53 protein-coding genes and 4 pseudogenes (1 of these 57 cut by a window edge) are annotated in these 57,406 nt (G+C 71.8%); 14 read left to right on the top strand and 43 right to left on the bottom strand.

The features are described from left to right. The 6 genes from ACLQ24_RS07955 to ACLQ24_RS07930 form a co-directional block, all read right to left on the bottom strand. Positions 1 to 1,387 carry the 5' portion of a phosphatidate cytidylyltransferase gene (locus ACLQ24_RS07955; protein WP_425890032.1) on the bottom strand. It extends 65 nt beyond the left edge of the window, so 1,387 of the gene's 1,452 nt are visible here — the first part of the coding sequence; its start codon is at positions 1,385 to 1,387; its stop codon lies beyond the left edge, outside the window. 434 nt (positions 1,388 to 1,821) lie between these two features. Further along, positions 1,822 to 2,379: a ribosome recycling factor gene (frr, locus tag ACLQ24_RS07950; protein ID WP_088946658.1), complete on the bottom strand. Its 558-nt coding sequence runs from the start codon at positions 2,377 to 2,379 to the stop codon at positions 1,822 to 1,824. Between the two features lie 55 nt (positions 2,380 to 2,434). Continuing rightward, a complete protein-coding gene (pyrH, locus tag ACLQ24_RS07945; RefSeq protein ID WP_110562390.1) occupies positions 2,435 to 3,202 on the bottom strand; it encodes a UMP kinase in 768 nt (255 codons plus the stop codon). 163 nt (positions 3,203 to 3,365) lie between these two features. Continuing rightward, complete coding sequence (gene tsf / locus ACLQ24_RS07940; RefSeq protein ID WP_425890031.1) at positions 3,366 to 4,193, bottom strand: translation elongation factor Ts; 828 nt, start codon at positions 4,191 to 4,193, stop codon at positions 3,366 to 3,368. A gap of 134 nt (positions 4,194 to 4,327) precedes the next feature. Continuing rightward, entirely contained in the window at positions 4,328 to 5,230 is a 903-nt protein-coding gene (rpsB, locus tag ACLQ24_RS07935; protein ID WP_425890029.1) for a 30S ribosomal protein S2, read from the bottom strand. Positions 5,231 to 5,561: 331 nt separating this feature from the next. Continuing rightward, on the bottom strand, positions 5,562 to 6,575 hold the full coding sequence (locus ACLQ24_RS07930) for a hypothetical protein (RefSeq protein WP_425890028.1): 1,014 nt from the start codon (positions 6,573 to 6,575) through the stop codon (positions 5,562 to 5,564). Positions 6,576 to 6,828: 253 nt separating this feature from the next. Between ACLQ24_RS07930 and ACLQ24_RS07925 the strand changes: the two genes are divergently transcribed. From ACLQ24_RS07925 to ACLQ24_RS07905, 5 genes are all read left to right on the top strand, one after another. After that, on the top strand, positions 6,829 to 7,188 hold the full coding sequence (locus tag ACLQ24_RS07925) for a YraN family protein (RefSeq protein ID WP_425890026.1): 360 nt from the start codon (positions 6,829 to 6,831) through the stop codon (positions 7,186 to 7,188). 30 nt (positions 7,189 to 7,218) lie between these two features. Next, entirely contained in the window at positions 7,219 to 8,739 is a 1,521-nt protein-coding gene (locus ACLQ24_RS07920) for a YifB family Mg chelatase-like AAA ATPase (RefSeq protein ID WP_425890024.1), read from the top strand. Next, positions 8,736 to 9,932, top strand: a complete 1,197-nt coding sequence (locus tag ACLQ24_RS07915) for a DNA-processing protein DprA (RefSeq protein WP_425890022.1) — start codon at positions 8,736 to 8,738, stop codon at positions 9,930 to 9,932. Before ACLQ24_RS07920 ends, ACLQ24_RS07915 begins: the two co-directional genes overlap by 4 nt. 129 nt (positions 9,933 to 10,061) lie before the next feature. Further along, a complete protein-coding gene (locus ACLQ24_RS07910) occupies positions 10,062 to 11,150 on the top strand; it encodes a tyrosine recombinase XerC (RefSeq protein ID WP_425890020.1) in 1,089 nt (362 codons plus the stop codon). Positions 11,151 to 11,194: 44 nt separating this feature from the next. Continuing rightward, positions 11,195 to 12,376: an aminotransferase class V-fold PLP-dependent enzyme gene (locus ACLQ24_RS07905; RefSeq protein WP_425890019.1), complete on the top strand. Its 1,182-nt coding sequence runs from the start codon at positions 11,195 to 11,197 to the stop codon at positions 12,374 to 12,376. 111 nt (positions 12,377 to 12,487) lie between these two features. On the opposite strand, the pseudogene ACLQ24_RS07900 reads toward ACLQ24_RS07905, so the two are convergent. Continuing rightward, positions 12,488 to 13,087 (bottom strand): annotated as a pseudogene (locus tag ACLQ24_RS07900) (murein hydrolase activator EnvC family protein); the annotation flags it as partial. A 342-nt stretch (positions 13,088 to 13,429) separates the two neighbouring features. On the opposite strand from ACLQ24_RS07900, the gene ACLQ24_RS07895 reads away from it, so the two are divergent. Next, on the top strand, positions 13,430 to 14,650 hold the full coding sequence (locus ACLQ24_RS07895) for a sulfite oxidase (protein ID WP_425890017.1): 1,221 nt from the start codon (positions 13,430 to 13,432) through the stop codon (positions 14,648 to 14,650). On the opposite strand, the gene ACLQ24_RS07890 is transcribed toward ACLQ24_RS07895, so the two are convergent. From ACLQ24_RS07890 to ftsY, 23 genes are all read right to left on the bottom strand, one after another. After that, positions 14,586 to 14,909 (bottom strand): DUF2469 domain-containing protein, encoded by a 324-nt coding sequence (locus ACLQ24_RS07890; protein WP_018218957.1) that lies wholly within the window; start codon positions 14,907 to 14,909, stop codon positions 14,586 to 14,588. The two genes, ACLQ24_RS07895 and ACLQ24_RS07890, sit on opposite strands and share 65 nt — an antisense overlap. Next, positions 14,906 to 15,718 carry a ribonuclease HII gene (locus ACLQ24_RS07885; RefSeq protein WP_425890016.1) on the bottom strand — a complete coding sequence of 271 codons (813 nt, stop codon included), beginning with the start codon at positions 15,716 to 15,718 and terminating at the stop codon, positions 14,906 to 14,908. The genes ACLQ24_RS07890 and ACLQ24_RS07885 overlap by 4 nt, the downstream gene beginning before the upstream one ends. After that, entirely contained in the window at positions 15,712 to 16,233 is a 522-nt protein-coding gene (locus ACLQ24_RS07880; RefSeq protein WP_425890046.1) for an NUDIX hydrolase, read from the bottom strand. The genes ACLQ24_RS07885 and ACLQ24_RS07880 overlap by 7 nt, the downstream gene beginning before the upstream one ends. 56 nt (positions 16,234 to 16,289) lie before the next feature. Further along, positions 16,290 to 16,925, bottom strand: a complete 636-nt coding sequence (gene lepB, locus ACLQ24_RS07875) for a signal peptidase I (RefSeq protein WP_425890014.1) — start codon at positions 16,923 to 16,925, stop codon at positions 16,290 to 16,292. 10 nt (positions 16,926 to 16,935) lie between these two features. Further along, positions 16,936 to 17,805: a signal peptidase I gene (gene lepB, locus ACLQ24_RS07870; RefSeq protein ID WP_425890013.1), complete on the bottom strand. Its 870-nt coding sequence runs from the start codon at positions 17,803 to 17,805 to the stop codon at positions 16,936 to 16,938. 181 nt (positions 17,806 to 17,986) lie between these two features. Continuing rightward, positions 17,987 to 18,343 (bottom strand): 50S ribosomal protein L19, encoded by a 357-nt coding sequence (gene rplS / locus ACLQ24_RS07865; RefSeq protein ID WP_030335223.1) that lies wholly within the window; start codon positions 18,341 to 18,343, stop codon positions 17,987 to 17,989. Between the two features lie 142 nt (positions 18,344 to 18,485). Continuing rightward, positions 18,486 to 19,259, bottom strand: a complete 774-nt coding sequence (trmD, locus tag ACLQ24_RS07860; RefSeq protein ID WP_425890011.1) for a tRNA (guanosine(37)-N1)-methyltransferase TrmD — start codon at positions 19,257 to 19,259, stop codon at positions 18,486 to 18,488. Between the two features lie 11 nt (positions 19,260 to 19,270). Further along, positions 19,271 to 19,825 carry a ribosome maturation factor RimM gene (rimM, locus tag ACLQ24_RS07855; RefSeq protein ID WP_425890009.1) on the bottom strand — a complete coding sequence of 185 codons (555 nt, stop codon included), beginning with the start codon at positions 19,823 to 19,825 and terminating at the stop codon, positions 19,271 to 19,273. Beyond that, positions 19,825 to 20,085, bottom strand: a complete 261-nt coding sequence (locus ACLQ24_RS07850; protein WP_172862164.1) for an RNA-binding protein — start codon at positions 20,083 to 20,085, stop codon at positions 19,825 to 19,827. Before ACLQ24_RS07850 ends, rimM begins: the two co-directional genes overlap by 1 nt. Then, entirely contained in the window at positions 20,060 to 20,530 is a 471-nt protein-coding gene (gene rpsP, locus ACLQ24_RS07845; protein ID WP_425890007.1) for a 30S ribosomal protein S16, read from the bottom strand. Before rpsP ends, ACLQ24_RS07850 begins: the two co-directional genes overlap by 26 nt. A 229-nt stretch (positions 20,531 to 20,759) precedes the next feature. Further along, positions 20,760 to 21,380, bottom strand: a complete 621-nt coding sequence (locus ACLQ24_RS07840; RefSeq protein WP_425890044.1) for a DUF402 domain-containing protein — start codon at positions 21,378 to 21,380, stop codon at positions 20,760 to 20,762. A gap of 37 nt (positions 21,381 to 21,417) precedes the next feature. Next, on the bottom strand, positions 21,418 to 22,824 hold the full coding sequence (gene proS / locus ACLQ24_RS07835; protein ID WP_425890005.1) for a proline--tRNA ligase: 1,407 nt from the start codon (positions 22,822 to 22,824) through the stop codon (positions 21,418 to 21,420). Between the two features lie 588 nt (positions 22,825 to 23,412). Further along, complete coding sequence (locus ACLQ24_RS07830) at positions 23,413 to 24,492, bottom strand: amidohydrolase family protein (protein WP_425890004.1); 1,080 nt, start codon at positions 24,490 to 24,492, stop codon at positions 23,413 to 23,415. Between the two features lie 18 nt (positions 24,493 to 24,510). Next, complete coding sequence (locus tag ACLQ24_RS07825; protein ID WP_425890003.1) at positions 24,511 to 25,089, bottom strand: Uma2 family endonuclease; 579 nt, start codon at positions 25,087 to 25,089, stop codon at positions 24,511 to 24,513. Between the two features lie 69 nt (positions 25,090 to 25,158). Next, positions 25,159 to 26,715: a signal recognition particle protein gene (ffh, locus tag ACLQ24_RS07820; protein WP_425890001.1), complete on the bottom strand. Its 1,557-nt coding sequence runs from the start codon at positions 26,713 to 26,715 to the stop codon at positions 25,159 to 25,161. Between the two features lie 109 nt (positions 26,716 to 26,824). Further along, positions 26,825 to 27,481, bottom strand: coding sequence for a response regulator transcription factor (locus ACLQ24_RS07815; protein WP_425889999.1), 657 nt, complete (start codon positions 27,479 to 27,481; stop codon positions 26,825 to 26,827). Continuing rightward, complete coding sequence (locus tag ACLQ24_RS07810) at positions 27,478 to 28,731, bottom strand: sensor histidine kinase (RefSeq protein WP_425889998.1); 1,254 nt, start codon at positions 28,729 to 28,731, stop codon at positions 27,478 to 27,480. Before ACLQ24_RS07810 ends, ACLQ24_RS07815 begins: the two co-directional genes overlap by 4 nt. Before the next feature lie 99 nt (positions 28,732 to 28,830). Continuing rightward, positions 28,831 to 29,061, bottom strand: a complete 231-nt coding sequence (locus ACLQ24_RS07805) for a hypothetical protein (protein ID WP_425889996.1) — start codon at positions 29,059 to 29,061, stop codon at positions 28,831 to 28,833. Between the two features lie 282 nt (positions 29,062 to 29,343). Continuing rightward, the gene (locus tag ACLQ24_RS07800) at positions 29,344 to 31,620 is read right to left on the bottom strand and encodes a [protein-PII] uridylyltransferase (protein WP_425889994.1); all 2,277 of its coding nucleotides are present in this window, start codon (positions 31,618 to 31,620) and stop codon (positions 29,344 to 29,346) included. Positions 31,621 to 31,637: 17 nt separating this feature from the next. After that, positions 31,638 to 31,976 carry a P-II family nitrogen regulator gene (locus tag ACLQ24_RS07795; protein ID WP_007456507.1) on the bottom strand — a complete coding sequence of 113 codons (339 nt, stop codon included), beginning with the start codon at positions 31,974 to 31,976 and terminating at the stop codon, positions 31,638 to 31,640. Between the two features lie 25 nt (positions 31,977 to 32,001). Further along, entirely contained in the window at positions 32,002 to 33,426 is a 1,425-nt protein-coding gene (locus tag ACLQ24_RS07790) for an ammonium transporter (protein WP_425889992.1), read from the bottom strand. Positions 33,427 to 33,700: 274 nt separating this feature from the next. Further along, positions 33,701 to 34,564 (bottom strand): phosphotransferase, encoded by an 864-nt coding sequence (locus ACLQ24_RS07785; protein WP_425889989.1) that lies wholly within the window; start codon positions 34,562 to 34,564, stop codon positions 33,701 to 33,703. Positions 34,565 to 34,570: 6 nt separating this feature from the next. After that, a complete protein-coding gene (gene ftsY / locus ACLQ24_RS07780; RefSeq protein WP_425889988.1) occupies positions 34,571 to 35,761 on the bottom strand; it encodes a signal recognition particle-docking protein FtsY in 1,191 nt (396 codons plus the stop codon). Between the two features lie 83 nt (positions 35,762 to 35,844). Here ftsY and ACLQ24_RS07775 point away from each other — a divergent pair, with 83 nt between their 5' ends. From ACLQ24_RS07775 to ACLQ24_RS07760, 4 genes are all read left to right on the top strand, one after another. Further along, a complete protein-coding gene (locus tag ACLQ24_RS07775) occupies positions 35,845 to 37,557 on the top strand; it encodes an alkaline phosphatase D family protein (RefSeq protein ID WP_425889987.1) in 1,713 nt (570 codons plus the stop codon). A 26-nt stretch (positions 37,558 to 37,583) separates the two neighbouring features. Then, complete coding sequence (locus ACLQ24_RS07770) at positions 37,584 to 38,024, top strand: MarR family winged helix-turn-helix transcriptional regulator (protein WP_425889985.1); 441 nt, start codon at positions 37,584 to 37,586, stop codon at positions 38,022 to 38,024. Between the two features lie 82 nt (positions 38,025 to 38,106). Next, the gene (locus ACLQ24_RS07765; RefSeq protein ID WP_425889983.1) at positions 38,107 to 39,717 is read left to right on the top strand and encodes an MDR family MFS transporter; all 1,611 of its coding nucleotides are present in this window, start codon (positions 38,107 to 38,109) and stop codon (positions 39,715 to 39,717) included. Between the two features lie 109 nt (positions 39,718 to 39,826). Next, positions 39,827 to 40,348 carry a DinB family protein gene (locus ACLQ24_RS07760; RefSeq protein ID WP_425889982.1) on the top strand — a complete coding sequence of 174 codons (522 nt, stop codon included), beginning with the start codon at positions 39,827 to 39,829 and terminating at the stop codon, positions 40,346 to 40,348. Between the two features lie 7 nt (positions 40,349 to 40,355). Here ACLQ24_RS07760 and ACLQ24_RS07755 read toward each other — a convergent pair whose 3' ends face one another. From ACLQ24_RS07755 to ACLQ24_RS07745, 3 genes are all read right to left on the bottom strand, one after another. Continuing rightward, on the bottom strand, positions 40,356 to 40,976 hold the full coding sequence (locus tag ACLQ24_RS07755) for an HAD family hydrolase (protein ID WP_425889980.1): 621 nt from the start codon (positions 40,974 to 40,976) through the stop codon (positions 40,356 to 40,358). Further along, a complete protein-coding gene (gene smc / locus ACLQ24_RS07750) occupies positions 40,976 to 44,590 on the bottom strand; it encodes a chromosome segregation protein SMC (RefSeq protein ID WP_425889978.1) in 3,615 nt (1,204 codons plus the stop codon). The genes ACLQ24_RS07755 and smc overlap by 1 nt, the downstream gene beginning before the upstream one ends. Positions 44,591 to 44,962: 372 nt before the next feature. Next, on the bottom strand, positions 44,963 to 45,157 hold the full coding sequence (locus tag ACLQ24_RS07745; RefSeq protein WP_030487463.1) for a hypothetical protein: 195 nt from the start codon (positions 45,155 to 45,157) through the stop codon (positions 44,963 to 44,965). A gap of 371 nt (positions 45,158 to 45,528) precedes the next feature. On the opposite strand from ACLQ24_RS07745, the gene ACLQ24_RS07740 reads away from it, so the two are divergent. Together ACLQ24_RS07740 and ACLQ24_RS07735 are read left to right on the top strand one after the other, a co-directional pair. Then, positions 45,529 to 46,647 carry a CAP domain-containing protein gene (locus tag ACLQ24_RS07740; RefSeq protein ID WP_425889976.1) on the top strand — a complete coding sequence of 373 codons (1,119 nt, stop codon included), beginning with the start codon at positions 45,529 to 45,531 and terminating at the stop codon, positions 46,645 to 46,647. Between the two features lie 115 nt (positions 46,648 to 46,762). Beyond that, positions 46,763 to 47,605, top strand: a complete 843-nt coding sequence (locus tag ACLQ24_RS07735; protein WP_425889975.1) for an endo alpha-1,4 polygalactosaminidase — start codon at positions 46,763 to 46,765, stop codon at positions 47,603 to 47,605. Positions 47,606 to 47,867: 262 nt separating this feature from the next. Here ACLQ24_RS07735 and mutM read toward each other — a convergent pair whose 3' ends face one another. The 8 genes and pseudogenes from mutM to rsmD form a co-directional block, all read right to left on the bottom strand. Continuing rightward, the gene (gene mutM / locus ACLQ24_RS07730) at positions 47,868 to 48,725 is read right to left on the bottom strand and encodes a bifunctional DNA-formamidopyrimidine glycosylase/DNA-(apurinic or apyrimidinic site) lyase (protein ID WP_425889973.1); all 858 of its coding nucleotides are present in this window, start codon (positions 48,723 to 48,725) and stop codon (positions 47,868 to 47,870) included. Positions 48,726 to 48,909: 184 nt separating this feature from the next. Beyond that, a pseudogene (gene rnc, locus ACLQ24_RS07725) lies at positions 48,910 to 49,656 on the bottom strand (ribonuclease III); the annotation flags it as partial. Beyond that, positions 49,653 to 50,639 carry a phosphate acyltransferase PlsX gene (locus ACLQ24_RS07720; protein ID WP_425889971.1) on the bottom strand — a complete coding sequence of 329 codons (987 nt, stop codon included), beginning with the start codon at positions 50,637 to 50,639 and terminating at the stop codon, positions 49,653 to 49,655. The pseudogene rnc and the gene ACLQ24_RS07720, both read right to left, overlap by 4 nt. A gap of 114 nt (positions 50,640 to 50,753) precedes the next feature. Continuing rightward, positions 50,754 to 50,927 carry a 50S ribosomal protein L32 gene (gene rpmF, locus ACLQ24_RS07715; RefSeq protein ID WP_030335284.1) on the bottom strand — a complete coding sequence of 58 codons (174 nt, stop codon included), beginning with the start codon at positions 50,925 to 50,927 and terminating at the stop codon, positions 50,754 to 50,756. A 5-nt stretch (positions 50,928 to 50,932) separates the two neighbouring features. Next, complete coding sequence (locus ACLQ24_RS07710) at positions 50,933 to 51,496, bottom strand: YceD family protein (RefSeq protein WP_425889969.1); 564 nt, start codon at positions 51,494 to 51,496, stop codon at positions 50,933 to 50,935. A gap of 111 nt (positions 51,497 to 51,607) precedes the next feature. Then, on the bottom strand, positions 51,608 to 52,105 hold the full coding sequence (locus ACLQ24_RS07705) for a hypothetical protein (protein ID WP_355051547.1): 498 nt from the start codon (positions 52,103 to 52,105) through the stop codon (positions 51,608 to 51,610). 259 nt (positions 52,106 to 52,364) lie between these two features. After that, complete coding sequence (coaD, locus tag ACLQ24_RS07700) at positions 52,365 to 52,847, bottom strand: pantetheine-phosphate adenylyltransferase (RefSeq protein ID WP_425889968.1); 483 nt, start codon at positions 52,845 to 52,847, stop codon at positions 52,365 to 52,367. Beyond that, entirely contained in the window at positions 52,844 to 53,407 is a 564-nt protein-coding gene (gene rsmD, locus ACLQ24_RS07695; RefSeq protein ID WP_425889966.1) for a 16S rRNA (guanine(966)-N(2))-methyltransferase RsmD, read from the bottom strand. The genes coaD and rsmD overlap by 4 nt, the downstream gene beginning before the upstream one ends. 305 nt (positions 53,408 to 53,712) lie before the next feature. Between rsmD and ACLQ24_RS07690 the strand changes: the two genes are divergently transcribed. Continuing rightward, a complete protein-coding gene (locus tag ACLQ24_RS07690; RefSeq protein ID WP_425889964.1) occupies positions 53,713 to 55,239 on the top strand; it encodes a cell wall anchor protein in 1,527 nt (508 codons plus the stop codon). 148 nt (positions 55,240 to 55,387) lie between these two features. Here the strand turns inward: ACLQ24_RS07690 and ACLQ24_RS07685 are convergent. After that, a pseudogene (locus ACLQ24_RS07685) lies at positions 55,388 to 55,608 on the bottom strand (NUDIX hydrolase); the annotation flags it as partial. Between the two features lie 400 nt (positions 55,609 to 56,008). Here ACLQ24_RS07685 and ACLQ24_RS07680 point away from each other — a divergent pair. Further along, positions 56,009 to 56,824, top strand: a pseudogene (locus ACLQ24_RS07680) (transposase family protein); the annotation flags it as partial. 342 nt (positions 56,825 to 57,166) lie between these two features. Here ACLQ24_RS07680 and ACLQ24_RS07675 read toward each other — a convergent pair. Beyond that, a partial coding sequence (locus ACLQ24_RS07675; RefSeq protein ID WP_425889963.1) for a hypothetical protein occupies positions 57,167 to 57,406 on the bottom strand: 240 nt, incomplete at its 5' end.

Raw genomic sequence — 57,406 nt, 5'->3', positions numbered from 1 at the left:
AGTCCAGCCGGTCCATCAGGCCACCGTGCCCGGGCAGCAGGTTGCTCATGTCCTTGATCCCGAGGTCCCGCTTGATCATCGACTCGGCGAGGTCGCCGAGGACCGCCGCGCAGGAGACGGCCACCCCGAACAGGGCACCCCACCATGGGGCCAGCTCGAACATCAACCACAGCAGCAGGGCACTGCCCAGAGCCGCCGCGGTGACCGAGCCGGCGAAACCCTCCCAGGACTTCTTCGGGCTGATCGACGGTGCCATCGGGTGCCGGCCGAAGGAGACGCCGGCCGCGTACCCGCCGGTGTCGGAGAGGACCACCGCGATCAGCGTGGCCAGGATGCGCAGCCGGCCGTCGTCGGGGGCCGCCGCCAGCAACGCCGCGAAACCGGCGAGGAACGGCACGTAGACGGCGATCAGGGTGGCGGCGGTGAGATCTCGCTGGAAGCCGGCCGGGCCGTCACCCAACCGCCAGATCATCGTGCCGAGCACCGTCACCAACAACCCGAGGCTGAGCGCGTCCGGGCCCGCGAACCAGGCCAGACCGACCGTCAGGACACCACCGGCGAGCAGCGGCACCAGCGGCGGGTGAGCGCCGCTGCGCCGAACCGCCCGGACCATCTCCCAGATACCGATGGCGACGGCGGCGGCGATCACCGGCAGGAATGCCGGCGGGTAGAAGACCAGCGGCACCACGATCAGCGCGCCGAGGGCGAGGCCCACACCGATCGCCGCCGGGAGGTTGCGGCCGGCCCGGCCGGTACCCACCTGCTGGGTCGCCGGTCGGTCGATGCCGGCCCGTCGGCGGCCCCTCGGCCGCCGACCCGTCGGCGGCTCCGGGTCGACCACCGGGTCGTCGTCCGGCAGGATCTCGGCACCGATGGGCGCGAGCTGCGCGGTCGGGTAACCGGCATCGTCGTCGTAGCGCGGCCCGTCGCGGTCGTCGTACCGTGGCGCAGTGTCCCGGTCGTCGTAGCGCGGCTCGTCGCGGTCGCTGTAGCGGGGTCCGGCGTCGCGGTCGTCATAGCGCGGTCCGGCCTCGCGGACGTCGTAGCGCGGCGGAACGTCACCGGCTGGTGGCTGATCGCCGTAGCGGCCTCGATCGTCGTAGCGGTCCCGATCGTCGTAGCGGTCCCGGTCGTCGAAACGGTCCCGATCGTCGAAACGGTCCCGATCGTCCGGGCGGACGGCACGGCCACGCTCGTCGTACGGGTCCACCGGCTGCGGCTCGGCGTACGCGCGGGCCCGCGGCTCGGCGTACAGCTCAGGCCCGGCGGCCGGACGGCGGCTCCACTGGCCGGCCTCCAGCTCCTGCTCGGGCCAGGGCAGGGCGACCTGGTGTTCCGGCCGGTCCCAGCCGCGCGGCTCGCCGCCGTAGGGGTCGGGGTGGGACATCACGCACCGTGCTGGAGCGCGAGTGCCACCACATGACGCAAGACCACAAGCATCCCCTACAAGCGCGACTGCGTTTCTCCGGCTCGACCGCTGCGACGGTCGCTCGACCCCGGCGTTCACCACTCGGTGACCGGGAATCCTGCCGAGCCTACTGCACACGCCGCCGGCGCGAAGCGGACGATGGCCCGCCCCTTCGGCGGACGTGCCCGGGAGCCGACCCCTCGTGCGCGGCCTTTGCACTGCTTCACCGGAGGCGACAGTCGACGCCCGGCTACCGGACGCGAGGTGTTGCCCCGGTTGAAGCAGAGCAGAGCGCTACGACGAGGTCGGATGCCCCTGCCGCACGCTGGTTCAGCCCGACGGGACCGATCTGGAAAGGGGCGAGGCCCGCCCCGCTGATCGGGTCGGGCCTCGTCGTGGCGAGCAGGTGGGGGTCACACCTCCAGCAGCTCGGTCTCCTTGTGCTTGACCAGGTCGTCGATGCTGGCGACGTAGCGCTGCGTCAGGTCGTCGAGTTCCTTCTCGGCGCGACGGCCGTCGTCCTCGCCGGCCTCGCCGTCCTTGACGATCCGGTCCAGCTCCTCCTTGCCGCGGCGGCGGACGTTGCGGATGGCCACCTTGGCCTCCTCGCCCTTGTGCCGGGCCACCTTGATCATGTCGCGGCGGCGCTCCTCGGTCATCTGCGGAAGCAGGATGCGCAGCTGGTTGCCCTCGTTGTTCGGGTTCACCCCGAGGTCCGAGTCGCGGATCGCCTTCTCCATCGCGTTGATCTGCGAGTTGTCGTACGGCTTGATGATGGCCATCCGCGGCTCGGGAACCGCGATGGACGCCATCTGCGTCAGCGGCGTGGGCGTGCCGTAGTAGTCGATGATGACCTTGGAGAACATGGCGGCGTTGGCGCGACCGGTGCGGATGGCGCCGAACTCCTCCTTGGCGTGCTCAACCGCACGCTCCATCTTCTCCTCGGCCTCGAGGAGGGTGTCGTCGATCACCGGTCTCCTCGCCTCCTTCTGTGCTCGTCGTGGGCTCTGCTGAAAGTCGTCAGGCTCAAGCAGTGATCAGAGTGCCGATCTTGTCGCCACCCACCGCGCGGATGATGGTGTCGTCACCCTGCGCACCGAAGACCAGCATCGGCAGGCCGTTCTCCATGCAGAGGCTGAACGCGGCCGCGTCGGCCACCCGGAGGTTGCGGCGCAGCACCTCGGAGAACGTGATCGAGTCGAGCTTGCTGGCGGTGGGGTCGATCCGCGGGTCGGCGGTGTAGACGCCGTCCACACCGTTCTTGCTCATGAGCACCACGTCGGCGCGGATCTCCAGCGCCCGCTGGGCGGCCACGGTGTCGGTGGAGAAGTACGGCATGCCGGCGCCGGCGCCGAAGATGACCACGCGGCCCTTCTCCAGGTGCCGGATCGCCCGCAGCGGAATGTACGGCTCGGCGACCTGGGCCATCGTGATGGCGCTCTGCACCCGCGTCTCGATGCCCTCCTTCTCCAGGAAGTCCTGCAACGCGAGGCAGTTCATCACGGTGCCGAGCATGCCCATGTAGTCGGCGCGAGCACGATCCATCCCACGCTTCTGCAGCTCCGCGCCGCGGAAGAAGTTGCCCCCGCCGACCACCACCGAGACCTGCACGCCGCGGCGGACCACGGTGGCGATCTGGCGGGCGATGGCCTGCACGACGTCCGGGTCGACGCCGATCGCGCCGCCACCGAACACCTCACCCGAGAGCTTCAGCACCACCCGGCGGGCCCGCCCGGGCGGCGGTGCCGTCGGATCGTCCATCGCCAGCGTCCGGTCACTCACAACCTGCGTCATCCGCCCCGCCTTCCCCACGCGCACGCCCCCGGGCGACGCGTTACCGCGAACCTGCCGCTGCCGACCCTATGTGACGAGAAGGCCGCGGTGCCTGTCACGTACACCGGCGGCCTCCTCGTCGACGTCTTGCGCCCACGGGCGCGCGCGGCGCCCGGGTGGCGGCTCAGGCCTGGCCGACCTCGAACCGCACGAAGTTGGTGACCTCGATGCCGGCCTCGGCCAGCACCTGCTTCACCGACTTCTTGTTGTCGGCAACCGACGCCTGCTCGACGAGGACGTAGTCCTTGAAGAAGGCGTTCACCCGACCGTCGACGATCTTCGGCAGTGCCGCCTCGGGCTTGTTCTCCTCGCGGGCGGTCTGCTCGGCGATGCGCCGCTCGGACTCGACGACCTCGGCCGGAACCTCGTCCCGGGTGAGGTACTTCGGCCGCATCGCGGCGATCTGCATCGCGACGCCGCGGGCGTCGGCGTCGCCCGCCTCGTCGGACTTGCCGGTGTACGACACCAGCACGCCGACGGCCGGCGGGAGGTCCTGCGCCTTGCGGTGCAGGTAGACCGCGGTGGTGCCCTCGACCTTGGCGAACCGGTTGAGGACCAGCTTCTCGCCGATCTTGGCGGACTGCTCCTGGATCAGGTCCGCGACGACCTTGCCGTCGAGCTCGCTGGCGAGCAGCTCCTCGGCGTTGTTCACGCCGGAACGCTCACCGTGCTCGACCAACTGCTGGGCCAGCGCGATGAACGACTCGGTCTTGGCGACGAAGTCGGTCTCGCAGTTGAGCTCGAGCAGCGCCTTGCCGGAGTGGGCGACCAAACCGTTGGCGGCCGTACGGCCAGCCCGCTTGCCGACGTCCTTCGCGCCCTTGACGCGCAGGATCTCGACGGCCTTGTCGAAGTCGCCCTCGGCCTCGGTCAGCGCCTTCTTGCTGTCCATCATGCCGGCGCCGGTGAGGTCGCGGAGCTTCTTGACGTCCGCGGCGGTGATTTGGGACATGGCTCTCTCTTCGATGTTGAGTCGGCGTGTGGATGGTCAGAGGTGCCGGTTACCCGGATTCGGGCGAAACCTGCCCGTCGTACCGTCGCCGCCCGCCGTTCGTGAAAACGGACGGCGGGGCGGCGACGGTGCGGTCACTCCGCGGTAGCGGCCGCCGGCTGCTCGGTGGCGGCCTGCGCCGGCTGCTCGGTGGCGGCGGGCTGCTCGGCGGCGGCAGCGGCCGGCTGCTCGGCCGGGACGGCCGACTCGTCGGCCTTCTTCGGCTCCAGCAGCTCGCGCTCCCACTCGGTCAGCGGCTCGTCGCTCGCGACACCCTCGGGCTTCTCGTCCCCGCCCCGGCGACGGCCGGAACGCGCGATCAGACCGTCCGCGACGGCGGCGGCGACGACCTTGGTCAGCAGCTCGGCCGAGCGGATGGCGTCGTCGTTACCCGGGATCGGGAAGTCGACCTCGTCCGGGTCGCAGTTGGTGTCGAGGACGGCGATCACCGGGATGCCCAGCTTGCGGGCCTCGTCGACGGCGATGTGCTCCTTCTTGGTGTCGACGATCCAGACCGCGGCCGGCAGCTTCTGCATGTCCCGCAGACCACCCAGCGTGCGGGTCAGCTTGATCTTCTCGCGGGAGAGCTGCAGGGTCTCCTTCTTGGTGTAACCGGCGGCGGTGCCGCTGAGGTCACCCAGGCCCTCCAGCTCCTTCATCCGCTGGAGCCGCTTGTACACGGTCTGGAAGTTGGTCAGCATGCCACCGAGCCAGCGGTGGTTGACGTACGGCTGACCGACCCGGGTCGCCTGCTCGGCGATGGCCTCCTGAGCCTGCTTCTTGGTGCCGACGAAGAGGATGCTGCCACCCTCCGCGACGGTCCCACGCACGAACTCGTACGCCTTCTCGATGTAGTCGAGAGTCTGGCGCAGGTCGATGATGTAGATGCCGTTGCGCTCGGTCATGATGAAGCGCTTCATCTTCGGGTTCCAGCGTCGGGTCTGGTGCCCGAAGTGGACACCGCTCTCCAGCAGCTGGCGCATGGTCACGACGGCCATGGTGTGGGTACTCCTCAAGATCCCTGGTTGTCACGCCTGGCCGGTGGCCGGGCGTCCTGGCGCCTGATCGCCGGCCCATGGTGGACCCGATCAAGATCGGGACCAGGGGGGCCGTCGCTACACGACGATTCGTGAAGAGGGCGCGCGAGGTCGACCGCGCGAGGCGGTCGCCAGTTGGCCAGTGTACGCCCCTCGCCCGTTTCACCGTGGCGGGGTGCCGGAGTGCTCCGGGGATCGCGCTAGTTCCGGGAAATAGTGGCTTCCGCGTCGCCGGAGGCCACTATTTCCTGGTTGTTGCGTGAATCATCGGCCGCGCCGGGCCGACGGCGCATCAGCCGGCGGCGAGCGCTGCGGCGACGAAGAGCACGAGACCGACGGTCAGGTACGCCGTGGGAGGGCGCAGCCAACCCCGGCCGCTGTCGGAGAGCGCCAGTCCGCCCGTTCTGAGCCCGTACAGCCCGGTTGCGAAGATCGGCAGCCCGGCGACGAGGCTGATGCCCACCACGACGTTGCCAGCGTCCAGCGGGTCGCCGGTCACACCTGCCAGCAACACCCGCAGCGCGGGGATCTCGAAGATCAACGCCAGCAGGGCGAAGAGGGCCGCCAACGCCGGGCGGCGGGTCCGATAGACACCGTCAGGCGCCGGGGGGTACGCCGTCGCGTCGCCCGCGGTCAGGTCGAAACGGGGGCCGATCCCCGGCATCGGGCCGGTCGGCATCTCCAGCGGGTGCGGCTGCTCCCCGCTGCCGCCCCGGGTCGAGTCGATGATCGGGTATCCGGCGAGCGGGGCCGGCCGCGCCTGCTCGGCGAAGGGGGCGGGCTGACCCTGCTCGGCGAACGAGGCGGGCTGACCCGACTCGGCGAAGACGGCGGACGGGCCCGGGTCGGCGGGTCTGGTCTGCCCGGTGAGCAGAGCGCCAGCCGAGGCGGCGCCCGCCATGGTCGCCGGCCCGGCGTTGCTGACCGCCACCGGCCCGGTGACCCTGGCGGGTGCCGGCACGCTCTCCGGGGCGGTCGTGCTCAGTGGCTCGCGGGCGGCCCGGCGGCCGGGCAACTCGCCGGAGATCTCCGAAGGATCCCGATCCGCCCGGCGAGAGCGGGTCGGCCGGAAACCGTCCACGTCCGTACGGCCGCTCGGGTCCGGCTCGCGGCGTCGACCGACGCCGGTGTCCTCGACGGAGCGGCCGTCCTCGACGCCGCGCTGCTCGGGGATCTCGCCGTCGCGGTATGGCGGTTCACCCGTACCGCGCCACTCCGGCTCGCCGTACCCGCGCCCCCGCTCGTCGGGGTACCAGCGCGACTCCTGATCTTCCGGAAAGCTCCGTCGTCCGTCCACGTCAGGCACCGTATGCGACGGCCCGTCCCCGCGTCATTTCGGCCCGCCCAGTTGATCGACTCCGGGTCGCCGGTCTGTGGGTATCTGAGCGCCGGGAGGCGCCCAGATCGCCATCTGGAGTCGATCGCCCTCGCGCCCAGCCTGCTCCCCGCCGTAGCACAGCAGGGGCTTGATCGTCCGGTTGTCCACAGAGCGACCGTCATCCACAGGCAGGCCGCCGCGGGGTCGCGGCGCTCGTGCTCCGACGGGCACCGTCGCGGCCATGACGAAGCGGAACCAGGCGGTCGGCGCGTACGGCGAGCGGTGCGCCGCCCGACACCTGAGCGAGGCGGGGCTACGCCCGATCGTCCGGAACTGGCGCTGCCCGGATGGGGAGATCGACATCATCGCCTGGGACGGGCCGGTGCTCGCGTTCTGCGAGGTGAAGACCCGTCGGGGCGACACCTTCGGCACGCCGGCCGAGGCTGTCGTACCGGCCAAGGCCCGCCGCCTGCGCGGGCTCGCCGCGCGCTGGCTCGCCGAGACCGGCACGAACGCCGACGAGGTGCGGTTCGACGTGCTGTCGGTGCGGCTGCCCGATGCCGGTCCCGCGCGAGTCGACCACGTCAAGGGCGCGTTCTGAGATGCGCCGCCGACGTATCGGCGACGCGCCGTGAGTTACGCGAAGATCCTCTGCGTGGGGTTGGTCGGCGTCACCGGCCACCTCGTCGAGGTCGAGGCGGACCTGGCCGCCGGCCTGCCGGCGGTGGTGATCTCCGGCCTGCCGGACACCGCCCTGCACGAGGCCCGCGACCGGGTCCGGGCCGCCGTGGTCAACTCCGGCCAACGCTGGCCGAACCGGCGCATCACGTTGAACCTGCTGCCCGCGACGCTGCCGAAGTTCGGCTCGGCCTTCGATCTGGCCATCGCCGCCGCCCTGCTGGGCGGCTCGGGTGAGCTGCCGCTGCTCCCCCTGGAGGGCGTGGTGGTCCTGGGCGAGCTGGGCCTGGACGGGACGGTCCGGCCGGTGCGCGGTGTGCTGCCGATGGTCGCCGCGGCGGCCAGGGCCGGCGTCGAGCGCGTGATCGTGCCGGCCGGCAACGCCGCCGAGGCCGCGGTCATCCCCGGCGTACGGGTGCGGGCGGTGGACACGTTGCACCGTCTGGTCACCTTCGTCCGCGACGGCAGCCCGCTGATCGAGCCACCGCCGGACGCCCCGGCGCCGGTCACCGGCGGACCCGACCTCGCCGACGTGGCGGGGCAGCAGGTGGGCCGCCGCGCGCTGGAGATCGCCGCGGCGGGCGGGCACCACATCGCGCTGCTCGGTCCTCCGGGCGCCGGCAAGACGATGCTGGCCGAGCGCCTGCCGTCGCTCCTACCCGAGTTGGACGACGACGCGGCGCTGGAGGTGACCGCCCTGCACTCGGTCGCCGGACTGCTGCCACCGGGTGGTCAGCTCCTCCGTCGTCCACCGTTCCAGTCACCGCACCACACGGCGACGATTCCGTCCCTCGTCGGTGGCGGTTCGGGGCTGGCCCGTCCCGGCGCGGTGTCGCTGGCCCACCGCGGGGTGCTCTTCCTCGACGAGGCGCCGGAGTTCAGCAAGGGCGCGCTGGAGGCGCTGCGCCAGCCACTGGAGCACGGCCGCATGAGGCTCAGCCGCAGCGGAGGCGGCACCGAGTACCCGGCCCGGACGCAACTGGTGCTGGCCGCGAACCCGTGCCCGTGCGCGAAGCCGTCCGGCGACGCGTACTGCGAGTGCTCGCCACTGGCCCGCCGCCGCTACCTGGGCCGACTCTCGGGGCCGCTGCTCGACCGGATCGACGTGCAGGTGCGGCTGATGCCCGTACGTGCGGCGGAGCTGATGGCGTCCGGCAGCGACGCGGAGTCCTCGGCCACGGTCGCCGCTCGGGTCGCGGCAGCCCGCAGCTCGGCGGCCACCCGCTGGGCCAGCCTCGGACGACGCCTCAACGCCGAGGTGGACGGTCCGCTTCTCCGCCGCCCACCGTGGCGACTACCGGCGCCGGTCACCGCCGAACTGCGTGGCCGGCTCGACTCCGGCTCACTCTCGGCGCGCGGCTTCGACCGGGTGATCCGAATGGCCTGGACCATCGCGGACCTGGACGGCCGCGACCGGCCAGACCGTGAGGACGTACGAGAGGCGACCCAGCTACGGACAGGAGAGACGCCATGAGCGCCGACGAGGAGAGCAGGCTGGCCCGGGTGGCCCTGACCTGGCTGGCCGAACCGGGCACAAGGGTGGTGCACCAGTTGGTCGAACGGCTGGGCCCGGTGGCGACGCTGGATCTGTTGCTCGGCGGCGGCAGCCCCGACAGGCGGCTGTCCGCCGCCGTGGCCGCTCGGATGTCCGCCGGCGACGCTCGTGCGATGGCGGCCGAGGCCCTGGACCGGACGGATCGGCTCGGCGCACGCCTGGTCACGCCGGACGACGACGAGTGGCCGACCCGGGTCGCCGATCTCGCCAGGCTGCGACTTCCGGACCTGACCCGCCGTGTGGACGCGGAGACCGCGCCACCGCTGTGCTTCTGGGTACGCGGCGCGTGGCCACTCGGCGAGGCGCTGGACCGCTCGGTGGCCGTGGTCGGCGCGCGGGCCGCCACCGGCTACGGCCAGCACGTGGCCACCGACCTGGGGTACGGGTTGGCCGAGCGGGATTGGACTGTCGTCTCCGGTGGCGCCTTCGGGATCGACGCCGCCGCCCACCGAGGCGCCCTCAACGCCGACGGGCTGACGGTGGCGGTGCTTGCCTGCGGGGTGGATCGGCCGTACCCGATGGGCAACACCGCCCTCTTCGACCGGATCGCCGACACGGGGCTGCTGGTCAGCGAATGGCCGCCCGGCGCCGAACCGCTGCGGCCCCGGTTCCTGATCCGCAACCGGGTGATCGCGGGCGGCACGCTGGGCACCGTCCTGGTGGAGGCGTCGGCGCGCAGCGGGGCGACGCAGACCGCCCGGCGTGCCATCTTCACCGGCCGGGTGGCCATGGTCGTGCCCGGGCCGGTGACCTCGGCGATGTCCGTCGGCGCGCACGAGTTGCTGCGCGAGAACCCCAAGGCCCGGCTGGTCACCGGGGTCGCGCACGTTCTCGAGGAGGTCGGTCGGATCGGCGCGGACCTCGCCCCGCTGGCCCGTGGGCCGCAGCGGCCGACCGACGCGTTGGACGACGACGCCCGGTCGGTGCTGGAGGCGTTGCCCCGCCGGGGCGTACGGGGTGTGGACGCGCTCGCCGCCCGAGCCGGTCTGGACGTGCGTACCGCGCTCCGCAAGCTGTCACTGCTCGAAGAGCTGTCGATGGTGGTACGACGCGACGGCGGCTACACCCTCGCTCCGACCGACAAACCCAAGGCCCCGGCCGATCGCGGTTAGACGCGGACGCCGACGTGGCCGGCAGAGCACCACCCTTCGGCCGTACGCTGGTGCCGTGCCTGCTGCCAGCAAGGGTGTACACGCCGCCCGGCGGACCGCATCCGTGACGCCGCGATCGGCGTGGCGGCCGTGAGCCGATCTACCCGGGGCACCCGGGCCACCCACCAGGAGCTGCCACCGGCGCTGCGCGAGGCGGTCGACGACTTCGCCGGGCACCTGTCCCAGGTCCGCAACCGGTCGGCGCACACCGTCCGCGCGTACGTCACCGACGTGGTCGCGTTGCTCGACCACGCGGTGCGAATGGGTTGCCGAGAGCTGTGCGAAGTGGACCTGTCGGTGCTGCGGAGCTGGTTGGCCCGACAGCGGACCACCGGCGCCGCCCGTACGTCACTGGCACGGAGAGCCGCCTCGGCACGGGCGTTCAGCGCGTGGGCACACCGCGCCGGGCTGCTCCCCGCCGACGTGGGCGCCGCACTGGCCAGCCCTCGCGCGCATCGGGAACTGCCCAGCGTCCTGCGCGCCGACCAGGCCGCCGCGCTGCTGGAGGCACCGGCCCGGCCCCCGACGACCCCGCACGGCACGGCCACAACCGAACCCACCCCGCACGGCACGCCCACAACCGAACCCACCCCGCACGGCACGCCCACGACGGTCGCGGCCCCGGGCGGGGCAGTGTCGACAGGAGCCGACGGCGACAGCGGGGTGGCCGACGCGGCGGTGGTGCTGCGCGACCGGGCGCTGCTGGAACTGCTCTACGCCAGCGGCGTACGGGTCAGCGAGGTGTGCGGGCTGGACGTCGAGGACGTCGACCACGGCCGGCGGGTGATCCGGGTGTTCGGCAAGGGCCGTCGGGAGCGGTCGGTGCCGTACGGGGTGCCGGCGCAGCGGGCGTTGGACGAGTGGTTGCGCCGCGGCCGACCCGCGCTGGTCGCTCCGCACTCGGGTGTCGCGCTGCTGCTCGGGGCCCGCGGTGGTCGGCTCAATCCGACCACCGCGCGTCAGATCGTCGGCGGGTACGCCGAGGCGGCCGGCCTACCCCGGACCAGCCCGCACGGCCTGCGCCACTCCGCGGCCACCCACCTTTTGGAGGGTGGCGCCGACCTGCGCGCCGTGCAGGAGCTACTCGGCCACTCGTCGCTGGCCAGTACGCAGATCTACACGCACGTCTCGGTGGAACGGCTGCGCGCCGCCTACCGCCAGGCACACCCCCGTGCCTGATCAAGGGCCGGGAGGCTGGTCCATCCGCCGGTTACGATCATCCGGTGAGTGCCCCGCAGCCCCCCGAGTCGATTCCGGGCGCCCGCCTGCTGTTCTCCCTGGATCCGGCGGTCAGCCATCTCAACCACGGGTCGTTCGGCGCGGTGCCGATCGGCGTGCAGCGGGCCCAGCAGCGGCTGCGCGACGAGATGGAGGCCAACCCGCTGCGCTTCTTCACTCAGGGGCTCGTCGACCGGATCGCGCACACCAGACGGCACCTCGCCGGGTTCGTCGGCGCGGACCCGGAGGGCAGCGCGCTGATCGGCAACACCACCACCGGCGTCGCCGTGGTGCTCCAGTCGGTGGGTCTACGCCCCGGTGACGAGGTGCTCAGCACCGACCACGGGTACGGGGCCGTGAGTCTGGCCATCGCGCGGGAGTGCCGCCGCACCGGCGCGGTCAGCCGGGTCCTGCCGATCCCGCTGGACGCCGGCGACGAGCAGATCGTGCAGACCATCCGGGCCGGCCTGCGCCCGGGGAGGACCAGGCTGCTCGTCGTCGACCAGCTCACCTCCGCCACCGCCAAGCTCTTTCCGACCGCCGCCATCGTGGGGGTGGCCCACGAGAGCGGTGTGCCGGTCCTGGTGGACGCCGCACACGCCCCCGGCATGCTCTCCGCCACGGTCGCCGGCATCGGTGCGGACTTCTGGGCGGGCAACCTGCACAAGTGGGGGTACGCCCCGCGCGGCACCGCCCTGCTGGCGGTCAGCCCGCCGTGGCGGGAACGGATCGAGCCGCTGGTGGTGTCGTGGGAGCAGGAGAGCGGCTTTCCGGCCCGGATCGAATGGCAGGCCACCCTCGACTACACCTCCTGGCTGGCCGCCCCGGCGGGCCTGTTCACGCTGCGCAGCCTCGGCGTCGACCGCGTGCGTGAGCACAACGCGGCGCTCGCCGCGTACGGCCAGCGGGTCGTGGGGGACGCGCTCGGCGTGCCCCCCGCCCAGCTGCCCGACCCCGGCGGACCGGGGGTTGCCCTGCGCCTCATCCCGCTGCCGGCCGGCACGGCGACCACCATCGAGGCGGCCCGGGCGTTGCAGACGCGGATCGGCGAGCGGCTCGCCGCCGAGGTCGCGGTGATGAGCTGGAACGGTCGCGGCTGGCTGCGGCTCACCGGTCAGGTCTACAACAGCGCCGACGAGTACGAGCGGCTGGCCATGCGGCTGCCTGCGCTGCTCGCCCAGCGCTGACCCCACTCCCGCCGCGCCGACCGCGAGCGGACGCGCCGGACCCGAAGACAGCCGAGCCGGTAGCGGGCGCACGGCGGCCATAGGCGGACGGCCCGGGCCCGGGAGCGGACGCACCGGCAGCAGGCGCACCGGGCCGAGGCCGAGCAGGGCCAACGGGTCGAGGTACTCCTCGCCTCGGCGTAGACCCCAGTGCAGACAGGCCACGGCCGGACATCCGGGATGCCCCGGCAGAAGCGCGCCCAGCGGCGTGCCGGCGCTGACCGGCTGGCCGGGACGTACCGTGGGTTGGACCGGTTCGTAGGTGGTCCGCAGGCCGTCGGCATGGCCCACGGTGACCACCGGTCGGCCGGCCACCAGCCCCGAAAAGAGCACCGTGCCCGGGCCGGCGCTGCGGATCGACGTGGCGGGCGGGACGGCCAGGTCGACGCCCCGGTGCCCGGCCAGCCACGGCTGCGGCGGCGGGTCGAACCGGCGCACCGGTCGCGGTGGGCCGTCGACCGGCCAGCGGTACCGCGCCGGCCCGCCGTCCGCCGCGACGGACACCGGGACCACGGCGGAGAGCCCGGCAGGCACGGGCACCAGCGCCGGCGCACCCAGCACCGCTGCCAGCACCAGCGCCAGGTCGCAGAGTTGAATGGTCAGCGCCAGTGGGAGCAGGGCGCTGAGCAGCACGGTTCGGCGGATCGATCCGGTACGCGGTGACGGTCGCATGCCGCCAGGCTCCGACCGCACGAGGGCCCGCCGCCACCCCTCGCGGCGAGGCTGTGGACAACCGATGGTCCTGTGGACGACCACCCGGAGCGTCCGTTGATCTGCTACGGCCGGCGCTGGGCCCAGGCCCTGTCTGATATGAACTGGCCGGCCTGCGGCGGGCCCGGACGACGACCGGCGGCCTTGCGGTCACGTCCGGATACGACACCGGCATCCGGACGCCACCGCGCCCTGCCGGATCGCCGCGCGGCCTCCGCCTCGGCTCGACCGCCCTCATGGAACAGAGCCTAGGCTGGGCCCGCGTGCAGTGTCCTGCCGCCACCGGGACCGGGGAGGCCCCGCATGACCACTGTCGACGACCGGGGGCCGAGCGTGGCCGACGTGAGCGGCCCGTCGCGGCTCGCCGAACCGGACGAGGCGATCAGCGCCGACGAGTTGCAGCTTGCCGCCCGCAACCACGGCATTCCCCTGGAGGCGCTGCGCTACGACGTCACCCCGGCCGGACTGCACTACCTGCTGATCCACTACGACATCCCGGAGCTGGATCCGGCGACGCACGCGCTCACCATCGGCGGCGCGGTCGAACGGCCGACGACCGTCAGTCTGGCCGAGCTGCGTGAGCGGCCCCGGGTCACCCACCGGGTCACCCTGGAGTGCGCCGGCAACGGTCGGGCCCTGCTGCACCCCCGGCCGGTGAGCCAGCCGTGGCTGGTCGAGGCGGTCGGCAACGCCGAGTGGACGGGCACCCCCCTCGCTCTGCTGCTGCGCGAGGCGGGTCTGGGCCCGGATGCGGTGGACGTGGTCTTCACCGGCGCCGACCACGGTGTCGAACGCGGGGTCGAGCAGGACTACCAGCGGGCGCTGCCGGTGGCCGACGCGCTACGCGAGGAGGTGCTGCTGGCGTACGAGATGAACGGCGCTCCCCTGCTGCCACAGCACGGCGCGCCGCTGCGGCTGATCGTGCCGGGCTGGTACGGCATGGCGCACGTCAAGTGGCTGCACTCGATCGAGGTCCGGACCGAGCCGTTCGAGGGCTACCAGAACGCGGTGGCCTACCGGCTGCGCCGCGACGCCGACGGCCCGGGCGAGCCGGTCACCCGGATCGAGCCGCGTGCGCTGGTCCGCCCGCCGGGCTTCCCCGACTTCATGACGCGCCGTCGGGTGCTGCGGCCAGGACCGTGCACGGTGGACGGTCGGGCCTGGTCGGGGCACGCGCCGGTGGTGGCGGTGGAGGTGAGCGTCGACGGCGGGGCGAGCTGGGCGCCGGCCGAGCTCGACCCGGCGGCGGGCGGGGAGTTCGCCTGGCGGCGATGGCGGTACGAGTGGACGGCGATGCCGGGCCGGTACGTGCTCAGCGTCCGGGCGGACCCAGCCGGTCGAGCAGCCGTGGAACCGTGGCGGTTTCGCCAACAATCTGGTGCAGCGCGTCGAGGTCGTGGTGCCGGCCGAGTGACCGGTGGGTCAGCCGCGGGTGGGGGCCCGTGGCGCGACCGGCGGGTCAGTTGCCGAAGCCGGAGTCGGCGGGCAGGGAGATGTCGGGCTTCTCCAGCTCCTCGACGTTGACGTCCTTGAAGGTCATCACTCGGACGTTCTTCACGAAGCGGGCAGGACGGTACATGTCCCACACCCAGGCGTCGTGCATCTCGACCTCGAAGTAGACCTCGCCGTCGGAGTTACGCACGTGCAGGTCGACCTGGTTGGCCAGGTAGAACCGGCGCTCGGTCTCCACCACGTAGGAGAACTGGCGGACAATGTCGCGGTACTCCCGGTAGAGCTGCAGCTCCATCTCGGTCTCGTACTTCTCGAGATCTTCCGCGCTCATCGCACTCCGCCTTCCATGACCACATCTTCCCCCACCGGCGCCGAAGGCCGAGGCTGCTCGCCCAACGCCACGCCGACGGTACCCCCTGACGCCCACGAGTGCCCCATCGGCTCGTCCGGGGCCGGGCCGACGGGCCGCCGGGCGCGCGGTGGCCGGCCGTCGCGACCGGAGACCGTGGCGACATTGACGTACGAGAAGCGATGTTCCCAACACGGCCCGTGCTCGCGCAGCGCCGCGCTGTGCTCCGCGGTGATGTACCCCTTGTGCTCGGCGAACCCGTACGCCGGGTACGTCCCGTCCAACTCCACCATGATCCGGTCCCGGGTCACCTTGGCGAGCACGCTGGCCGCCGCCACGCAGGCAGCCACCCGGTCGCCCTTCCACACCGCCAGCCCCGGCACACCCAGGCCGTCCACGCCGAAGCCGTCGGTCAGCACGTACTCGGGCCGGGTGGTGAGCGAGGCGAGCGCCCGGCGCATCGCGGCCAGGTTGCACACGTGCAAACCCCGGGCGTCGACCTCGTCGGCGGGGATGACCACCACGGCGTACGCCAGGGCGCGGTCGACGACCTCGGCGTACACCCGCTCCCGGCTGGCCGGGGTGAGCAGCTTGGAGTCGGCAAGGCCCTCGATCTCGCCGCGTCGCCCCTCGGGGAGCACGGCGGCGGCGGCGACCAGCGGCCCGGCGCACGCGCCCCGGCCGGCCTCGTCGGCGCCGGCCACATGCCGGAAGCCGCGCCGTTGCAGCGCCCGCTCCAACGCGTAGAGCCCGGCCTCCCGGCGCACGACGGTACGCGGCGGGGTCAGCACGACGCCTCGGCAGCCGGCGGCAGGAGACGGGCCAGCAGGTCGGGCAGTTCGGGTGGGTAGTACCGCTCACCGCTGGCGGCCAGCTCGTCGGGCAGCCACCAGCGGTGACCGGCGATGCTGCGCTGCTCGACGTCGTTGAAGCCGATGGTGTCGACCTGCCACGCCGGCACCCGGAGCAGGAAGAAGTCCTGCTCCTGGCGGTACCAGTCGCCGTCGAACGGGAACTCGGTCGCGTCGGACCAGACGGGCTCGCCCAGGTCGGCGGGCTCGACCCGTAGCCCGGTCTCCTCGGCCAGCTCCCGGGCCGCGCCGCGCGCCGGGGACTCCCCCTCGTCGAGCCCGCCGCCCGGAGTGAACCAGTAACGGTGCTCCGGGCGGGCCGGATCGAAGCCGTGGAACAGCAGGATCCGGCCCGCCACGTCGACGAGGAGCACCCGGGCCGCGCGTCGAAGGGTGTAGGCACGGTCGGCACTGTTCGCGCCTGCGGGGCTCGCAAGCTCACTCTTCGCGCTCACGGTCACCGCACCAGCCTGCCAGACGGGCGGCCGATCGCCCATGCCCCCGCCCGGTTCTACGGCTTGGGAATGCCGTCGAACTGGTCGGGCACCGTCAGCCAGGTGGCCCGGCTGACGGGCCAGAAGACGGTGAACGCCCGCCCGACGACCTCTTGCTCGGGGATCGTGGCCTCGGTGATGTCCTGCCCGGACTGCTGCCAGTGCTCCAGCGAGTCACCGGACGCCGACCGGTGGTCGCCCATCACCCACAGTCGCCCCTTCGGCACGGTGATGTCGAACTCCTGGTCGGCCGCCTTGTCCCGCACGCCGTCGATGGAGAAGATGTACGGCTCGTCGAGCGACTTGCCGTTGATCATCAGGCGTTCCTGCGGGTCGCAGCAGACCACGTGGTCGCCGCCGACGCCGATCACCCGCTTGATGAAGTCCTCGCCGTCGGGGTTGCCGCTCCACTCGGTGGGTGCCTTGAACACGATCACCTCACCGCGGTGCGGTGACCGGAAGTCGTAGACCAGCTTGTTGACCAACACCCGGTCATCGATCTTGAGAGTGTTCTCCATGGACGGGGACGGGATGAAGAAGGTCTGCAGCACGAAGGCGCGGACCAGCACCGCGACCAGGATCGCCACACCCAGCAGGATCGGCAGCTCCTTCCAGAAGGAGCTACGCGGCTTGTCGGTCTGCTCGTCAATCACGCCAAGGAGCCTACGTTGCCGGGCCGGACGTCATCGTCCGGAACGCGCGGGAACCCTTCAGCGCGGCCGTCAGCGGGAGAATCAGCAGCACACCGCCCTGCGGGGACGGACGGGCCGGCGGCGCACCGGAGGAGGCCATGGCCGGCGCGGCCACGTCGTCGAACGTCGCCGGCACCGACAGCGCCGCCCAGCGCGACGACGGCCAGACCACCATGAACGCCCGGCCGACGACGTTGTCGATGGGCACCGGCCCCTGGCAGCGCGCATCCTGGGAGACCTCGCGGTGGTCGCCCATCACGAAGATCTGACCCGGCGGTACGACCACCTCGTCGAAGCGCCGGGATCGGCACTCCTGCGGGTTCGGCGGCAGATCCAGTGGCGAGTCGCGCAGCACGTACGGCTCGTCGAGCGGGGTCCCGTTCACGGTGACCCGCCCCTGGGAGTCGCAGCACTTCACCCGGTCACCGGGCAGGCCGATCACCCGCTTGATGAAGTCCTTCTCGCCGGGGCGGCTCACCCCGACCAGGTCACCGACTGTCCGGGCGAGCTTTCCGGCGAACCCGGGCTCCGGCTGCTCGTCGACCTGCGGCGCCCAGCGGTCGGTGCCCCGGAACACCACCACCTCGCCGCGCACCGGGTCACGGACGTCGTAGACGACCTTGTTGACCAGCACCCGGTCGCCGATCAGGAGGGTGTCCTCCATCGAACCGGACGGGATGAAGAACGCCTGGAGCAGGAACGTGCGGATCAGCACCGCGAGGCAGAAGGCCACCACCAGCAACAGCGGAAGCTCCTGCCAGAGGGGCATCTGGCGGCGGCCACGGCGGACCCGCCGGCGCCACGGATCGACGGTGCCGTCGTCGTCAAGCGTCTGCACCACGCCACTCCCCGGTCCGCAGAAACACCACCGCCCGGGAGCCTCGTCGAGGCTCCACGGGCGGTTGTGGACGGCTGCCCGCCTCAAGGGCGGGGCCACCGCCTGGCTGCGCCCGTACGCCCAGGGTAGTGCGGTCTGGTCGGTACGGCATACGCGCAGCTCGGGCGGCGTGGCGAACGGGAAGTCAGCTGGGCTGCTTCTCGCGCTTCTCCTTGATCTTGGCCTTCTTGCCGCGCAGCTCGCGCAGGTAGTAGAGCTTGGCGCGACGCACGTCACCGCGGGTCACGACCTCGATCCGGTCGATGCCCGGGCCGTTGAGCGGGTAGGTCCGCTCGACGCCGACACCGAAGCTGACCTTGCGGACCGAGAAGGTCTCGCGCAGACCGTCACCCTGGCGGCGGATCACGACGCCCTGGAAGATCTGGACACGAGACCGGTTGCCCTCGACGACCCGCGCGTGCACCTTGACGGTGTCACCGGCACGGAAGTCGGGAAGGTCGGTCCGCTTCGACTGGGCGTCAAGGGCGTCCAGGATGTTCATCGCTGCGTCCTCGTAAGGCTCACGGCGCACCGTCACTCGGTGCGCGGGTGGGTGATTCTGATCCCCGGGTGGCGGTCGGCGGGCCGACCCGGTCGGGGATCCTCGCAGCCGCCCACGGGCGCGGACGGATGCGGCAACCCCCCTACTTTGCCACATCCCCCGGCGGCGGCTGAAATCCGGCCCGCTCCAGCGCCGCGATGTCCCGTTTGTCGAGCCGCTCGGGCGGCAACGCGGCCAGCAGGTCCGGGCGCTGGGCCGCGGTCCGCAGCAGCCCCTCCTCGCGCCGCCAGCGCGCGATCTTGCCGTGGTCGCCGGAACGGAGCACGTCCGGCACGTCGTGCCCGCGCCAGCTCGGTGGCTTCGTGTAGATCGGCGCCTCCAGCAGGCCGTGCGCGTGCGACTCCTCGTCCAGCGAGCCGGCGTTGCCCAACACCCCGGGCAGCAGTCGGGTGACCGCCTCCAGGACGACGAGCACCGCCACCTCGCCACCGAAGAGCACGTAGTCACCGAGCGACACCTCGGTGACCGGCATCCGGGTGGCGGCGTGCGTCAGGACCCGCTGGTCGATGCCCTCGTACCGGCCACAGGCGAAGAGCAGGTGCGGCTCGGCGGCCAGCTCGTGGGCCATGGCCTGGGTGAACGGCACACCCGCTGGCGACGGCACCAACAGCCGGGGCGGCGTGGCCTCGGCCGGGGCGAGCGCGTCGAGCGCCGCACCCCACGGCTCGGGCTTCATCACCATCCCCGGGCCGCCGCCATAGGGGGTGTCGTCGACCGTACGGTGCACGTCGTGGGTCCAGGTCCGCAGGTCGTGCACGGCGAGCTGGAGTACGCCGTTGGCCCGGGCACGGCCGATCAGCGACAGGTCCAGCGGGGCGAAGTACTCCGGGAAGATCGACACGACGTCGACGCGCATGCGGGGTGGCCCTAAAGATCGAGCAGGCCGGCCGGCGGGTCGACGACCACGCGTCCACCGGCCAGGTCGACCTCCGGGACGATCGCCCGGACGAACGGGATCAGCGCGGTACGCCCCTCGGGGCGTCGCAGCACCAGCAGGTCGGACGAGGGCGCGTGGTCGATGCGGGCGACCTCGCCCAGGCGCTCGCCGGCCAGGGTGACCACGGCCAGACCCACGAGCTGGTGGTCGTGGAACTCCTCCGGGTCCTCCGGAGGCTCGACGTCGGCGCTGTCCACCACGAGCAGCGTCCCGCGCAGAGCCTCGGCGGTGTTGCGGTCCAGGATTCCGTCGAACGCGACAAGCATCCGGCCCTGGTGGAACCGGGACTCCTCGATGGTCAGCTCGGCCGGAACCCGGAACACCACGCCCGGCTCGTTCACCGGCGCAGGCGGAACCGCCCCGGGTTCGGTGCGCAGCACCGAACCCGGGGCGAACCGCGCTTCGGGCTCGTCGGTCCGCACTTCCACGGTGACCTCACCGCGGACGCCGTGCGGCTTGCCGATCCTTCCGATGACGAGCTGCATCAGTACGAGTCGACGATGTCGACGCGTACTCCGCGCCCACCGATGGAGCCGATCACCTGACGCAGCGCCTTGGCGGTCCGGCCGGACCGCCCGATCACCGTGCCGAGGTCCTCGGGGTGCACGCGGACTTCCAGCCGCTTGCCCCGACGGGAATCGACCATCCGGACCCGGACGTCGTCCGGGTGGTCGACGATGCCCTTGACCAGGTGCTCCAACGCGGGACGCAGAGGCATGTCAGGCCTGCTCACCGGCGTCGGCAGCGGGGGTCTCGGCCGGAGCCTCGGTCGCCGGAGCCTCGGCAGCCGGAGCCTCGGCAGCCTTGGCGGCCTTCTTGGCCGGCTTGGCCGGGGTCTCCGGGGCGAGCCCGGCGGCGGCCTTCGCCTCGGCCTCGTACGCCGCCTTACGGTCGGCCCGCTCGGCGGCGACCTTCAGCGGCGGCGGGGCCGGCAGGCCCTTGAACTTCTGCCAGTCACCGGTCAGCTCCAGCAGCCGCTGTACCGCCTCGCTCGGCTGGGCGCCGACGGACAGCCAGTACTGGACCCGCTCCGACTTGACCTCGATGATCGAGGGGTCTTCCTTGGGCTGGTACACCCCGACGAACTCGATCGCCCGGCCGTCACGCTTGCTGCGCGAGTCGGCGATGACGATGCGGTACTGCGGGTTGCGGATCTTGCCCATCCGCAGGAGCCGGATCTTTACGGCCACAGTTGTTTCGCTCCTGTTGCGATCTCACCAGCCCAGGCGGGCGGTGTGCATGGGTGAGCGCCGACCGGACCCGTGGGGTTGGGCCGGAGACTACTCGGTGGACTGGCGACGTGCCCGGGTTAGAGGGCGCCGGACGCGCGCCGGATACCAGCGACCCATTCTGCCAGATCCGACGCCGATCCTTCGCATCGGACCCGGACACCACGTCACCGGTGATCCGGAACACCTCTCAGCGCACCGGCGGGCGGTCCCACCCTGGCGGCAGTTCGCGCGGTACGTCCCAGTTTGCCGGCGGAGTGAAGTCACACCAGGTGCCATCGAACGGAAACTCTCCGGCCTCGGCGAGCGCGATCACCCGCTCCCCCTCGGCCCGGACGGCCTTCTCGTCGGTCACCCAGTAGTCGGTCCCGAAGGCGAGCCGCTCGACGAACTCGTCCTCGTCCTTCCACTGCCAGCTCAGGTCCGGACGTACCACCACGTCGAGGTCCTGGTCCACCACGTCGACGCCGGCCACCGGGCCGTCGTCCCAGCGGACGCCGTGCTCCTCCAGGTTGACGTACCAGTGGGCGAACCGACCCTGCGCGTCACGGAACCACCACACCGAGTGCGCCGCCCCGGTGGGCAGGAACTTCAACAGCGGCGGCCCGTTCCATCGGCCGTGCGCCAGCCGGTACGACGACGAGACCCACTGGGCGAACGGCATAGCCCGCATGTTGAGCCCGGCCTCGGTCACCTCGTGAGCCACCGGGGAGTCCCGGGCGATCCAGACCAGCAGGCCCCGCTCGTCGTCGCTGACCACCCGCCCCGGGCGCACCCATCCGATCCGGCCGTGCCGCACATTGCGGTGCATGATCAGCCGGCCCGGCTGGAACCGGTCGACGAGCACCTCAGTAGGCGCGGGCGAGGATGGCGACCAGGTCGGGCTCGTCCTCCGAGTCCGGCACCGAGCCGTCGGCCCGCAACAGGCAGCGCACCGTGACGCCCTGCCCGTTCGCCTCGGCCTCGCCGGCCACCCCGACCGCCGACCACGGCACCCGCGCCCAGCCGGTCGCGGCCGCCTCGATCGCCTCGGCGAGGGTCGCGACCTCCACCGTCCGCGACTCGCGGTTGGCCAGCGCCTGGTCGTGCAGCACCTGCTGGTCGGCCTCCAGCGCCGCCAGCACCGCGCCGACCACGTCGGCCACCGGCGTCGGGGACTTCGACCCGTCCGTACGGCGCACCACCGTCGCGTTACCGGCGGCCAGGTCGCGGGGACCGACCTCGACGCGTACCGGATAGCCGCGCAGCTCGGCGTCGACGGCCCGGCGGCCGAACGCGGTGTCGGTCCGGTCGTCGAGCGCGACCCGGACACCGGCGTCGCGCAGGCCGTCGCGCAGCTTGGCCGCCGCCTCCGCGACACCCTCACCGTCCTTGACGACCATGATGTACGCCTGGATGGGCGCCAACCTCGGCGGCACCCGCAGGCCGTTGTCGTCGCCGTGCGCCATGATCAGGCCACCGAGCATGCGCGTCGACGTGCCCCAGGAGGTCGTCCAGGCGTGCTCCCGGCCGCCCTCCTTGGCCGAATAGCTGATGTCGAACGCCTTGGCGAAGTTCTGACCCAGCTCGTGGCTGGTGCCCAGCTGGAGCGCCTTGCCGTCGCCCATCATGCCTTCGCACGTGTACGTGGCCGTCGCCCCGGCGAACCGCTCGCGGGCCGTCTTCAGACCCACCACCACCGGGATGCCCAGCACGTTGACCATCAGGTCCTCGTACGCCTCGTGCAGGATCCGCCGCGCGTACGCCCGGGCGTCCTCGCGGGTGGCGTGCGCGGTGTGCCCCTCCTGCCAGAGGAACTCACTGGTCCGCAGGAAGATCCGCGGGCGCAGCTCCCACCGGACCACGTTCGCCCACTGGTTGAGCAGCAGCGGCAGGTCCCGGTACGAGTCGATCCACTTGGCCATGAACTCGCCGATCACCGTCTCGCTGGTGGGACGCACCACCACCGGCTCGGCGAGCTGCTTGCCACCACCGTGGGTGACGACCGCCAGCTCCGGGGAGAAGCCCTCGACGTGCTCGGCCTCCCGCTTGAGGTAGCTCTCCGGGATGAACAGCGGGAAGTACGCGTTCTCCGCGCCGGCCGCCTTGATCCGGGCGTCCATCTCGGTCTGCATCCGCTCCCAGATGGCGTAGCCGGCCGGTCGGATGACCATGGTCCCCCGGACCGGGCCGTTGTCGGCCAGCTTCGCCTTGGCGATCAGGTCCTGGTACCAGCGGGGAAAGTCTTCCGCACGGGGAGTGAGCACGCGAGCCATGACCGCACATCCTATGCGCCGTGTGACGCACCGCCGCGCCCGGGAGGCGTCGCGCCCTCCACGTGTCGGTGTCGCGCCTCCCACCTGGCCGCGCCGCCGAGGCCAACGGATCGCGGCCAGGGGGCGGACGGGCCACGCGTAGAATTCGACCATCATGACTGCGATGACGGGCTCACCGCGCCAGCGGCTTCGGGACACGATCGTGGACGCGGCCCGCGCGCGGACCATCGCCGCCGGCTGGGACGCGATACGGATGGGCGGGATGGCCACCGCCGCTGGCATGAGCCGACAGACGCGTCTACAACGAGTTCGGCAGCAAGGCCGGCCTGGCCGGCCGTCCACCTCTTCACCGCCGTCGCCACCTCGCGCCGCTGACCCGCTCGCCCCGCTGCCCCGCGCCCCGCGCCCCGCTCGCCCCTCGCCCCTCGCCCCGCGCCCCGCGCCCCGCGCCCCGCGCCCCAGATCTTCACAACTTCACCGATGTTGCTGCCTCAGACGCGCCGGAAGCAGCAACATCCCTGATGCTGCGCGGATCTTGGGCGGCCCAGCGCCGCCCAGCTCGGCCCAGCTCGGCCCAGCGCCGAAGGGTCAGCGCACCACCCGGCCACGCAGGATCGTGCGGGACGGGGCACGGACGACCCGCAGGTCGCGGCGTGGGTCCTCGGGGTAGACGGTCAGGTCGGCGAGACCACCCTCGACCAGCCCGGGAAAGCCGAGCCATTCCCGGGCGCCCCAGGAGGCGGCGGCGAGCACGTCCTCGGCGGGCATGCCGGCGCGCTCGTGCAGCAGCAGCATCTCCTCGGCGGCCAGCCCGTGGTCGATGCCACCACCGGCGTCGGTGCCCACGTAGATCGGCACGCCAGCCTCGTGGGCGGCCCGGACCACCTCGGGGAAGCGGTCGCGCAGCGCGAGCATGTGCTCGGCGTACCCGGGGAACTTGGGCCTTGCCTGCTCGGCGATCCCGCCGAAGGTCGCAATGTTGATCATCGTGGGGACGAGCGCGGTGCCCTGGCGGGCCATCTCGTCGATCAGGTCGAGGCTCAGGCCGGTGCCGTGCTCCACCGAGTCCACACCGGCGCGCACCATGATCTCGACGGCCGACTCGGAGAAGGTGTGCACGGCGGCGCGTACCCCGGCGTCGTGCGCGGCCCGCACGGCGGCGGTGAGGGTGTCCGCGTCCCAGGCCGGCGCGAGGTCGCCCACGCCACGGTCGATCCAGTCGCCGACCAGCTTGACCCAGCCGTTGCCGGCCTTCGCCTGCGCGGCGACCGTCGCGGCCACCTCGGTGGCGTCGATCTCCACGCCGATGTCACGCAGGTAGCGCTTCGGGGGCGCGACGTGCCGGCCGGCACGGGCCAGTCGCGGCAGGCCGGGTTCGTCGTCAAGCTCGGGGTACGGGTACGGCGAGCCGGCGTCCCGAATCGCCAGCACCCCGGCTTCCCGGTCGACGTGGGCCAGGTCGCGGGCCTGGTCGAGTGACGTGATCGGGGCGCCGCCACGGGCGATGCCGATGTGGCAGTGCGCGTCGACCAGCCCCGGCAGCACGAAACCGCCGTCCACGACGGTCTCCGCGTCGGGCACGGGGGTGAAGGTCACCCGGTCGCCGACCAGCCAGAGGTTCCGCGCCTCGTCGTCGGGGAGCAGCACGCCGCGCACATGAAGGGCCATGCGCACAGTCCTACCCGATCACTCCTCGTCGGGAGCGAGCAGGTCGTTCTTCCGGCTGGTCAACGCCGGCAGGTCGACGGAGACCTTCCACGGCCGCTCGGTGACGAACAGATCCTCGGTGTGCGCGACCTGCTCGTACTCGCGGTTCGCGCCGAGCGCGTACTCGGTCAGTGTGACGCGTTCCTGCAACGGGTCCACCACCCAGTAGGACCGGATTCCGGCGTGCGCGTATACCTTCGCCTTGTCGTACATGTCGCGGAAGCTCGAGGTCGGGGAGACGACCTCCACGGCGAGCAGGGCGTCCTCGACCGGGACGGGCGACCGGTTGGCGTGCGTACGGCGGATGACCACCACGTCGGGGCGCGGCTCGTTGCGCCGGTCGACCCGCATGGACAGGTCGATGCTGACCAGATATTCCGGCGGGCAGTTGACGCGAAGCGTGAGCAGCAGCTCGACGCAGAACTCCTGGTGCACGGCAGTCGGCGACGGCACGATCAACCTTCCGTTGATCAGTTCGTACGGAAGGTCCTTCGGCAGGTCACCGAGGTCGTCGACCGTCCACTCGTGCCGTTCGGGCAGGATCGGGGCTGCGGTCATGACATCTCCTTCCAGGGGGGCGACCTCACCCTAAGTGCCGGATCAGTCGCCTGCCGTCACCGACACGCGTCAGCGCGGGCCCTTGTCGCCACCCTTGCCGAGCTTGTTGAAGTCGATCTTCGGGAGCTTGAAGCCGGGCGGAAGGCCCTGACCGCCGGCGAGGTCGTTCGGGTCCATCCCCGGCGGAAGCTGCGGCATGCCACCCGGGAAGCCACCCGGCATTCCGGCACCGGCACCCGTACGCGGCCGACCGCCACCCTTAGTGCCCTTGCGCTTGTTCTTCGGGCTCTTGGTCGCCTTGCGCCGGCCGCCGGGCAGGCCCATCATGCCGCCCATCTGCTTCATCATCTTCTGCGCGTCGGCGAAGCGGTTGAGCAATTGGTTGACGTCCATCACGGTGACCCCGGAACCGTTGGCGATACGAGCCCGGCGGGAGCCGTTGATGATCTTCGGGTTGGTCCGCTCGCCCGGGGTCATCGAACGGATGATCGCGGTGACCCGGTCGAAGTGGCTGTCGTCCAGGTCGGCGAGCTGATCCTTCATCTGCCCCATGCCGGGCATCATGGCCAGCACGTTGGCGATCGGGCCCATCCGCCGTACCGCGATGAGCTGGTCGAGGAAGTCGTCCAGCGTGAACTGCTCCCCGCCCATCAGCTTGGCGGTCATCTTCTCCTTCTGATCGGAGTCGAAGGCCTGTTCGGCCTGCTCGATCAGAGTGAGGACGTCGCCCATGCCGAGGATCCGGCTGGCCATCCGGTCGGGGTGGAAGACGTCGAAATCCTCCAGCTTCTCGCCGGTGGACGCGAACAGGATCGGCTGCCCGGTGACCTCACGGACCGACAGCGCGGCGCCACCACGGGCGTCGCCGTCGAGCTTGGAGAGCACCACGCCGGTGATGCCGACGCCGTCGCGGAACGCCTCGGCGGTGCGGACGGCGTCCTGACCGACCATCGCGTCGATGACGAAGATGACCTCGTCCGGCGAGACGGCGTCGCGGATGTCGGCGGCCTGCTGCATCATCTCGGCGTCGATACCGAGGCGACCTGCGGTGTCGACGATGACGATGTCGCGGGCGGCGCGCTTGGCGTGCTCGATCGAGGCGCGGGCCACCTGGACCGGGTCGCCGGTGCCGTTGCCGGGCTCCGGGGCGTACACCTCGACCCCGGCCCGGCCACCGAGCACCTGGAGCTGCCCGACGGCGTTGGGGCGCTGGAGGTCGGCGGCGACCAGCAGCGGCTGGTGCCCCTGGCCCTTGAGCCAGCGGGCCAGCTTGCCGGCCAGGGTCGTCTTACCGGAACCCTGGAGGCCAGCCAGCATGATCACCGTCGGCGGCTGCTTGGCGAACTGGAGCCGTCGCCCCTCGCCGCCGAGCACCTTGATCAGCTCTTCGTTGACGATCTTGACGATCTGCTGGGCCGGGTTGAGCGCCTGGGAGACCTCGGCGCTGCGGGCGCGCTCCTTGACGGCCGCGATGAAGCCCTTGACCACCGGCAGCGCGACGTCCGCCTCCAGTAGCGCGAGGCGGATCTCGCGCGCGGTGGCGTCGATGTCGGCGTCGGTGAGCCGTCCCTTGCCGCGGAGCTTGGTGAAGATCCCGGACAGGCGGTCACTCAAGGTGTCAAACACGCGAACATCCCGTTTGTCAGTGTTCCGGCGGGCACAACGCGGCCGGCACTGCGGAGTCCGGCCACCGCTAGGGTAGCCGCCCCGCCGCAAGGCCGCTGGCGGCCCGGCCTCACCCCGAGACCAACCCCGATTGGTACGCGAAGACGACGAGCTGGGCCCGGTCCCGGGCTCCCAGCTTGCCCATCGCCCGGCTGACGTGTGTCCGAGCGGTCGCCGGGCTGACCACCAACCGGGCGGCGATCTCCTCGTTGTTCAGGCCCTCCCCGACCAGGCCCACCACCTGGCGCTCCCGGTCGGTGAGGGTGTCCAGCCGAGGGTGCGGACGGGGCGCCCGCGACGGACGGGTGGCGAACTCACGCACCACTCGGCGCGTCACCGACGGCGACAGCAGCGCCTCCCCCTCGGCGACCAGCCGGATCGCGCGCAGCAGCTCCGGCGGCCGGGTGTCCTTGGTGAGGAACCCGCTCGCGCCGTGGCGCAGCGCGTCGAAGACGTACTCGTCCAGCTCGAAGGTGGTGAGCACCACCACCCGCGTACCGGTCAGCTCGGGGTCGGCGACGATCCGACGGGTCGCCTCGATGCCGTCGATGCCGGGCATCCGGATGTCCATCAGGACGACGTCGGGCCGCTCCCGCCGGGCCAGCTCCACCGCCCGCAGCCCGTCGGCGGCCTCACCGACGAGCGCCAGGTCATCCTCGCTCTCCACCAGCGCGCGCAGCCCGAGGCGGACCAGGTCCTGGTCATCGGCGATCAGCACCCGAATCATGTGGAAGGCCCCACCGGCAGCCGGGCCCAGACGCGCAACCCGCCGCCTGGACGCGGTCCGATCGTCAGCCGCCCGCCCAGCGCTGCCACCCGCTCCCGCATGCCGGCCAGACCGTGCCCACCGATCTGACCGCGCCCACCGATCTGACCGCGCCCACCGATCTGATCGCGCCCACCGGCCTGACCGGCGGCCACGTCGAGTCCGCCGGCCGCGTCGAACCGGCCGGCGGCCCCGACACCCCGGTCCGTGACCTCGACGGTCAGCTCGTCGGCCCGGTAGCCCACGGTCACCTCCGCGCTCGCCACCCCGGCGTGCCGCAGCACGTTTGTCAATGCCTCCTGCACCACCCGGTACGCGGCCAGGTCCACCGCCGCCGGCAACTCCCGCGGGTCACCGTCCAGGCGTAGATCGACGGCGAGACCGGCGCCCGCCAGGCGCTCGCACAGCGCGGGGAGTCGGGCCAAACCGGGCACCGGTTCACGCTCCGCGCCTCGCCGCACCGCCCCCAACGTGACCCGGAGTTCGTCCAGCGCCTCCCGGCTGGTGCGGCTGATCGCGGTCAGGGCCACCTCCGCCTGCTCCGGCCGTTTCGGCAGCAGGTGCAGAGCGATCTCCGCCTGCATACTGATCGCGGCCAGCCCGTGTCCCACCACGTCGTGTACCTCCTGAGCGATGCGCAGCCGCTCCTCGTCGGCCTGCCGCCGGGCCAGCGCGGCGCGCTCACGGGCCTGCTCGGCGAGACTGCGGGCCTGCTCGGCGAGACTGCGGGCGGCGGCCTCCCGGTTGACGCGCACCGCCACACCCGTGGCGAAGGGTACGACCGCCCAGGCCGCCGCGGGGAGCACTCCGGCCCAGCCCGGCGACGGGCCGCGCGACCAGAAGACGTGCGTCACCAGCACGACGAACGCGCCGCCGCTGGCGAGCGCGGCCGGGCGCGTCGGCAGGCGTACCGCCACGGTGTAGACGGAGACCAGGAAGGCGAGCAGAACAGGCCCGTACGGATAGCCCAGCACCAGGTACACCGTGGTGGCCAGGGTGACCACGACGAGCGTGCCGACCGGGGCGTACCGGCGGCCGACCAGGGCCAGCGTGGCGACCGCGAGCACCACGCGGCAGAGGGCGTCCACCGGCCTGGACCCCGGCTGGTTGTCCCCGGCCGGGCCCGTCACGAGTTGCCCGAACCCGAGCAGCGCCAGGGCGAGCACGGTGTCCGCCACCGCGTCCCACCCCCGCCACCCGTTCCCTCGCATGGCCGCCATTCTGCCCGCGCCGACGCCTCCCGACGTGCGTCCACGAGCGGCACCGCCCCTACGTCCCGCGACGTACCCCGCCTACGCCCACGGCTACGGCTACGCGCCGCAGGTGGCGGGCGGTGGGCGGCCGGTGGCGGGCGGCGGGTGGCAGGCGGCGGGCGGCGGGCGGCCGGCGGCCGGTGGCGGGCGGCGGGCGGCCGGTGGCGGGCGGCGGGCGGCCGGTGGCGGGCGGCGGGCGGCCGGTGGCGGGCGGCGGGCGGTGGGCGGTGGGCGGTGGGCGGTGGGCACCGACGAAGGGCGGGCGGGCGAGGGGCGGCGGGCGGACACCCCAACGAGCGTGATGACTCTGAGGCATATTTATGCCTCAGAGTCATCACGCCGCACAGTGACTTGGCCCTGGACGACCACGGCCCCAAGGCTGAACGCACGCCACCGGACTGCGACCCATAGCGCCCGGTCACCGCAGGCGACGCTACCCGCGAAGCGACCGGAGCTTCCGCTAAGCGACCTGGGCTACCACGAAGCAACCGGGGCTATCGCGAGGCGACCGCCGCGAGGCCGTCGCGCGCTACGAGCGAGACCGTCGCAGGCCAGAAGCGAGGCCGTCGGTCAGACGGCGGCGAGGACGGCGGCCTCGAGACGGGCCCGGGTGGCGTCGTCGGGCCAGCCGCCCACGAGGTAGAAGGCGTCCACGACGTCCGCGCCGAGGGTGGAGATCCGCGCAGCCCGGACCAGAGCGCCCGCCTCGTCGAGCGCGCCGGCCACCCGATAGAGCAGCCCCGCGGCGTCGGCCGCGCGCAGTTCGAGCAGGACGGCGTCGGTGGCGGCCTCGCGGTGCCAGACGACCCGCGGAGCGGCGCCGCTGCCTCGGGCGGCGAGCGCACGACCCCGCAGCCGTTGGATGACGGACACGTCGCCGGCGACGGCACGGCGCAGGTCGGCGCGCAGCGGGACCGGGTCGGCCGGCAGGCCGTAGCGGGGTTGTACCCGGCACTCGACCAGCGCTCGACCGTCGACCACGGAGGCGTCCGCGGAGAGCACTTCCAGCCGGTGCAGGGCGAGGCAGCCGGCCACCGTGGCGAGCAGTCCCCGCCGGTCGGCGGCGGCCACCGCCACCCGGTCTCCGGTCAGGTGGACGACCGGCAGGGGCCCGGCCAGCAGCGCCGGGTCCGGGGCCGGGGGCTCGGGCAGCACACCGGTGTCCAGGGCGGTACGGACGCGGGCGACGAGTTCGGCGACCAGTCGCCCCTTCCAGTCCGACCAGGCGGCCGGGCCGGTGGCGGCGGCGTCCGCGCATACCAGGGCGTGCAGCAGGTCGAGCGTGCCGGTGTCGCCCACCGCCTCAGCGACCGACGCGATGGTCACCGGGTCGGCGAGGTCCCGGCGGGTGGCCACGTCGGGCAGGAGCAGGTGCAGTCGGACGAGCGTGCCGATCAGCGCCACCTCCGGGGCGGGCAACCCGACCCGGGTCGCCACCGTCTCGGCGAGCGGCACCCCGACGGTGCTGTGGTCACCGGGAAGACCCTTGCCGATGTCGTGCAGCAGGGCGCCGAGCAGCAGCAGGTCGGGGCGGTCGACCTCGCGGGCGTGCCGGCTGGCCTCGTGGGCGGCCTGTACGAGGTGCCGATCGAGGGTGTAACGGTGCACCGGGTTGTGCTGCGGCAGGCTGCGCAACCGGGTCCACTCGGGCAGCCAGCCGTCCACCAGCCCGTACCTGTCGCAGGTCTCCCACGCCGGCACCAGGCCGGGACCGGCGCCCAGCAGCGTGGTCAGCGCGGCCCGGGCCTCGGCCGGCCAGGGCGCGGGCAGCGGGGGGGAGTACGCCGCCAGCCACTCGCAGGTGGCCCGCGCGATCGGCAGCCGGGTCGTGGCCGCCGCGGCGGCCACCCGCAGGGACAGACTCGGGTCGGGGCGTGCGCCGATCGCCGTCCGGGCCAGCACCAGCTCTCCGTCGTGCTCGACCACGTCCCGGGCCACGGGCCGGCGGACGGGAGTGCCGTTCCCGCCCCGGGAGCGGCCCGAGCGCAGCCGGTCGGCGGCGCGGAAGGCGTCATCGAGGGCGTGGCTGACCGTGCGGGCATCCCCGGCCACCCGGCGCAGGAGGGCGTCGCCGTCCTCCACCCCGAGCAGCGCGGCGACGCCGTCGCGTTCCTGGGCCACCAGCCGGTCGACCCGGCGGCCGACCTGCTGGTGCAGGGCGTCACGTGTGTCCAGCAGCCGCAGGTGGGCGGCGCGGACGGCGGGGCGCAGCGCGTCGGTGATCCCGGCGGCGGAGATCGCGCGCAGCAACCCCACGTCACGCAGCCCGCCGGCGGCCTCCTTGAGGTCACCCTCGAGAAGGAAGGCCAGCTCGCCGTGGGCCTGCCAGCGGGCGACGGTGACCTCCCGCAGACCCGGAAGCTGGCGGACGGCGGTCCGCCGCCAATGATCGGCCGCGGTGCGGGTCAGGGCGTCGGCCAGCGCCTGATCGCCGACCACCAGGCGGGCGTCGAGCAGCCCGAGGGCGACCTTGACGTCGTCCTGGGCCACCGAGAGGGCTTCGGAGATGGTCCGCACCGAGTGGTCCAAGCGCAGACCGGCGTCCCAGATCGGATACCAGACCGAGGCGGCCAACTCGTCCGTGCCGGGCACTCCGGCGTGCAGCAGCACCAGGTCGAGGTCGCCGTAGGGGGCGCACTGCCGTCGACCCAACCCCCCGACGGCCATCAGCGCGACACCGTCACGCGCCGGCAGCAACCCGCGCAAAAACTCGTCGTACGCGGCCGCCCGCGCCCGGCGGGCGGCCTCGCCGATCCCCCCGGGTACGCCGACGACCTCGTTGATCAAGCGGTTCGCGTCACCGTTGTCGGCGTTTCCTGACGCGTTCTTCTTGATCAACGAGGTCATGTCGGTCGTGGTCCGGATCAGAGAGCGTCGAGGCCGCGCTCGCCGGTACGCACCCGGACGACCTCTTCGACACCAGTGACCCAGACCTTGCCGTCGCCGATCTTGCCCGTACGGGCGGCGCCGACTATGGCGTCCACGATCTTTTCCACGTCGATCTCGTCGGTGAGCACCTCGACCCGGATCTTGGGCAGGAACTCGACCGTGTACTCGGCACCCCGGTAGACCTCGGTGTGCCCCTTCTGCCGTCCGTAACCCTGGACCTCACTGACGGTCAACCCGGCCACGCCCAGGGCGTGCAGAGCTTCCTTCACCGCGTCCAGCTGGTACGGCTTGATGACCGCGGTCACCAGCTTCATGTCCAACCCCTCCATCTAAGGAACGTTAACCGGCGACCTTGGCGCTGACCGGCTCGGTGGACTCGGTCTCGGGCATGGCGGCGCTCGGCGCAACACCGGGGGTGCCGATGCCGGCCATCGCGAACGCGCCACCCGTGCCGCCACCGGCCGGGGACAGGTCGTAGCTGCTCTCGGCGTGCTCGGCGATGTCGATGCCCTCGACCTCGGCCTCACCCTTGACGCGGAAGCCGATCGTCTTCTCGATGACGAAGGCGAGCACCCAGGCGATGCCGAACGACCAGGCGGTGACGATCAGGCCGGCGAGGGCCTGCCGACCGAGCTGGGTCACGCCGCCACCGTAGAACAGGCCGTCGGAGGCCCCGACCACGTCGCTGATCGCGGCGTTGACCGAGTTGGTGGCGAACAGGCCGAGCCAGAGCGAGCCGATCCAGCCACCGACGAAGTGCACGCCGACGACGTCGAGGGAGTCGTCGTAGCCCAGCTTGTACTTGAGGCTGACAGCGAGCGCGCACACCACACCGGCCACGATGCCGAGCAGTACGGACGCCCACGGGGCGATGAAGCCACAGGCCGGGGTGATGGCGACCAGGCCGGCGATGGCGCCGGACGAGGCACCGACCATCGTCGGCTTCCGGTCCTTGATCCACTCGACCGCGATCCAGCCGAGCACGGCGGCGGCGGTGGCGAGCTGGGTGTTGATGAAGGCGAGGCCGGCGACACCGTCGACGGTCAACTCCGAGCCGGCGTTGAAGCCGAACCAGCCGAACCACAGCAGACCGGCGCCGAGCGCGACCAACGGGATGTTGTGCGGCTTCATGCCCTCACGGGGCCAGCCGAGACGCTTGCCGAGCACCAGGGCCACGGCCAGGGCCGCCGCACCGGCGTTGATGTGCACCGCGGTGCCACCGGCGAAGTCCAGCGCCTTGATGTGCAGCCCTTCGGCGCCAGCGCCGATGAAGCCGCCGCCCCACACCCAGTGGGCGACCGGGAAGTAGACCAGGGTGGCCCAGCCGAAGGCGAACAGCAGCCAGCCGGCGATCTTGGCCCGGTCGGCGATGGCGCCGCTGATCAGCGCGACGGTGATCACGGCGAAGACCATCTGGAACGCCATGAACACGTAGAGCGGAATGCCGATGCCGCTGGGGTTCTCCGCCGTGGCGCCCCACAGGTCGGACTCGGCGAGGAAGGTCTTGGTACCGAGGTACGTGCTCGGGTCACCGATGATGCCGCTCTGGTCGGTGCCGAAGGCGACGCTGAAACCGTAGAACCACCACAGAACAGAGATGAGCCCGATGGCCGTGAAGCTCATCATCATCATGTTGAGTACGCCCTTGGCCCGGTTGAGGCCGCCGTAGAACAGCGCCAGTCCAGGGGTCATGAGCAGCACGAGCGCGGTCGAAACCAGCAGCCACGTGGTATTGGCGCCGTCGATCGTCGGTGCTTCAGGCACGCTGGCCTCCTAAGGTGAAGTCCTCCTTTGCGGCTTTCCGGGGCAGCGTCGCCCGTAGGCCGGTTGCGCGGAAGCTTTGTTGCCTGCTGTTTCACCCAGGGTCCCGTGCGGGTTTCCAATTCGTGACGGGTTGTTTCGTACGTGTCACGGAGTTCGCACAGCGCGCGGCATGGACAGGGGTGGATCACCCGGACGGCGTACGTCGATGGCTGACCGGTCAGGCCCGTCGACCGGCTCGCCCACCACGACCGGCCGGGCATCGTCGAATCCGCGCTCAGCGGAGGGCGTTATCCAGAGCGTGCCGCTCGTAGTCGAGCAGTCGCAGGTCGCGCATCGGCCGCCGCAGGTGACCCTTGTGCACGATCCGGACGAACGCCGGCTCACCGGCGGCAGCCATCCGGCGGATGCCCTCCACGTGGTCCACGATCCGCTTGCGGATGGTCCGGATCAGCCGGTGCCGGTCCCGCGGGATCAGCCCGTACGCGTCGGCGAAGAGCCGCAGCCGGCGCGGCCGGTCCGGGTGCTTCCAGCCCAGCGTGATCGAGTCCCGGTCGGCGAAGATCGGCACCCACGTCCACGCCGCGTACGCCACGTCGTAGATCCGCGCTCCCGGCGAGGCGAGGTCGAAGTCGATCAGCCCGAGGGTGCCGTCCGGCCGCCAGATCACGTTGTGCGGGGCGGCGTCGTGGTGGCAGATCACCTCGGTGTCCGGTGGCGGGGGCCCGAACGAGCGCCACACGGCCCCGGCCGGCGGGGCGAAGCCGTACTGCGCGTCGTGGAACATCCGCAGCATGGTGGCGACGGTGACCAGCGCCTCGTCGGTCACCCAGTGCGGGGCCAGCGGGTACTCCCCGCACTCCCCCTCCAGGTACGACAGCACCTCGCGGTTGCGTTCGTCCATCCCGAGCGCCCGGGGAGCGCCGGTGAAGCCGACGTACTCCAGATGCCGCAGCAGGGCGTGCACGGACGGGGTCCACGGCCCGGCGTTACGACGGACGGTGTCGCCGACCCGGACCACGGTGCTCACGTTGCCGCCGTGCAGCGGGATCTCCTGCGAAGTCACGTACGGTCTCCCGAGGCGCTGCGAGGCGTGGCCGGGGTCGCGCCAGCCCGCGTACGCGCGATCGTCAGTGGTCACCCGAGACTACGCGTCCGGTCCGGCGGGTTCGGTCCCCAGCAGCGCGTCGACGAACTGCGCCGGGTCGAACGGGGCGAGGTCGTCCTTGCCCTCACCGAGGCCGACGAGCTTCACCGGGATGCCGAGCTTACGCTGGACGGCGATCACGATGCCGCCCTTCGCGGTGCCGTCGAGCTTGGTCAGCACCACACCGGTCACGTTGACCACCTCGGTGAAGACCCTTGCCTGCTCCAGACCGTTCTGGCCGGTCGTGGCGTCGAGGATGAGCAGCGTCTCGTCGATCGGCCCCTGCTTCTCCACGACGCGTTTGACCTTGCCCAGCTCGTCCATCAGGCCGACCTTGTTCTGTAGGCGGCCGGCGGTGTCGATGAGCACCGTGTCCACGCCGGTGTCGATGCCCCGCTTGACGGCGTCGAACGCGACGCTGGCCGGGTCGGCGGCCTCCGGGCCCCGGACGGTCTCCGCGCCGACCCGTTCGCCCCAGGTCTGCAACTGGTCCGCGGCGGCGGCCCGGAAGGTGTCGGCGGCGCCGAGCAGCACGCTACGGCCGTCGGCGACCAGCACCCGGGCGATCTTGCCGCAGGTGGTGGTCTTGCCGGCGCCGTTGACGCCGACCACCAGCACCACCGCCGGCACGCCGTCCTTCGGCGCGGTCCGCAGGGCGCGGTCCATGCCGGGGTCGAGGGCGTTGACCAGCTCGGCCGCGAGCAGCGCGCGCAGCTCGCCGGCCGAGCGGGTGCCCAGCACCCGGGTGCGCTCCCGTAGCCGGTCGACGATGTCGCGGGTCGCGTCGACGCCGACGTCGGCGGTGATCAGGCTGTCCTCGATCTCCTCCCAGGCGTCCTCGTCGAGGTGATCGCGGGCGAGCAGGCCGAGCAGGCCCTTGCCGAAGACGTTCTGCGAGCGTGACAGCCGTGACCGGAGGCGGACCAGCCGCCCGGCGGTCGGCTCTGGCACCTCCACGGTCGGCGCGGGCGCCTCGATGACCGGCGGCGGCTCGACCAGGACACCGGTGGACAGATCGGACTCCGGTGCCTCGACCGGCGGACCGGCGAGATCCTCCTCGGCCCGGGTGTCGACCTCGGTGCGCGGAAGCGGAGGCTCGGGTCGCCGCCGCAGACGGGGCACGACCAGCCCGACTGTGCCGGCGATCAGCACACCGAGCAGGACCAGAGCGAGGACGAGATATTCGGCCATGCCGGAATCCTGTCAGATGCCGGCGACGGCGTCCCAGCCACCGCACCCGGCCGGTGTCCGGAAACCGGCGGTAGGCTCGCGTCATGCCCGCCGCACCCCTCCTGATCGGCCCACTTCTGCGGCGAGTGGTCGACACCCGGGCGACTATCTGGGTGGAGACCGCCGCGCCCGCCGTGGTCACCGTCCGCACGGCCGACGGCGCCACCGGCGCCGCGCCCACCTTCTCGGCGTACGAGCACCACTATGCCCTCGTCGTGGTGGAGGGCCTCACCCCGGACAGCACCACGACCTACGAGGTGCTGGTCGACGACGAGCTGGTCTGGCCCGTCCCGAGCGGCGACTTCCCGCCGAGCGTCATCCGCACCCGGGCGGTCGACGACCGGGACCAGCCGGTCAACCTGATCTTCGGTTCGTGCCGGGAGACCACCCAGCACGCCACCACGCGCAAGCTCCCGCCGGACGCCCTGGACGCGTACGCCCGGCGGTTGATGGCCGATCCCGAGTCGAGCCCGCTGCCCGACCTGCTGGTGCTCCTCGGTGACCAGGTGTACGCCGACGTCACCTCACCGACCGTGCGTCGGCTGCTGCGTCGGCGGCGGCGGCGTCCCAAGGGCGCTCCCGCCGACCAGGTGGTGAGCTTCGACGAGTACACCAAGCTCTACCTGGAGTCGTGGCGCGATCCGGAGATCCGCTGGCTGCTGTCCACCGTGCCCAGCGTAATGATCTTCGACGATCACGAGATCATCGACGACTGGAACACCTCGGCGGCGTGGCGTGCCGAGATGCGCGAGCAGCCGTGGTGGGCCGAGCGCATCGGCAGCGGACTGGCCTCGTACTGGGTCTACCAGCACCTGGGCAACCTCGCGCCGGACGAGATCGCCGCCGACCCGGTGTTCGCCAAGGTGGTCGCCGCCGAGGACGCCACCGGCGTGCTGCGCGAGTTCGGGCACCGGGTCGACCAGGAGGCCAACCTGGCGCACGACACCGAGCGCTGGCGGGCCGTGCAGTACCAGTGGAGCTACGCGCTCGACCTGGGGCGTACCCGGCTGGTCATGCTCGACAACCGGTGCAGCCGGGTCCTCGATCCGGGCAGCCGGGCGATGCTGCCGCCGGGTGAGTGGTCGTGGTTCCTCGACCAGGCGCACGGCGTCTACGACCACCTGGTGGTGGGCGCCTCGCTGCCCTGGCTGCTTCCCCAGGGCATCCACCACATCGAGGCGTGGAACGAGAAGCTGGCCGACTCGCGCCGGCCGTGGGTCGCCCGCGGGGCCGAGAAGCTGCGCCGCGCTCTCGATCTGGAGCACTGGGCGGCGTTCCGGCGGTCCTTCGAGGCGCTCGGTGAGACGTTCGCCCGGATCGGCACCGGCACGCCGAGGGCGTCCGGCGCGCGGGTCGGCGCCGGACCGGCGTACGCCCCGCCGGCGTCGATCAGCGTGCTCTCCGGGGACGTGCACCACTCGTACGTGGCCCGGGCGCGGTTCGTCGACCCCGCGGTGGTCACGCCCGTGCACCAGCTCACCTGCTCACCGATCCACAACCAGGTACCGGCCGGCATCCGCCCGCTGATAAAGATGTGCTGGTCGTCTGGGCCGGCGGGCGCGACGCGGGCACTGGCCCGCTCGGCGGGTGTCCGGCGTCCGGGGGTGCGCTGGCGCAAGCTGGCCGGACCCTACTTCGGCAACGCCGTCGCCACCCTGACCCATCGGGGCCGGCAGGCCGACGTGGTCATCGAGGGCACCACCAGCGACGGGCACCTACGCCCGGTGATGAGCCGCCGCCTCTCCGGCGACGAGTGACCGGGTCCCGCCGTACTCTCTTGCCCGTGAGCGAGCATCAGCCGGAGCCGATCCGGTCCGTCGAGCACGAGCTGACCGCGCTGCTGCGCCGGGGCCGGGCGGTCTCCTGGGAGATCGCCCGAGAGGTGCACCCGACTCTCGAACCGAACACCTACGGGCTGCTGCTCTGGCTGCGGCGCAGCGGGTCGATCCGGCTGACCGAGCTGGCGGCGCGGCTCGGCGTGGGCAAGGGGACGCTCAGTCGACAGATCAACGGGTTGGAGGCGCTCGGCCTGGTGCGCCGCGAGCCCGACCCGAGTGACCGGCGGGCGGCGCAGATCAGCCTGACCGAGGAGGGCCAGCACCGGTTCGACGTCGCCCGGTCCGCCCGGCTGGGTGAGTTCCTGCGCGCGCTGGACGACTGGCCGGCCCGGGACGTGGAGGAGTTCGCCCGGCTCCTCGGCCGGTTCAACGATTCCTGGAGATGACCCGCGACGCGGGGAATGTTGTCGACATCTCCCAAGTTGTTGCTTGAGGCAATCAAAACGTACGGGCTGGAGGCACCACACGATGAGCCAGGCGACAGCGTCCCGGGCGCCCGCCGTCGACATGACCCACCGGCAGATCCTGGAGGCCCTCTCCGGCCTGCTGCTGGGCATGTTCGTCGCGATCCCCTCCTCCACGGTCGTCTCGAATGCGCTGCCGCGCATCATCACCGAGCTGCACGGCGGTCAGTCCGCGTACACCTGGGTGGTCACCTCGGCACTGCTCGCGACCACCGCGACCACCCCAATCTGGGGCAAACTAGCCGACCTGACCAGCAAGAAGACACTCGTCCAGCTCGCCCTGGGGATCTACGTCCTCGGCTCGGTGCTGGCCGGCCTGGCGCAGGGCACCAGCGAGCTGATCGCGTGCCGGGTGCTCCAGGGCGTCGGCGCCGGCGGCCTCACCGCCCTGGCGCAGGTGATCATGGCGACGATGATCGCGCCGCGCGAGCGGGGACGCTACAGCGGCTACCTCGGCGCCGTGATGGCCGTCGGCACCATCGGCGGACCGCTGATCGGCGGCGTCATCGTGGACACCTCGTGGCTCGGCTGGCGCTGGTGCTTCTACGTCGGCGTGCCGTTCGCCATCGCCGCACTGGTCGTGCTCCAGAAGACCCTGCACCTGCCGGTGGTCAAGCGCAAGGCGCAGATCGACTGGTGGGGCGCCACCCTGATCACGGCGGCGGTCTCGGTGCTGCTGATCTGGGTCTCCCTCGCCGGCGACCAGTTCGCCTGGGCGTCCTGGCAGACCGTCGCCATGGTGCTCGGCGCCCTGCTCCTTGGCGCGCTCGCCATCCGGGTGGAGACCCGGGCCGCCGAGCCGATGATCCCGCCGTGGCTGTTCCGCAACCGGACGATCACCCTCGCCGTCGTCGCCAGCGTCGCGGTGGGCGTGGGCCTGTTCGGCGCGTCGATCTTCCTCGGCCAGTACTTCCAGATCAGCCGGGGCGAGTCGCCGACGATGTCCGGCCTGATGACCCTACCGATGATCCTCGGCCTGCTGGTCGCCTCGACCGTGGGCGGACGGATCATCACGAAGACCGGCCGCTGGAAGCGGTTCCTGGTGCTCGGTTCGGCGCTGCTCACCATCGGCTTCGCGCTCATGGGGACGCTGCGCGCGGACACCAGCTACACCCTGCTCAGCGTCTACATGCTGCTGATCGGCGTCGGCCTGGGCCTGACCATGCAGAACCTCGTCCTCGCCGTGCAGAACACCGTCGGCACGCACGAACTCGGCGCGGCCAGCTCGATGGTGGCGTTCTTCCGCAGCCTGGGCGGCGCGATCGGCGTCTCCGCCCTCGGCGCGGTCCTCGCCCACAAGGTGAAGGACTACACCGCCGACGGGCTGTCCCAGCTCGGCATCCCGGCGTCCAGCTCCGGCAGCGGCGGCACCCTGCCCGACGTGCACAGCCTGCCCGGCCCGCTGCGGGCGGTGGTGGAGGCCGCGTACGGCCACGGCGCCGGTGACATCTTCCTGGCCGCCGCCCCGTTCGCGCTGATCGCGCTGATCGCGGTGCTCTTCATCAAGGAGGTGCCGCTGCGGCAGCACAACGGCGGCCCGGTTTCCGGCGGGGGCGAGCGGGAATCGAGCCCTGTCGAGGGCGTCGGCGCGGTCCCCGCCAGCGGGCAGAGGTGAGGTAGAGCCCACCCGGCTGGTCCGTAAGGGTCACGGTCACTGGCCCGCCGTCGTGGTGCCCTGAATAACCCGTCGCGCCCGATGAGGCGCTGCGGGCAGGATGCGCGCCATGACGTGGACCGCACCGGAAATCACCCGGACACCCGAACCGTACGTCGGCGACGAGCGCACCATGCTCGACGGCTGGCTCGACTATCACCGGCAGACACTGCTGCTCAAGTGCGCCGGCCTCACCGAGGAGCAGTTGCGCACTCCGAGCGTGGCACCCTCCGGGCTGACCCTGCTCGGCCTGGTCCGGCACCTCGCCGAGGTGGAGGCCTGGTGGTTCCGGGAGAATTTCGCCGGCGAGCGGGTCGACTACCCGTACTTCACGCCGGAGAAACCGGACGCCGACCACGACGTGAGCGCCGCCGACGCCGAGGCGGACTTCGCCACCTTCCACCGCGAGGTGGCGCTGGCCCGCGAGGCCGCCGCCGGCCACTCACTCGACGAGACCTTCACCGAGGTCGGCGCGAAGAGGCGCACCTTCAACCTGCGCTGGGTGTACGTGCACATGATCGAGGAGTACGCCCGGCACAACGGCCACGCCGACCTGATCCGGGAACGCATCGACGGCATCACCGGCGAGTGAGCGCCGCTCAGTAGTCCAGGGCGGCCCGCAGGTAGCGCAGGTCGGCGTGGCCGCCCCAGCGGTGCGCCGACAGCCCGGCGGCGCGAGCGCCCCGTACCGCCCAGTCCTCGTCGTCGACGAAGAGCACCCGGGCTGGCGGGGTGGCCAGCGCCTGGCAGGCGGCCTGGAAGTACTCCGGTGCCGGCTTGTGCACGCCGAGCGTCGACGAGTTGACCACCACGTCGAACTCGCCGACCAGCCCGAGCGCGGCGAGGTCGGCGTCGAGCAGGTCGGTGGCGTTGGTGCCCAGGCCGACGGAAATGCCGGCGGCGCGCACCTCCCGGACGAAGTCGAGCACCTCGTTGTCCACCTCGCCCCGGTAACGCTGCCACTGCTCGACGGCCGCGCGGGCCCGGTCCGGCCCGCCGGCCGGCTCGGCGAGCGCGTCGGCCACGCTGCTCACCCAGTCGGCGTGGCTGACCTGGCCGGTGAGCACCGGCCGGAGCCGCCCCCACTGCATGGCGATCTCGGTGAGCACCCCCTCGGAGAGGCCGTACTCCCGCTCGACGTCGGCGGCCACCGCCGGGTCCCACCGACGCAGTACGCCGTCGAAGTCCAGCAGGAGCGCCTTCGCGCGTTCCCGAGCCACTACCCGTTCTCCTCGCCGCGGCCGGGCCGCTGGTCGTCCTCGTCGGCCCGGTTGAGCCGTTGACTGATCACCTGGGTGACCCCGCTGCGCATGGTCACCCCGTAGAGCGCGTCGGCGATCTCCATCGTCCGCTTCTGGTGCGTGATGACGATCAGCTGACTCTTCTCCCGCAACTGTGCCAGCAGCGTGATGAGCCGGCCCAGGTTCACGTCGTCCAGGGCCGCCTCCACCTCGTCCATGATGTAGAACGGGCTAGGCCGGGCGCGGAAGATCGCCACGAGCATGGCCACTGCGGTCAGCGACCGCTCGCCACCGGAGAGCAACGACAACCGCTTGATCTTCTTGCCCGGCGGGCGGGCCTCGACCTCGACGCCCGTGGTGAGCAGGTCCTCGGGGTCGGTGAGGATGAGCCGGCCCTCACCGCCGGGGAAGAGCACCGTGAACACCTGCTGGAACTCGCGAGCGGTGTCCTCGAAGGCGCTCGCGAAGACCTCCAGGATCCGCTCGTCCACGTCCTTCACGACGGTGAGCAGGTCCCGACGGGTGGCCTTGAGGTCCTCCAACTGCTCGGAGAGGAACTTGAAGCGCTCCTCCAGCGCGGCGAACTCCTCCAACGCGAGCGGGTTGACCTTGCCGAGCAGGGCCAGCTCACGCTCCGCCTTGGCGGCCCGCTTCTCCTGCACCGGCCGCTCGTAGCGGACCGGCTCGGGCACCGGCAGGCCATCGCGTTCCGCCGCCGCCACGTCCACCTGCGTCGGCGGGACGGGCTGGGTGGGGCCGTACTCGGCGACCAGGGTCTCCACGTCCAGCCCGAAGTCCTCCGCGGCCTTGGCCTCCAACTGCTCGATGCGCAGTCGCTGCTCGGCGCGGGCCACCTCGTCGCGGTGCACCTGGCTGGTCAGCCGCTCCAGCTCCGCGCCGAGGCGCTTGGCCGCTCCGCGTACCTCCTGAAGCTCGGCCTCGCGGGCAGCGCGTTCGCGCGCGACGGCGTCGCGGTGCTGCTCGGCCGCCGCGATCGACGTGGTCAGGCGGGTGAGGGCCGCGCGGGCGCCGCCCGCGACGGCCCGGGCGATGCCTGCGCCCCGGGTGCGCGCGGCCCGGCGGGCCGCAGCGCGCTCCCGGGCAGCCCGCTCCGCGGTGGCCTGCCGGGCGAGGGAGTCGGCGCGGCCGGCGATCGAGGAGACGCGCTCCTCGGCGGTACGTACGGCGAGCCGGACCTCCATCTCGTTCTGTCGGGCCTGCGGCACCATGGCGGCGAGCTGGTCCCGCTCCTCGGCGGAGGGCTCGGCGTCGACGGGGGTCTCCTCAGCCAGCCGCAGCCGCTCCTGGAGCTCGTCGAGCGTGGCGAGGTCCCGCTGCCGGGCGGCCTCGGCGCGGGCGTGGGACTCGCCGAGCCGGTCGGTCTCCGCCTTGGCGGAACGGGCGGCCGCGCCCAGCTCGGCGAGCCGGCGGGCGGCGGCGTTGCGGTGGCTCTCCGCCTCGCGCTTCTCGGCGGCGGCGTGCTGCACGGCCTCCTTCGCGGCCGTCACCTCAGCGCGCGCCTCGACGAGCTGGTCACGCAGCTCCGCGCCGGTCCCCTCGGCGGCGAGCCGGTTGGTGCGGGCCTCCTCGACGGCTGCCTGCACCTCGATGTAGCTGGGCGCCTTGGCCGATCCGCCGGCCGCCGCGTACGCCCCGACCACGTCACCGTCCGGGGTGACGGCGCGCAGCTCCGGGTTGCCAGCGACCAGCTCGGCCGCCGCGGCGAGATCGTCGACGAGCGCCACGTCGCGCAGCGCCCGATGCACCGCCGGACGAATGTCGGGCGTGCACTCCACCAGGTCGGGGGCCCAGCGGGCGCCGTCCGGCAACTTCGGGCGCAGCGCGTCGGCCGACCCGGTCATGCCGGGCCCAGCAGGGCTGCCGACCAGCAGACCGGCCCGACCGGCGTCGGAGATCTTCAGCAGTCGCATCGCCTCGACGGCCTCGTCCACGCCGGTGACGGCGACCGCGTCGGCGAGGCCGCCGAGCGCGGCGGCCAGCGCGGCCTCGTGTCCGGGCGCGACGGTGAGCAACCCGGCGAGACTGCCGAGCAGGCCGGGTACGTCCCCGGCACGGGCCAGCAGCGCACCGGCGCCGTCCTTGCGCCGCAGGCCGAGTGCCAGGGCCTCCTCGCGGGCCTTCCAGGTGGCGGCGTCCTTCTCCGCGGCCCGCTCGGCGTCGGCCAGCGACCGTACGGTCGCCTGCGCCCGCTCCTGGACGGCGAGCGCCTCGGCGTGCCGGGCGTCCAGGTCGGCGTTGTCGCGGTCCGCCTCGGTGGACTGGGCAGCCACCGCGTCGAGGTCGGCCTGCGCCTGCTCGGCGCGGCCCAGCGCGTCGGCGTGGGCGACCGCGAGCCGTTCGATCTCCTCGCCGGCGCTGGTGGTCCGGGCGCGGGCCGAGTTGACCTGACCGGTGAGCCGGGCCAACCCCTCGCGCCGGTCGGCGATGGCCTTGGCGGCGGCGACCAGCTCCCGCTCGGCGGCGGCGAGCTGACGTTCCAGCTCCTGGCGGTGCTCCACGGCCTCGGCCAGCCGGATCTGGTCGTCGGTGAGCGCGGCGCGCAGCTCCTCCTCCTGCTCGCGGACCCGCTCCGCCTCGGCCTCCAGCTGGTCGGGGTCACGGCCGGGCCGCTCGTCGTCGCCGGTGGCGCTGAGGTGCCGCAGCCGCTCCCGGGCCAGTTGCTCGATGGAGCGAAAGCGTTCCTGCAGGGCGGACAGCTTGTACCAGGTGTCCTGCGCGGCGGCGAGCAGCGGCGCGTCCTCAGCGAGGGCGGCCTCCAACTCGCCGAGCCGGCCCTGCACCTCGGCGTGCTCACCCTCGATCTGCTCGCGCCGCTCGCGCAGCGCGGTCTCGTCGGCGATCTCCCGGTCCAGGGTGGTGCGCAGGGTGGCCAGGTCGTCGGCGAGCAGCCGCAGGCGCGCGTCGCGCAGGTTGGCCTGGATGGCGGCCGCCCGCCGGGCCACCTCGGCCTGCCGGCCCAGCGGCTTGAGCTGGCGTCGCAGCTCAGTAGTCAGGTCGGCCAAGCGGTTGAGATTCACTTGCATCGCGTCGAGCTTGCGCAGCGCCTTCTCCTTGCGCTTGCGGTGCTTGAGGACGCCGGCCGCCTCCTCGATGAACGACCGACGGTCCTCCGGCTTGGCGTGCAGCATGCCGTCGAGCCGGCCCTGACCGACGATGATGTGCATCTCCCGGCCGATGCCGGAGTCGGACAGCAGCTCCTGGATGTCGAGCAGTCGGCAGGAGTTGCCGTTGATCTCGTACTCGCTCTCGCCGGAGCGGAACATCCGGCGGGTGATGGAGACCTCGGTGTACTCGATGGGCAGCGCGCCGTCGGTGTTGTCGATGGTGAGGGTGACCTCGGCCCGGCCCAGGGGGGCGCGGCCGGCGGTGCCGGCGAAGATGACGTCCTCCATCTTGCCGCCGCGCAGCGCCTTGGCGCCCTGCTCGCCGAGCACCCAGGCGATGGCGTCGACGACGTTGGACTTGCCGGAGCCGTTGGGGCCCACCACACAGGTGATCCCGGGCTCCAGCTTCAACGTCGTGGCGGAGGCGAAGGACTTGAAGCCCTTCACCGTCAGGCTCTTGAGATACACCTTCTCAATCCTCGTCCGGTGGCCGCCGTACCGTCGCCGGCTGCGGGGACCTGGGTGAACCCGCAGACTAACCCGCTGACGGAACCGATCCGGCACGCGACCCGCCCCGGGCCGTGTCGACGGCTCGCGCTACCCGTGACCCGGGAGCGGGCCGGGCTGTCGTCGCGGCGACGACGGAAAGACAAATACCACTCACGATCGGAGCGCGCTTCGGGGCGTTCCGCCGAAACTGCCGGAACGGTTGACGCGAGGCCGGCTACAAGATCACAAATGGTCGGCCGTGAAAGGGGCCGGACAGCGTTGCGCGCCGGCACACAGGTGTCGGCGCGCATTTTTGCGGTGGTGCTGCGATTCAGTTTTCCGAACCGAAGATCAGGTCAGCGCCGGCTCGGCGAGACGGAGCAGGTCGTCCGCTTCCGCCGCAGCCGCCGCGAGCCGATCATTGTCGGCACGCAGACGCGTGATCTCGAACTCCAGTGCCTGAACCCTGGAACGCAGTCGGGTGACCTCGTCGAGCAGACGCCGGTCGGGCGCTGCACCTACGTGGCCGTAGAGGGCCTTCGCCATGCTGACTCCTTGATATGCGCTGCCGGAAAGGCCGGCCAACGCGCGCCCATTAAGTACGCGGCTGTCATTCCAGGTGTATCTGGGCATGACCGGGCGCGACTGGCGACACCTATATATTGAGCCGCAAACCCCTCCTTCGTCAAGTTCTCGCAGGCCGTAGATCATCTCTACGTCGACCTGTCCACTTGTCGGGGGCTGCCGCAAGGCGCGGACACTCTCTGTCCGGACCCCTTTACTGTACGCCCGTATTCCCGGAAGTCAGAGCCTTGGCGTCCGACTTCCTCTTAACTCTTCCTTAGCCACGTTGCCGCAGGTCGCGGGCGAGTCGTAGCGTCACCCGGGCCCGCAAACGACCCCGTGGAGGCAGAGGCGTGTACGGCTGGACCGACCCGATGGATCCGAACGGCGCCCCCCGGCGCGCCGAGCGGCCGACCGACGAGCCGGACTGGTTGAGGGACCGCCCGGAGCCCCGCTCGGCGTACCTGTTCGGGGACGACCCCGACCAGCCCGGCGACGAGTGGCACCGCGCCGAGCCCACCGCCCGCTGGCAACCCGCCCCCGTGGAGGCGCCGACCACCGGATGGCCGGGCCACGATCGGGACGACGAACCGACCGACGGCCGGCGCGGCGACGCACAGCCCACGGAGACCGCCGACGGGTGGCGCGCCGAGACCGACGCGTACACCACCGGCGGCGGGACCACGGAGGTCGCCGGCGACGGGCGGACCGGCAGCGGACGGCACCGCTCGCCCCGGAACTGGCGTCGCCCACTCATGATCGGCGGCGCGGCCGCGGCAGCCACCCTCGTGGTGAGCGTCGGCGTCGGCGCGCTCGCGATGCCGGGCGGCAACGGCCCGGGCGACGCACCGACCGCCGTCGACGAGACCATCGCCGCCGCGCCCGCGGTCCCCTCCGACCCGGCGACGGTCGACACCCTGGTCGCCCCCTCCCCGACCAGCTCGCCCAGCCCGACACGGCCGAGCCCGTCGCCGAGCAGGGTCGTCAAGCCCACCCCGGCCTCGTCGCGGACCACCGCCGCCTCGCGCCGCAGCGCCGATCGCAGCACCGCACCGAGCACCACCAGCGGCGGAGGCGCCAGCGGCACCGTCAGCGACCAGGCCCGCGAGGTGGTGGACCTGGTCAACGCCGAGCGGGCCAAGGCCGGCTGCAAGGCGCTGAGCATCGACGACAAGCTGATGACCGCCGCGCAGCGGCACAGCCAGGACCAGGCCGACCACAGCAAGATGTCGCACACCGGCAGCGACGGCAGCGACACGGGCGTCCGGCTGGACCGCGTCGGCTACGCCTGGCGTACCTACGGCGAGAACGTGGCGTGGAACCAGAAGACGCCGGCCGCCGTGATGGACGCCTGGATGAACAGCTCGGGGCACCGCGCCAACATCCTGAACTGCGCGTTCACCGAGATCGGCGTCGGCATCGCCAGCAGCAACGGGCCGTACTGGACGCAGGTCTTCGCGGCGCCGCGCTGACCGCGCGTCGTCCGCGCACCCGCGCTCGTTGGACCGGGTGGGTACGCCGAGCCGAGCGTGAGGGCGGCGTACCGGTGGGGGCGGCGACCGGCCGCCCGGGACCCGGGAGCTGCCGATGCGGATCCGGCCGCGGCGACGTCGCGCCGCACGCGCGCTGCGCCGGATCGTGTCGGCCTGCGTCGCACTCGTCCTGGTGGTGCCGGCGTACGGCTGCCGCCGCGAGCTGACCCCGCCCGGCGCGCCCACCCCGTGGCCGGCTGCCCAGGCCCGTCACTGGCAGTGGCAGTGGCAGCTCGACGGCCCGCTCGATGAGACCGTGGACGTCGACGTCTTCCTGCTCGACCCGGTGGCGAACACGGCCGCACAGACGGCCGAGCTGCGCGCACGGGACCGACGGTTGATCTGTCAGGTGCCGGTGGGGTCGGTGCGCCCGACCGACCCGGACGCCAGCCGACTGCCCGCCGTCGTGCGGGGCGCACCCGCTCGACAGCCCGGCAGCCGGTGGCTGGACGTACGGGAATGGGACGCGCTGGAGCCGGTGCTGACCGACCGGTTCCGGCTGTGCCGGGGCAAGGGCTTCGGCGCGGTGGCGCTGGCCGACGCCGACGGGTACGCGCACCGCAGCGGCTTCCCTCTCGGCTTCGACGACCAACTGCTGTTCAACCGCCGTCTGGCCCGCCTGGCCCGCTCGCTGGACCTCTCCCCCGGGCTGGTCAACGACGTGCCACAGCTCGCGGCCCTGGCGCCGGACTTCGACTTCGTCGTCAACGAGGAGTGCGTCCGGCTCAACCAGTGCACCAAGCTGCTGCCGTTCGCGGACGCCGGCAAACCGGTCTTCCACGTCGAGTACGTCGGCGCGACCGACGACTTCTGCGTCACCACGGTCGGCTACGGCTTCGCGTCGATCCGCAAGGACCGGGCGTTGGATGCCTGGCGGGAGCCCTGTCCCCTGCCGTGACCGCGTGGTTGGTGCCGGTGTTCGGGAAGGCGGCGGTGAGCCGGTCGTACGCCTGAATGGCCGGTGTCGTGCGGGGCAGGTCCTCCATGCCGGGGAGCTTCAGTTTCATGCCGAGCGCCGGCGCGGCCAACGCGAGCAGCAGGGTCCGCCGAGGGCGGCGGGTCCGCCGGACGGGCATCAACCGCGATTCGGACGTACGCCGGGGTGCTGCCCGGAGTGTCCGGCCGCGACCCGCCGACGCCGACCCGGAGCCGGCTCCGGGTCATCCCCGAAGGGCACCCCGAGGCCGGGGCTGGCAGCGCGGGCAGCTGTACGAGGAACGGTTCATGAACGACTCACGCCGGATCGACATACCGCACCGCCGGCACGGCTCACCCTCACGGCCGTAGGCGTTCAGCGCGCGGTCGAAGTAGCCGCTCTCGCCGTTGACGTTGACGTAGAGGGCGTCGAAGCTGGTGCCGCCCTCCTTGATGGCCTCGGCGAGCACGTCCCGGACGTGGCCGAGCAGGCGAAGCGCGGCCGGGCCGGTGAGGGCGTCGGTGGGGCGGCCGCCGTGCAACCGCGCGCGCCACAGCGCCTCGTCGGCGTAGATGTTGCCCACCCCGGAGATCAGCGTCTGGTCGAGCAGGGCCCGTTTCACCTCGGTCCGCCGGCGTCGCAGCGCGGTGACGAACGCCGCGTCCGAGAACTCCGGATCCATCGGGTCGCGCGCGATGTGCGCGATCTCGGCGGGCAGGTCGGCGCCACCCTCGCTGACCGCGAGCCCGCCGAACGTGCGCTGGTCGACGAAGCGCAGCTCGGGCCCGTCGTCGGCGAACCGGAACCGGACCCGCAGATGGGTCTCGTCGGGGGTGCCGGGCGGCTGGAGCAGAAGCTGACCAGACATGCCGAGGTGCCCGACCACCGCGTCGCCGCTGTCCAGCGGGAGCCACAGATACTTGCCGCGCCTGCGCACGTCCACGATGGTCCGACCCGCGAGCACGTCGGAGAAGTGCGCGCCACCGGGTACGTGCCGCCGGACGGCACGCGGGTGACGGACCTCGACCGAGGCGATCCGCCGGCCGGTGACCCACTGGGCCAACCCCTGCCGGACGGTCTCCACCTCGGGCAGCTCAGGCACGACGGACACCCGTCTCGCGGCCACCCGCGGCACCGGCCTCGGTCGGGCCGCCGCCGTTGGCGGACCTCGGCCGCTCCGGCGGGGTCTGCTGGTCCGCCACGTCGGCAGGCATGGCCTGCGCCAGGTGGTCGGCCTCCTCAGCCCGGGCCGCCTGCTCGGCGCTGTCCAGCGGCCCCAACGGCTCGCCCTGGTCGGACCGGTCCGGCTCGGCGTTCTGCTCGTGCTGGTCCGAGAGCCTCCGCCAGGCCGCCTCGGCGGCGCGCTGCTCGGCCTCCTTCTTGCTGCGCCCCTCCGCGCCGCCGTACCGGTTGCCGGCCACCACGACCCAGGCCGTGAACGTCTTGAGGTGGTCGGGCCCGGTGCCCTCGATCCGGTACTCGGGCACACCGAGGCCGAGCGCGGCGGTCAACTCCTGCAGGCTGGTCTTCCAGTCCAGGGCGGCGCCCCGGCCGGCCGACTCGGCCATCAGCGGGTCGAAGAGCCGGTGGATCACGATCCCGGCGGTGTCCAGCCCGTACTGCAGGTAGATCGCGCCGAGCAGCGCCTCCAGGGTGTCGGCGAGGATGCTCGCCTTGTCCCGGCCGCCGGTGGTCTCCTCGCCCTTGCCGAGCAGCAGGTACGCGCCGAGGCCGTCCGGGCCGAGACCACGGGCCACGTCGGCGAGTGCCCGCATGTTGACCACGCTCGCCCGGAGCTTCGCCAACTGACCCTCGGGCAGGTCCGGGTGGTTGTGGAACAGGGCGGTGGTGATCACGACGCCGAGCACCGAGTCGCCGAGGAACTCCAGTCGCTCATTCGTCGGCAGGCCGCCGTTCTCGTACGCGTACGAGCGGTGGGTCAGCGCGCGTTGCAGGAGGTCCGGCTCCAGGCTGACGCCGAACGCGGCTTCCAGGTGACCGACGGACGCCCGCCGCCGCTTGTCGTTGCTCATGATGTGCGTACCTCGGTGTCGGTGGAGCGGTCGGTGCGGTCCGTCGCAGCGTCGCCGTCGAGCAACGCGGAGACCAGATCGGTGGCGCGCCGCCGCCACAGGTGAGCGGCGAGGGCGATGCCGGAGGCGACGTCGCCGGCGCGGGCGGAACCGTGACAGACGACGACGGTCCCCGCGACGCCCAGCAGGGCCGCCGCGCGGGGCGCGCCGCCCTCGGCGGGTGGGCCGCCGGCCATGGCGTACGCGCCCTCGATCGCCTTGAGCAGCACGTTACCGGTGAAGCCGTCGGTGACCACCACGTCGGCGCGCGCACCGACAGCCACGTCGTACCCCTCGACAAGGCCGACGTAGCGCGCTCCGGCGGGCAGCGGTTCGACGGCGAGCAGGGGGTCGGTGGCACGGCGTACCCGATCGCCCTTGCCTGCCTCGGTGCCTACCGAGAGCAGGCCGACCCGGGGAGCGGCGATCGAGTGGGCCACCGCCGCGTACGCGGCGCCGAGCACGGCGTGCCGGGCGAGGGTGGCGGGGCGGGGTTCCAGCGAGCCGCCCACGTCGAGCAGGACCACCGGGCCGGCGACCGCGGGAAGGGTGGCGACCAGGGCGGGTTGGCGGATCTCCGACCAGCGCCCGAGCCCGAGCACGGCGGCGGTGACCGTGGCACCGGTGGCGCCGGCCGAGACGAGGGCGTCGGCGGTGCCGTCGCGGACGGCGGTGACGGCGGCCCGGACGGTGCTCTCCGAGCGGGCGGCGCTGGGATGGTCGGACATGCCGACGGCGGCGCGGACCGGCCGTACCGTGATCCGGGCCCGGTCGGCCGGCGCGAGGGCAGCGATCAGCGCGTCGGCGACTTCGGTCGGGCCGACGAGCAGCAGGTGCAGATCGGGATCGGCGCGCATGGCCCGCAGAGCGCCGTCAACCACGACGGCGGGAGCGTCGTCCCCGCCGAGGAGGTCAACGGCGATCCGCGCGGCGCCCGGCTCCATCGGAACACCGGCCGGGTTGGGCCGGCCGGTGTCGGAGGGAGCCGGGGCACCGGGCGAATGCCAGGGTGCGCGCGCCGCCCGACCTGGGGTCGGGGGCGTCACTCGGCGTCCAGGTCAGACCTCGAGAACCTGGCGGCCGTTGTAGGTGCCGCAGACGGAGCAGGCGGCGTGCGGCAGCTTCGGGGACTTGCACTGCGGGCACGCGACGGTCGCGACCACTGTCGCCTTCCAGTTCGCCCGGCGGGACCGGGTGTTGCTGCGCGACATCTTGCGCTTCGGGACGGCCACGGTTCTTACTCCTCTGTACGGGTCAGTTGCGTCAGGCCCGCCCAACGCGGGTCGATCTGCTGGTGACTGTGGTCGGCCGGCAGATCGTCCCAGAGCGCCCCGCATTCGGGGCACAGTCCTGGGCAGTCCTCCCGGCAGAGCGGGTTGGTCGGCAGCGTGAGCACCAACGCGTCCCGCAGCGCCGGCTCCAGGTCGATCAGATCGCCCTGCATCCGGCCCACCTCGTCCTCGTCGGTCGTGACGTCCGTGGTGCTGTTCTCGTACGCGTACAGCTCCTGGATCGTCACGGCCATCGATTCGTTGATCTCGCGCAGGCAACGCCCGCACTCGCCCCGGACGGGACCGGTGATGGTCCCCGTGACGAGCACGCCCTCGGACACCGACTGCAACCTCAGGTCGAGGTCGAGGTCCGCGCCCTCCGGTACGGCGATCAACTCCACACCGAGGTCCACCGGTGCCGGCACGACCCGCTGGACCTCACGCAACGCACCAGGGCGGCGCGGCAGGTCTCTCGTGTCGAGGACCAGCGGCGACCTGGGGTCGAGTGTCGATGGCGAGTGCTTGGGCATAGTAAGACTCCGGCCGGTGAGAGGCCGACAAAAAAGGTTACCTGGACGACCCCCGGACCGTCGAACCGGGGGCGACGCCCGCCCCTAGAGTGTCGGCTGGTGAGGTGCCGCTCAGAAGGGTAGCGGGCGTTCCGCCTCGTCCCCACCGAAGGTGCCGATCTCCCGCAGCGCGTGCATCTTGTCGCGGCCACGCTCTATCGAGGCGAGGGCCCGGGTGAGGAACTGCTCGAAGTTGGCAAGCGCCGTGTCGACGTAGTCGTCGACCTCCTCACGCAGGCGCTGCGCCTCGGCGCGGGCCTCGGCGATGATCCGGGCGCCCTCGTGCTCGGCCGACACGGTGATCTCGTTCACCGACACGAGGCGGGCGTGTTCTGCCTCACCCTCGCTGATGATCCGGTCCGCCTCACGCTTGCCGGCGTCCATGATCTTGTCGCGCTCCTCCAGGAGCGCGGCGGCCCGGCGCAGGTCGGCGGGGAGGTCCGCACGCATCTCGTCCAGAGCGGCGATCACCTCGCCCCGGTCGACCATGCAGTTGTTCCGCGACATCGGGACGGAGCGCGCCTGCTCCACCATGGCGATCAGTTCGTCGATGCGATCGAGCGGGTCCACCGGTACCTCACTCCTGTCGTTCGTCGGCCGACCTCCATGATGCGGGCTACGGCCGGTTCCCCGCTGCGCCCATCATGTCGTGCCCGTCCCACACGATCCCCCACCACCCCAACCCGGCGCGTCGCGAAGCCGTCACTCCGGGCTCCCCTGCCCCGCCCCTGCCTCGCCCCTGCCTCGCCGATCTTGCAGTTTCTGTCGCGGCAAATCGCTGCAAGAAGGGCAATACGGCGACCGAAAGTGCAAGATCGCGGTAGGCGGGTCAGCGGCGAGGGCCCAGGCGGACCTGGAGGGCTTCGCGGACCGGGTCGGGGACGTGCGCGGAGATGTCGCCGCCCCACTTGGCCACGTCCTTGACAAGACTGGACGAGAGGAACGAGTAAAGCGGGTTGGTCGGCATGAAGAGCGTCTCGACGCCGGCGAGGCCGATGTTCATCTGGGCCATCTGCAACTCGTAGTCGAAGTCGCTGACCGCCCGCAGACCCTTGATCAGGACGCTCGCCTGCTGGGCCCGGCAGAAGTCGACGAGCAGCCCTCGGAACGACTCGACCCGCACGTTGTCGTACGAGGAGGTCACCTCGCGGAGCATCTCGATCCGCTCGTCGACGGTGAACAGGCCGCTCTTCGACTGGTTCACCAGCACACCGACGATCACCTCGTCGAACAGCCGACTGGCCCGGCCGATGATGTCGAGGTGTCCGTTGGTGACCGGGTCGAACGAGCCGGGACAGACCGCACGTCTCATGATCGGCGACCGTACCAAAGGGTGGTCTCGCCATACCGGCGACTGCGCTGGGGGGTGATCCCCTGCACCCACTCGAAGTCCCTGGTCCGGCGCGACCGCTCCACCACCACCAGCGCGTCGGGCGTCAGCCAGCCGCCATCGACGAGCGTCGTCAGCAGCGCGGTGATCTCCGCGTCCGGCACGGCGTAGGGCGGGTCGGCGAAGACCGCGTCGTAGCCGCCACCGTCCGGACCGGCGGCCAGCACCGTCGCCACCTTGCCGGCCACCAGACGTACGGCGGACCCGGCCCGCAGGGTCGCCACGTTCTCCCGGATCACCCGGGCCGCTCTCGCGTCGGACTCCACGAGCAGGACGTGCCCGGCACCCCGGGACAGCGCCTCCAAGCCGACCGCGCCGGAGCCGGCGTACAGGTCGGCGAAGCGCGCGCCGTCGAGGTCGACCTCGGACTCGACGGCGCTGAACAGCGCCTCCCGGACCCGGTCGGACGTGGGTCGGGTGCCGGCGCCGGGCGGCGCGGCGATCCGCCGGCCACCGAGCGTCCCGGCCACGATCCGGGTCACCGTCTCCTCCTACTCATGACCACGACGCTACGCGACCCCTCGGGCCCGCCGGCCGACACGGTAGGTACCGCCACGCAGACCATGTGATCACTTCTCGTATATCAATGATCTCAAGTTCATAACATCAGTCTTAGCAAATCCTGAGCGCTGTATCACGCGCGGCGATATCGCTAGGGTCTGCCGGGTGCCGACGGCAAACCGCCGGCCCACGGCTCGGGAGGGCGCCTCTCCGATCGGACGTGCAGCGACCGTCCACTGTCTCTCCCGTGCCACACCCCTGACGCTTCAGCACTCCAGGAGTACCCGTGATCCGTCCCAAGCTGTCGCTCCGGCGACCGCTGGCCATCCTGGGAGCCGCCATCGTCGGCCTCACCGGGGTCGTCGCGGTGGCCGCCCCAGCCAGCGCACACCACACCGAGATCAGCGCCACCGCCGAGTGTGATCGACTCACCGGCGAGCGCGTGATCACGTGGAAGGTGTTGAACAGCGAAGCCAACAAGGACGCGACCATCCAGAAGGTGACCACCGACCCCGGCACCCCGGTGACCTCGCTGGTCGAGGGGGTTAAGGAGGCGCAGCCGCTGCAGGGGCTGATCGTCCCCATGGGCTCCTACAAGCTGGCCACCCAGCGCGTGCCCGGCAACACCACCAAGGCCCACCTCCAGGTCTACGCTGAGTGGATCAAGGAGGACAAGGTCACGGCGCATCACACCGCCAACGGCGAGATCACTCTCGCCGCGGACAGGTCCTGCGCCCCGGCGCCGACGTGCGTCGATGCCAGCAAGGCCAAGTACACCCACACGTTCGACGGTCCGAAGGGCACCGCCACCGTCAAGCTCGACGGCAACCTGCCGCTCTGCGGTGACGTCAAGCAGTACTTCACGCTGGTGTCGTACTTCGCGCCGCGGCCGCAGTTCGCCACCCCGCAGTACGTCTACGGCACGCCGGACAGCGACTTCGTCAGCGCCGCCCAGACCGAGATCACGCTGAACGTCGAGATCCCGGACTGCCACACCCAGGTCGACCTCATCTGGGGCGACAAGGACCAGGTCATCGACGAGATCGTCGACGGCGGCAAGCGCTACGACAACAAGAAGCTCGGCTCGCCGGGCACCCCGGGCAACCGGTCCAAGGGCCCGCAGGGTTGGTACAACGGCGGCAGCAAGAGCTGCACCACCCCGGCCTCGACCTTCGCGTCCAAGTGCGACGGTTCGGTCGCCGTGTCGCTGAGCAACGACGGCAAGATCAGCAAGTACGCCGTCGAGTTCGAGGTCAAGGGTGAGAACGGCTTCACCAAGAAGGTCTCCGTCGCCCCCGGCAAGGCCGACACCAGCATCGTGGTGCCCGCCGCCGACGCCGGCAAGATCGAGGTCCTGGTCGACGGCAAGGTCATCGAGAACGGCACGTACTCCTGGACGCGCCCCGAGGACTGCCCGCTGCCGGCCGTCACCACCAAGGCCGACTGCAAGGAGTTCGCCCTCACCGTCACCAACCCCGAGGGTGGCCTGCCGGTGAAGACCACCTTCACCTACGGCGACAAGACCGAGACCCGTACGGTCGCGGCCGGTGCCTCGGAGACCGTGACCTTCAAGGCCGGCAAGGACAAGACGGCGATCGTCGCCCTGCCGGACATGGACCTGGAGCTGGAAGCCATCTACACGCCGGAGGGCAACTGCGGCGGTAGCGGTGGCGGTGGCGGCGACGACGAGCCGGGCCTCCCGGTCACCGGTGCGGCAGCGGGCGGCATCGCCGCCGGCGCGATCGCGCTGCTGATCGCGGGCGCGGTGCTCTTCGTCATCGCCCGTCGGCGTCGGGTGACCTTCACCGCCTGACCTGACCTGCGCTGAAGCCCGAGGGCGCGTCGACCACCCGGTCGACCCGCCCTCGGTCGTTATGCGTTGACTGGGTCCAGCCGCAGTCGGCGGCCCCGGGCCCCTCAAGAATCATGAGGGGTCGCCAGCACGCGCCGAGGTATCGACGCTATCCGAGGTAAGGAGTGTCGCGGCCTTCGACGTGGTGCTTGAGGCGGAGTCGAACGGTGTCATGAATGGGGATGTTGCAGAATTCGGCAGCGTCGATGAAGCGGACGTCCGTCGACTCGTCGCTGATACTGATCGTGCCGCCGAAGACGCGGGCGCGGTAGGTGAGCGGAATTCCTGGCGGACTTCGCCGTCTGGGTAGGCGATCACGTGCGCGGGATGTACGTGTTCAGCCAACGTCAACGGCATGATCATGCCTTGTCGAGACTCTCGCCGATCTGGTCAAACCATTACAGAGCGGACGGCCACAGCTGGCAGGAGCGGCTGCAGGGTCAAGATCGACCCACCGTATGAGCGCATAACCACAGGTCAGACCGATTCGGCCGCCCATCTACTCACGCTGAACAGCTACCGCGGGATCGCTGTAGATGCCCAGCAAACCGGTGACCACGATGTCCAGGCCGGTCTCCTACCGCACCGGGGTGTTGGGCGCGCGGTTCCTTACCTGGCCGCATTCAGCGGCGTTGCGCGACGAGCAGCCGCGACGAGATCAGACGTTCTCCAGAACCTCGATACGAAGTGGTCCTCCCACAGATCAACTTCATAGAGGTCCTGCGTCGATATGAGTGTCACATACACCGCTGTACTGCCGGCACGCGAGGAGACGGTGAACCGCCTGGCCGGGCTACTGGACGCCGAACGCATACGCCGTGGCACCCGTGCCCGAACCCGGTCACTGACCTGCCGTGACCAGGCGATCCTGACCCTGCGCTGGTTCTACGACGGCACCCGGGTCATGCAACTCGCCGCCGACAACCAGATCAGCATGTCCACCGGCTACGACTACCTGCACGAAGCCATCGACGTGCTCGCCGCGCAAGCACCGAGCCTGCACGGCGCCCTGCTCGCTGCCAAGGCAGCCGGGTACTCCCACGTCAACATCGACGGCACGCTGATCGAGACCGACCGGTGTCGTACTCCTGGACCGACACCGGGCGTGGATCTCTGGTGGTCGGCCAAGCACGACAACCATGGCGGCAATATCCAGGTGATCACCGTCGGCGACGGCTGGCCCATCTGGACCTCGCTCGTACGACCCGACCGCGAGCACGACACCACCGCACTACGCACCCACCCCGAACTCCTGCCCTGCCTCCGAGAGGCCAGCACCGATCTGCGACCCCTCGGCGATCTGGGCTACGAAGGCGAGTCCAGCACCATCACCGTGGCGTTCAAGAAACCGAAGAACAGCCGGCTCACCGCCACCCAGCAGCAGTTCAACAAGGCCCACAACAGCCTGCGAGCCATCGGCGAACGCGGAAACTCCCTACTCAAGACCACATGCAAGGCGCTACGCAACATCAGCCTCGACCCATGGCGCATCGGCAAGATCGTGGCCGCCGCGCTCGTCCTGCTCCACACCGACCACGACCGCACCACGACCGCACCACGTGATCACCGCTTGTCATCAGAACGTTGCGCGGAATGGCTCATTCAGCCAGACGACGTCCTCCGCTCAGAACATAGTCGCGCAAGGCTTAGTCTGCAGGCCTATCCTCCAGCCACTGGATCTTCCATTCGGAAGTCCGAAAGAGCCTTGCCAGATCATCCTCATCTCTCGCCCAGAAATCGCCTCCATCAGTAGGATTTTCAACGTTGTCCACAACATGCACGTAATATCCTCCGGTGATATCTTCATCGAAATGGACGTGGAGGTAGTAACCTTCATTCTCACCAGCCAGAATCCGGCCGAATTGGTTTAGAGGAACTTCAGGCATATTCAACCCGCAAGCGGCACATGATTGTTCGCGATCACTTTCCCTAAGTCATCCATAATCTCGAAATGCACATGCGGTATGTTCGGCCAGTGTCCAATCCCCTGCACGGCCCCGGCGTTGTTCCGGCTTGAGGTGTTCTGTCCAGGTTGAGGACGGGGGTAGGGCTGCGCGGCCGGTACACGGTTCCCAGCGAACGTACCTTCCGGCGGATCCTGGCCACCTTGGACGGCGACGCCCTCGAC

Source organism: Micromonospora sp. DT4, from assembly GCF_049841675.1.
Taxonomy (GTDB): Bacteria; Actinomycetota; Actinomycetes; order Mycobacteriales; family Micromonosporaceae; genus Micromonospora.
The sequence above is the reverse complement of the archived record's forward strand: the minus strand, read 5'-3'. Positions and strand labels throughout refer to the sequence as shown.

Coding starts and splice junctions, on each gene's coding strand:
- pyrH (WP_110562390.1), bottom strand. CDS start 3,202: ATGACGCAGGTTGTGAGTGACCGGACGCTGGCGATGGACGATCCGACG.
- tsf (WP_425890031.1), bottom strand. CDS start 4,193: ATGTCCCAAATCACCGCCGCGGACGTCAAGAAGCTCCGCGACCTCACC.
- rpsB (WP_425890029.1), bottom strand. CDS start 5,230: ATGGCCGTCGTGACCATGCGCCAGCTGCTGGAGAGCGGTGTCCACTTC.
- ACLQ24_RS07925 (WP_425890026.1), top strand. CDS start 6,829: ATGACGAAGCGGAACCAGGCGGTCGGCGCGTACGGCGAGCGGTGCGCC.
- ACLQ24_RS07915 (WP_425890022.1), top strand. CDS start 8,736: ATGAGCGCCGACGAGGAGAGCAGGCTGGCCCGGGTGGCCCTGACCTGG.
- ACLQ24_RS07895 (WP_425890017.1), top strand. CDS start 13,430: ATGACCACTGTCGACGACCGGGGGCCGAGCGTGGCCGACGTGAGCGGC.
- ACLQ24_RS07890 (WP_018218957.1), bottom strand. CDS start 14,909: ATGAGCGCGGAAGATCTCGAGAAGTACGAGACCGAGATGGAGCTGCAG.
- rplS (WP_030335223.1), bottom strand. CDS start 18,343: ATGAACATCCTGGACGCCCTTGACGCCCAGTCGAAGCGGACCGACCTT.
- trmD (WP_425890011.1), bottom strand. CDS start 19,259: ATGCGCGTCGACGTCGTGTCGATCTTCCCGGAGTACTTCGCCCCGCTG.
- rimM (WP_425890009.1), bottom strand. CDS start 19,825: ATGCAGCTCGTCATCGGAAGGATCGGCAAGCCGCACGGCGTCCGCGGT.
- ACLQ24_RS07840 (WP_425890044.1), bottom strand. CDS start 21,380: ATGCACCGCAATGTGCGGCACGGCCGGATCGGATGGGTGCGCCCGGGG.
- proS (WP_425890005.1), bottom strand. CDS start 22,824: ATGGCTCGCGTGCTCACTCCCCGTGCGGAAGACTTTCCCCGCTGGTAC.
- ACLQ24_RS07830 (WP_425890004.1), bottom strand. CDS start 24,492: ATGGCCCTTCATGTGCGCGGCGTGCTGCTCCCCGACGACGAGGCGCGG.
- ACLQ24_RS07825 (WP_425890003.1), bottom strand. CDS start 25,089: ATGACCGCAGCCCCGATCCTGCCCGAACGGCACGAGTGGACGGTCGAC.
- ACLQ24_RS07815 (WP_425889999.1), bottom strand. CDS start 27,481: ATGATTCGGGTGCTGATCGCCGATGACCAGGACCTGGTCCGCCTCGGG.
- ACLQ24_RS07810 (WP_425889998.1), bottom strand. CDS start 28,731: ATGCGAGGGAACGGGTGGCGGGGGTGGGACGCGGTGGCGGACACCGTG.
- ACLQ24_RS07800 (WP_425889994.1), bottom strand. CDS start 31,620: ATGACCTCGTTGATCAAGAAGAACGCGTCAGGAAACGCCGACAACGGT.
- ACLQ24_RS07795 (WP_007456507.1), bottom strand. CDS start 31,976: ATGAAGCTGGTGACCGCGGTCATCAAGCCGTACCAGCTGGACGCGGTG.
- ftsY (WP_425889988.1), bottom strand. CDS start 35,761: ATGGCCGAATATCTCGTCCTCGCTCTGGTCCTGCTCGGTGTGCTGATC.
- ACLQ24_RS07775 (WP_425889987.1), top strand. CDS start 35,845: ATGCCCGCCGCACCCCTCCTGATCGGCCCACTTCTGCGGCGAGTGGTC.
- ACLQ24_RS07765 (WP_425889983.1), top strand. CDS start 38,107: ATGAGCCAGGCGACAGCGTCCCGGGCGCCCGCCGTCGACATGACCCAC.
- ACLQ24_RS07760 (WP_425889982.1), top strand. CDS start 39,827: ATGACGTGGACCGCACCGGAAATCACCCGGACACCCGAACCGTACGTC.
- ACLQ24_RS07745 (WP_030487463.1), bottom strand. CDS start 45,157: ATGGCGAAGGCCCTCTACGGCCACGTAGGTGCAGCGCCCGACCGGCGT.
- ACLQ24_RS07735 (WP_425889975.1), top strand. CDS start 46,763: ATGCGGATCCGGCCGCGGCGACGTCGCGCCGCACGCGCGCTGCGCCGG.
- ACLQ24_RS07720 (WP_425889971.1), bottom strand. CDS start 50,639: ATGGAGCCGGGCGCCGCGCGGATCGCCGTTGACCTCCTCGGCGGGGAC.
- ACLQ24_RS07710 (WP_425889969.1), bottom strand. CDS start 51,496: ATGCCCAAGCACTCGCCATCGACACTCGACCCCAGGTCGCCGCTGGTC.
- coaD (WP_425889968.1), bottom strand. CDS start 52,847: ATGAGACGTGCGGTCTGTCCCGGCTCGTTCGACCCGGTCACCAACGGA.